Consider the following 54951-nt stretch of genomic DNA (forward strand, 5'->3'; position numbering starts at 1 on the left):
CCGGATGCTGACGTGCGGGCATGCACTCGCCCTCTGCGCGTCTTGACGTAGCATGGCGGCGGGCCGGCGCGATTGGGAGCCGGCGAACTGCAGGATGCCCGTAGATGGAAGGATTGCTTGTCGTACTGGGTCTGATGGCGCTGGCCATACCGGTACTGTTGCTGATTGCACTGGTGATGATCATGGGGCTGCGCCGGCGCGTGGACGCGTTGGAACGGCAGCTGGTCGAGCGCGCGTCGGTCGCACCGCTGGCCTCGGTCGATACCGTGCGGGCACGTACGGTCGAGCCCGGGCCAGTGTCTGTGCCGGACCCCGCTCCCGCGCCGGTACCGCCGCCGGTTGCTGCCGCGCCGCCGCCGCTGCCCTCGCCCTCGCAGTCACAACGCGCTGCTGCACAGTCGACGGCCGATGCGTCGATTGATCCTGCGCCCGTAGCGGGGCCACCGCCGGTGCCTCGCGGCCCCGGCATGGTCGAGCGCGCCCTGCAGGCCGGCAAACGCTGGTTCACCGAAGGCAACGTGCCGGTCAAGGTCGGCATGCTGGTGTTCATGGCGGGCATTGCTGCGCTGCTGAAGTACGTCAGCGACCAGGGCCTGCTGGATGTGCCGATCGAGCTCCGGCTGGTCGGCATCACCGTTGCTGCCCTGGTGCTGCTGGCCTTCGGCTGGCGTCAACGTGAGCGCCGCGCATTGTTTGCCCTGGCTTTGCAGGGCGGCGCGATCGGTGTGCTGCTGCTGACCGTGTTCGCGGCATTCAAGCGCTATGACCTGATCCCCGCCGCTGCGGCGTTTGCCGCCAGCATCGCGCTGGTGGCCGGCATGTGCGTGCTGGCGGTGGTGCAGAACTCGCGCACGCTGGCGGTGCTGGGCATCCTTGCCGGCTTCATGGCGCCGCTGTGGCTGTCCACCGGCGCAGGCAGCCATGTAGCACTGTTCAGTTACTACGCCGTGCTCAACGCGGGTATCTTCGCCATCGCCTGGAAGCGCGCATGGCGCGTGTTGAACCTGCTGGGCTTTGCCTTCACGTTCGGCATCGGCACTGTCTGGGGCGTGCTGGTCTACCGTCCCGAGCACCTGCACAGCACGCAGCCCTTCCTGCTGCTGTTCTTCGCGTTCTATCTGCTCATTCCGCTGCTGAACGCACGCCGCCAGTCCGCACGCCAGCGCGATATCGTGGACGGCAGCCTGCTGTTTGGCACGCCGCTGGTGGCCTTCTCGCTGCAGGCAGCGCTGCTGGACGGGCAGCCGATGACGCTGGCACTGCTTGCCGTGGGGCTGGCCGCACTGTACGCCCTGCTGGCGCGCGCGCTGATCGGCCGACCCGGCTGGATCGCGCTGGCGCAGAGCTATGCGGTGCTGGCCGTGGGCTTTGCCACGCTGGCAGTGCCGTTGGCATTGTCGGCCCGTGCCACCGGTGCGGTGTTCGCGCTGGAAGGCGCCGGGCTGGTGTGGCTGGGCCTGCGCCAGCGTCGCCTGCTGCCGCAGATCACCGGTGCGCTGCTGCAGGTGGCCGCTGCGTTTGCCTTTGTTGCCGGTGCCGATCACTGGCACACCGACGCGGTGGCGCTGCTCAATCCAACCAGCCTGGGCGCACTGCTGCTGGCCGTCGCCGGCTTCGCCTCGGCCTGGAGCTGTCGTCAGTACGGCCGCCGCAGTGTTGCGCTGGTCTATTACCTCTGGGGCCTGCTGTGGTGGCTGGGCGGTATGGTCCACGAGGTGATCCGCTTCGCGCCCACCGCGCTGGAGCCGGACCTGCTGCTGTGCGGGCTGGCCCTGTCCGCATGGCTGGCCGCCGAAGTCCATCGTCGTCTGCCGTCGCCGGTGCTGGCGTTGACGACGCTGTGCATGCTGGCCATGGCGTTCCCGCTGGCGCTGTGGCAATGCGCGGTGCACCAGCAGCCTTTCGCCGGTCATGGCGGTATCGCCTGGCTGGCGATGGCCGTGCTGGGGACCCGCGCGCTGCTGGCGCTGCGTGGCGGCGCCGGGCTCATCGCCCGCGTCGTCCAGTTCGTGTGGCTGTTGCTGTGGCCGACGGTGCTCTCGCTGGCCACGATCTGGCTCTCGGGTCAGTACGAGCTGGCAGAGGGCTGGCGCGTGCTGCTGGTGCTGCTGCCATGGCTGGCGTTGACTGCGCTGTCGCTGCTGCGCTGGTCGTGGCTGAGCCTGCCGCTGGGCGTTGCGTTCGCACCTGCACGACTGCCGTTGCAGCTGCTTCTGTTCGCCGGGCTTGGTCTGGCCTGGCTCGGCATACATCTCATCGCCGGGCGAGCCACGCCGTTGCCCTGGCTGCCGGTGCTCAACCCCGCCGAGCTCGCGCAGTGGGCCAGTCTGGTCCTGTTCGCACGCTGGCTTTACTCGGGGCAGGCGCCGGACGCGCTGCAGCGGCGGCGGGTGCCGCTGCTGGCCATTGCCGGTTTCGTCGCGCTGACCAGCCTGGTGCTGCACGGCGTGCATCACTGGGGACAGATGCGCTGGAGCCCCGCGTTGGTGTCCTCGAGCCTCGCCCAGACCAGCCTGACCGTACTGTGGAGCGTACTCGGCGTGATCGCCTGGGTGTGGGGCTCGCGCCGTGGGCAACGTGCGCTGTGGGTGGTGGGCGCCGTGCTGATGGCGGTGGTGCTGGCCAAGCTGGTGCTCATCGACCGCCAGCACCTGGGCAACCTGCTCGGCATCGCATCGTTCATCGCCTATGGGCTGCTGTGCACAGTGGTGGGTTACCTGGCGCCGGCACCGCCGCGTGCCGGCGCAGAACAGGGAGAAGCCGCATGAAGAAGACCGCGCTGCTGCTGGCGGTGCTGCTGGCCGGCACCGCTGCGGCGCAGGAGTACCGGCGTGACTGGGCCGAGCAATGGCCGCTGAGCCTGTCCAGTGAACAGTCGGGTGCCTACCGTGTCGTGCTCGATGCACGCATCTACCAACGTGCGGTGTCGCCGCAGCTCAGTGACGTGCAGGCCTACAACGCGGCGGGGCAGGCATTGCCCTCGGCCCTGCTGCAGCCCGAACAGCCGTTGGCACAGCCGCCGGTACAGCGCGAGCTGCCGTGGTTTGCCTTGCCGGCGCTGGATGCGCGCAGCCAGGACAATCTGCAGGTGGTGGCCGAACGTGATGCCGAGGGACGCGTGCGCCAGGTGCAGGCGCGGTTGAGCGCGGCGGCACCGGCGCCGGGTGCGGGCTGGCTGATCGACGCCAGCGCTTTGGGCGATGCCCCCATCGCGGCATTGGTGCTGGACTGGGCAGCCCCCAGCGCGCCGCTGCAGGCTGCTGTGCGCGTGGATGGCAGTGACGACCTGCGCCAGTGGCATTCGATGGGCGAGCCGGCCGCGCTGGTGGATCTGCAGCGCGGCGATCGCCGCCTGCTGCAGCGACGCCTCGCGTTGCAGGGCAGTGCGCGCTACCTGCGTGTGCTGCCGCAGGACGGCCAACGCCTGCCCACGCTGCGGATGGCACTGGCCGAGCTGACCCCCGCTCCGGCAACGCTGGTGTGGGAATGGGAGACGCCCACCGCCGTCAGCGGGGGCGATGGCAGTTTCGAGTTCGAGCTGCACGGACGGTTCCCGGTGCGCCAGCTTGACGTGGATACCGATGGCAACAGCCTCGTGCAGTGGACGGCGTTCAGCCGCGACGATGCCGACGCACCCTGGCAGCGGCGGGCCGCGCCGTGGGTGGCCTACCAGGTACAGCAGGCCGGCGGCAGGTCCCGCTCGGCACCGCAGGCGCTGAACGGCGTGGTGCGTGACCGTTACTGGAAGCTGGTGGCCGACCCTGCCGCCACCGCGCCAACGCCAGTCCTGCGGCTGGGCTACCGCAGCGAAGTACTGGTGTTTGTCAGCCAGGGCGCGGCCCCGTACGCATTGGCGGTGGGCAGTGCGACGGCCAAGCGGGTGGACGCGCCGGTGCAGGTGCTGGTGGATGACCTGCGCATGCGCAATGCACCGGGCTGGCAGCCGTCGCTGGCGCGACTGGAAAGCGCGGCCGAGCCGCTGGCCGGGGAAGCTGCACTCACGCCGGCACGGGATTGGAAGCAGGCGCTGCTGTGGGTGCTGCTGGGTGTGGGGGTGCTGGGGGTGGCGGGGTTGGCGCTTGGCGTGCTGCGGCAGAAGCCGCCGGTGTGATGACCGCGAACGGCACAGCCCCTCGCGGCTGGTGGTAGGGATATCGAGGTGGGCCGGGCAGGACGGGCTCGTGGGGGACGGCAAAAACTGCATCCATGCGTGCCTTGTTTCGCGCCATCCCTGGCGCTCGACACCCCCACGAGCCCGCCCCACCCGGCCTTGCGGCATCCGCGCGCGTGCCAGCCGCGGAAAAGGAAGAACAAAGAAGAGCGACAGCAACAGCAACAGCAACAGCGACGGCGACGGCGACGGCGTTACGGCCGAAGCAACAGCGACGGCGACGGCGACGGCGTTACGGCCGACGGGTGTCGCCTGCGGCGAGCAGGTGTGGCGCCGACGCCGATGTGCGCTGCCGTTCGGCGTACACCTGATCGGGAGGAACGACCTTACAATGGGCACCTGCCGTCCGACGGCCTCCTTTTCGAATCCCGAGCCAAAGAGTTGCCCATGTCCATTGTCCGCATGACCGACCTCGACCTCTCCGGCAAGCGCGTGCTGATCCGACAGGATCTCAACGTGCCGATCGAGAACGGCCAGATCACCTCCGAGCAGCGCATCACCGCGTCGCTGCCCACGCTCAAACTGGCCCTGGAAAAGGGCGCCGCCGTGCTGGTGACCTCGCACCTGGGCCGCCCGACCGAAGGCCAGTGGAGCGAAGAAAACTCGTTGGCACCGGTGGCCGCGCGCCTGTCCGAGCTGCTCGGCCGTGAGGTGCCGCTGGTGCGTGACTGGGTCGATGGCGTACAGGTCGAGCCGGGCCAGATCGTGCTGCTGGAAAACTGCCGCATGAACGTGGGCGAGGGCAAGGACGACGAAGCGCTCGCGCGCCGTTACGCAGCGCTGTGCGATGTGTTCGTGATGGATGCCTTCGGTACCGCCCACCGCGCACAGGCTTCCACCCATGGCGTGATTCGTTTTGCCGCGGTTGCCGCGGGCGGTCCGCTGCTGATGGCCGAGCTCGATGCGCTGGCCAAGGCGTTGAAGGAGCCGGCGCAGCCGCTGCTGGCCATCGTTGCCGGCAGCAAGGTGAGCACCAAGCTTGAGCTGCTGGCCAACCTGGTGGGCAAGGTCGACCAGCTCATCGTCGGGGGTGGCATCGCCAACACCTTCATCGCTGCGGCCGGCCATGCGGTGGGCAAGTCGCTGTACGAGCCGGACCTGCTGGATACCGCCCGCACGATCGTGGCTGATGCCAAGGCACGCGGCGCTGACATTCCGTTGCCGGTGGACGTGGTGGTGGCCAAGCAGTTCCTGCCCGACGCGGTGGCCCAGGTGAAGGCGGTCGATGCGGTGGCCGAGGACGACCTGATCCTGGACATCGGCCCGCAGACCGCCGCCCACTACGCCCAGCTGATCGCCAAGGCCGGCACCGTGGTCTGGAACGGTCCGGTCGGCGTGTTCGAGTTCGCGGCGTTCAGCAAGGGCACTGAAGCGCTGGCGCGCGCGATTGCTGCGTCGCCGGCATTCTCCATCGCCGGCGGCGGTGACACGCTGGCCGCCGTGGACAAGTTCGATATCGCCGCGCAGGTCAGCTACATCTCCACCGGCGGCGGCGCCTTCCTCGAGTTCCTTGAAGGCAAGACCCTGCCGGCGGTCGCCGCGCTGGAAGCGCGCGGCAGCTGATCTGCGCCGTCACCGCCACTGCCTGGTGTCTGCCAGGACAGTGGCCAGTCGCCGGATTGTCCCGCAGCGGTGATGCGGTGTCCTGGCGGTGTCTGCAAGACACCGCCAGGAGCCAAGCGGCACAAGGCTGTAACCGCGTACATGAAACGTGAAGGATGTGCTAATTTCCGTTCTTTAACGGGAGGTCCTTTCACCATGTTCGAGCGTCAGCGTCGTACCAAGATCCTTGCCACCCTCGGTCCTGCAACCGATCCGCCGGGCGTGCTGGAGGATCTGTTCCGCGCGGGCGTCAACGTGGTGCGGCTGAACTTCAGCCACGGTGATCCCTCCGGCCAGGCCAAGCGCGCGGCCGATGTGCGCGCCGCTGCGGCGCGCGTCGGTGTGGAAGTGGGCATCCTGGCCGACCTGCCGGGCCCGAAGATCCGCATCGAGCGGTTTGCCGACGGCAAGGTGCAGCTCAAGGCCGGTGAGCGCTTTGACCTGGTGGCCAATGCCAATGCCGCGCCGGGGACGCGCAGCGAGGTGGGCGTGAGCTATCTGGGCCTGCCGCAGGACGTGAGCCCGGGCGACGTGCTGCTGCTCGACGATGGCCTGATGCAGCTGCAGGTGGTGGAGGTGCAGGGCGACCGCATCATCAACACCGTGCTCAACGACGGCATGCTCTCCGACCGCAAGGGGCTGAACAAGCAGGGTGGCGGCCTGTCGTTGGGCGCGCTGACCGAGCGTGACAAGGAGCTGATCGGCATCGTGGCCAAGATCGGCGTGGATTTCATCGCGGTGTCGTTCTGCCGCAACGCGCAGGACATGAACGACGCGCGCGCCATCGCCCAGTCGCATGGCTGTGATGCGGCCCTGGTCTCCAAAATCGAGCGCACCGAAGCCATCGAGAACCTCGAGGAGATCGTCGAGGCCAGCGATGTGGTGATGGTGGCCCGCGGTGATCTGGGCGTGGAGATCGGCGACGCCGAACTGCCGGGCCTGCAGAAGAAGATCATCCGTGCCTCGCTGGCACAGAACAAGGTGGTGATCACCGCCACCCAGATGCTGCAGTCGATGGTGGAAAGCCCGATCCCGACCCGCGCCGAAGTGCTGGACGTTGCCAACTCGGTCATCGACGGTACCGACGCGGTGATGCTGTCGGCCGAAACCGCGGCCGGTGCCTATCCGGTCCGTGCGGTGGAAGCGATGGCCCGCATCTGCCTCGGTGCAGAGCGCCAGTTCCAGACCGAGACCGACTTCAACAAGTCGCCGCGCAACCTGGAGCGTGCCGACCAGGCGATCGCCATGGCGACCATGTTCCTGTCCCAGCACGTGGGCGTGCGGGCGATCGTGGCGATGACCGAATCCGGTGGTACTGCGCGCTACCTGTCGCGCTTCCGTGCCTCGGCGCCGGTGTTCGCGGTGACCCGTCACGATGGTGCGCGCCGGCAGATGGCGCTGATGCGCGATGTGTTCCCGATCAACTTCGACAGCCGTGGCCTGACCCCGCGCGAAGCGGCGCGTGGCAGCATCCGCCTGCTGGTGGAAGCGGCGCTGCTGCAGGCCGGTGACCGCGTGGTGTTCACCAGCGGCGAGCACATGGAAACCCATGGCGCCACCAACACGCTGCGCCTGCTCGAGGTAGGTGCGGACGGTCGCGCCAGCGGTCTGGGCGACCTGTAAGCGGCGACCCGCCGGGTCCGGTCACGACCGGATCCGGCAGCGCAGGACAGCGCTGCAGACATGATCTTTCCGTGCGGGAGAACTGGAAGCGTTTCCATTCGATGTGCACGTCAAGGTCACGCCGTGGCGGGGCTATAATTGCGTTTTTCCCGCACCCGCCACAGGAAGTACATGAGCATCGAACAGCTGGCCGAAACCGCCCAGGCCATGGTCGCCCCGGGCAAGGGCATCATCGCGATCGACGAATCCACCGGCACCATCGCCAAGCGCTTTGCCAGCGTCGGCATCGAGAACACCGAGGAAAACCGTCGCGCCTACCGCGAACTGCTGCTGACCACGCCGAAGCTCAATGAGCACATCTCCGGTGCGATCCTGTACGACGAAACCATCCGTCAGTCGACCAGGGACGGCGTGCCGTTCGCCAAGTACATGGCCGACCACGGCATGATCCCGGGCATCAAGGTCGACAAGGGCGCCCACCCGCTGGCCGGCTGCCCGGGCGAGATGGTCACCGAAGGCCTGGACGGCCTGCGCGAGCGCCTGCAGGAGTACTACAAGCTCGGTGCGCGCTTTGCCAAGTGGCGTGCGGTGATCAACATCGGCGAGAACGCGCCGTCGGGCACCTGCATCGAATCCAATGCCCATGCGCTGGCCCGCTACGCCGCGCTGTGCCAGGAATGCGGCCTGGTGCCGATGGTCGAGCCGGAAGTGATCATGGACGGCGACCATGACATCGAGACCTGCTACGAAGTGACCGAGGCGACCCTGCGTTCGCTGTTCGACGCGCTCTACCAGCAGAACGTGCTGCTGGAAGGCACCATCCTGAAGGCCTCGATGGTCATTTCGGGCAAGGACTGCGAAGAGCAGGCCGACATCGAGGAAGTGGCCGAGTCGACCGTGATGTGCCTCAAGAGCACGGTGCCGGCGATCCTGCCGGGCGTGGTGTTCCTGTCCGGCGGCCAGACCGACGAGCAGTCCACCGCTCACCTGGATGCGATGAACAAGCTCGGCAACCTGCCGTGGCCGCTGAGCTTCTCCTACGGCCGCGCCATGCAGCAGGCCGCGCTGAAGCTGTGGGCCAAGGACACCAAGGGCAACGTTGCCGCTGCACAGAAGACCGTGTACGAGCGCGCCAAGGAGAACGGCATGGCCGCCCTGGGCAAGTGGAACGGCTGATCGGCCTTGCCATTGTGTAACCGAGCAGCGCCGGCCTCGTGCCGGCGTTTGCTTTTGCAGGTATCGTTGCCGCAGCCGACGGCAGGGCCAGGTCGCGGCATCCCCCGAAAACCATGGCCATGGAGAATGACAAGATGCGTATTGGAACGATGACGCTGGCCGTTGCGACGGCGCTCGCGCTGGGTGGCTGCGGCAAGCAGGCCGCGGCAGCTTCGGAAGGCAGGGTCGGCTCGCTGGCGGTGGACAAGCCGGTGGCAGGCGAGATCACCTCGCGCAGCCCGATGAACTACAACGACGGCAGCCGCTACCAGCTGTACAACATGGACCTGAAGGAAAAGCAGGTCGTTGAGCTCAAGCTCGCCGGTGCCCTGGACGGCGCGCTGGGCGTGTTCCGCGACGGCACCGTGGTGGCCTCCAGCAGCAGCGGCGAGGGCAATGAAACCAGCCTTACCTTCCGCGCTGACGTGGCCGGCAAATACCGCATCGCCGTCAGCGGCGATGACGCCAGTGCCTATGGCCCCTACCGCCTGCAGGCCGCCGAGCTGGTCCCCTATGACGGCAAGCCGCTGCTCAACGCGGGTGACATCGCCGACGTGCTGACCACCCGCAACCAGGAATACACGCTGCGCGTGGACAAGGCCGGGATGTACCAGATCGATCTGGGCTCCACCGCCTTCGACACCGTGCTGACCCTGAGCGGCAACGGGCTGGAGCAAGAGGACGACGATGGCGGTGACCGCACCAATTCGCGCATGAACCTCACCCTGGAACCGGGCACCTACACCCTCGGCGTGCGCGGCATTGACGAGAGCGCGTCCGGTCTGTTCCGCCTCAACGTTCGTCAGAGCGAGCTGCCCGAAGGGCTGGTGCGCACCGACAACACCACTCTCCCGGCAACCGGCTCGGTGAACCTGCTGCTGAGCCGCGACGGCGCGCGCACTTTCAACCTGGTCGTTGATCGTCCGGGCCAGGTGCGTCTGGATGCGATCTCGCGTCAGGTGGACACTGTGCTGGAAGTCAGCGGCAATGGCGTGAGTTTCGAGGACGACGACGGCGGGCAGGGCACCAATGCGCGTCTGGAGATGGATCTGCGTCCGGGTCGCTACAACGTGCGTGTCTCTTCGTTCCAGGAACGCGAAGGCATGGTCGAGCTGCGCATCAACCGCAGCACCGGCGGCAGTGGCGGCGGCGATGTGTCGGCGCCGGAGTCCGACGCTGCCGAGGCCGCGCAGGAAGCGCAGGCCGCTGCGGATGCGGCGCAGGCTGCAGGGCGGTGATCGCCATCGCTGAGAAAACGCTTGCATCGTTGAACGGAATCGGGTCATAATTCGCGCCCCGATTTCGGGCCGTTAGCTCAGTTGGTAGAGCAGTTGACTCTTAATCAATAGGTCCAAGGTTCGAATCCTTGACGGCCCACCAAGACGAAAGCCACCAGGTCACCCTGGTGGCTTTTTTCTTGTCCGCTGCGTCGGGTGGTGACGGGCCATGCCCGTCACCCACGCGCCACGCTGACGCCTCGCTTAAGGCAGGGCAGAGGCGTCAGCGCAATCGCCGAGAGTGAGCAGGCGGTCGCACTGCGCATGCCGCCAGCGCGCTTCACTGGTGTCTCCGCACGCATGCGCATTTTCCCTTGGAGTGAACGTGAGCCCGATTCCCTTGAATGCACGTTGCCGCCTGCTGCTCGGTGCACTGGCGATGGCTGCGTGCGCCGTGGTCAACGCCGCCCCGCCGGTCGAGGCCCAGTCCCGCACCCCCGCACCAGCCAACGTGATGCAGCCCGTTCTGCCGACCGCAGTAGCCGGTGCCGCGGCGATGGAGCCGGACATGGATGCAGGCATCGAAATCCGTCGCGAGCCGTCGGGTGACGGTATACAGATCCGGAAAGTCGATGCCCACTCCACCCGGCATGGGGTGAAGATGGCGCCGGCGAAGACCGGACGCTGAGAAAGCCGCCCGGTGACGGGCCATGTCCGTCACCGGCGCAGCGCGCCGCGCACGAGGATCTTCCGCTGCAGCGCCCGGCCTGCGAGAATAACGGGCTAAACCTCGCGAAAGTGGCGGAATTGGTAGACGCCCTGGATTTAGGTTCCAGTGCCGCAAGGCGTGGGGGTTCGAGTCCCCCCTTTCGCACCACCGCCGGCCGCGCCGGCGACGTCGCAGCTCCGGGCTGCCGCCCCGCTGGCAGTGCTGGCCGTTATCGTCCAAACTAAAGGGCTGCGGCGCAGATCCGCGCCCTTACAACCCGTTTCATCCAACACATCGTGCCGGCGGCCCTGGGGCCCCGGTGGCAGGAGTCCACATGCAAGCTTCGATCGAAACCACCGGCAACCTGGAACGCCGCCTGAGCTTCTCGCTGCCGGAAGAGCGTCTGCAGGGCCACATTGCGGGCCGTCTGGGCGAATTGGCGCGCACCGCGCGCATCAAGGGCTTCCGTCCGGGCAAGGTGCCGGCCAAGGTGATCGAGCAGCGCTTCGGCGCGCAGGTGCGTGGTGAGGCCGTCGATGGCCTGCTGCGCGAAACCTTCGATGCCGCCCTGCGCGAGCACGCGCTGCGCGTGGTCGGCAGCCCGCGCATCGACAAGGGTGATCAGGGCGAACTGTCGTTTGTGGCCACCGTCGAGCTGGTGCCGGAGTTCGGCGAGATCGACGTCAGCAAGCTGACCGTGGTCCGCCACACCGCCGAGATCGGTGACGCCGACATCGACCAGATGATCGAGAACCTGCGCCAGCAGCGCCGTACCTGGGTGCCGGTGACCCGTGGCGCGAAGGACGGTGACCTGGTCGCGGTGGAAACCTGGTCGCAGGCCGGCGATGAGCGCCTGCCGGCCGAAGGCACCGAGAAGGGCAGCATCGTGCTGGGCCAGAACATGATGTTCGAGACCATCGAGCAGGGTCTGGTCGGCATGGCCAAGGGCGAGGAAAAGACCCTGGACGTCGAGTTCCCGGCTGACTGGCGCGTGCCGGTGCTGGCGGGCAAGAACGTCAAGGTCACCGTCAAGGTCACCGAGGTCTCGGAAGAGTCCCTGCCGGTGGTCGACGAGGCCTTCATCAAGAGCTTCGGCGTCAAGGGCGGCAACGAGGAGCAGTTCCGCAAGGACATCCGCGCCAACCTCGAGCGCGAGCTGAAGGGCGCGCTGATGAACCGTCTGCGCCGCGAGGTCGGTGAACAGCTGATCGCCGCCTACAGCAGCGTCGAGCTGCCGCCGCGCGTAGTCGAGAACGAAGCCCGCGCGATGCTCGCCCAGCAGGTCGAGCAGATCCGCCGCAGCGGCCGCAACCCGGGCGAGATCCCGGCCGATGCGCATGAAGGTTTCAAGGACGCCGCTGCCAAGCGCGTGCTGGTGGGCCTGCTGGTCGGCGAAGTGGCACGTCTGAACGACCTCAAGCTGGAACCGAAGCGCCTGAATGAGACCCTGCGTCTGATCGCCTCGACCTACGAAGAGCCGGAGCAGGTCATTGAGATGTACCGCAATGATCCCCAGCTCATGTCGGGTCTGCAGAACCGTGTGATGGAAGAGCAGGTGATCGATTGGATCGCCGAGCGCGCCCAGCACACCGAGGAAACGCTGTCCTTCCAGGACGCGATCCGCCAGTAAGCGGCAGATAGAACCCGCCCCGCGCCGGTCCGGCGCGGGGTCGTTCCCCCATCAAGATAGGTGCCTCACGTAATGGACAACCGAACCAAAGCCCTGAACATGGTTCCGATGGTGGTCGAGCAGACCGCCCGTGGCGAGCGCGCCTACGACATCTATTCGCGCCTGTTGAAGGAGCGCCTGATCTTCCTGGTAGGCCCGATCGACGATCACATGGCCAACGTGGTGGTGGCGCAGCTGCTGTTCCTGGAAGCGGAAAACCCGGAAAAGGACATCAGCATCTACATCAACTCGCCCGGTGGCGTGGTCACGGCCGGCATGGCCATCTACGACACCATGCAGTACATCAAGCCGGACGTCAGCACCATCTGCGTCGGCCAGGCCGCCTCGATGGGCGCGCTGCTGCTGGCATCCGGCGCTGCCGGCAAGCGCTATGCGCTGCCGAACTCGCGCGTGATGATCCACCAGCCGCTCGGCGGCTTCCAGGGACAGGCCACGGACATCGACATCCATGCCCGTGAGATCCTGACCCTGCGTTCGCGCCTGAACGAGGTGCTGGCCCATCACACCGGCCAGTCGCTGGAAACCATCGCGCGCGACACCGAGCGTGACAACTTCAAGAGCGCGGTCGACGCACAGGCCTACGGGCTGGTCGACCAGGTGCTGGAGCGCCGCCCGGACGAGTCGATCCAGGCTGGTTGATGACAGCAAAACAGTCAGTTCTCCGACTGTACTTGCGGAGTCGGGTAGGGCTGGCGTCCTCCCGACCCTGTGCTATTCTCAAATTGAACCACCCGTGAAGCGGGTGGGGTAACTGGATAGGCGAAGCATGAGCGAAGACCGTCAGGGTCGTTCCACTGAAAGCGGCAAGATCCTGTACTGCTCCTTCTGCGGCAAGAGCCAGCATGAGGTGCGTAAGTTGATTGCCGGTCCGAGCGTATTCATCTGCGATGAGTGCGTGGAGCTGTGCAACGACATCATCCGTGAAGAGCTCGAGGAAAAGGCGCAGTCGGCGCGCAGTTCGCTGCCCAAGCCGCGCGAGATCCTCGAGGTCCTCGACCAGTACGTGATTGGCCAGAACCGGGCCAAGCGCACCCTGGCCGTGGCGGTGTACAACCACTACAAGCGTATCGAGAGCCGTCAGAAGAACGATGAGGTCGAACTGGCCAAGTCGAACATCCTGCTGGTCGGTCCGACCGGCTCGGGCAAGACGCTGCTGGCCGAGACCCTGGCCCGCCTGCTCAACGTGCCGTTCACCATGGCCGACGCCACCACGCTGACCGAAGCCGGTTACGTGGGCGAGGACGTGGAGAACATCATCCAGAAGCTGCTGCAGAAGTGCGACTACGACGTCGAGAAGGCGCAGCAGGGCATCGTCTACATCGATGAAATCGACAAGATTTCGCGTAAGAGCGAAAATCCGTCGATTACACGCGACGTGTCCGGCGAAGGCGTGCAGCAGGCGCTGCTGAAGCTGATCGAGGGCACCGTGGCCAGCGTGCCGCCGCAGGGCGGGCGCAAGCATCCGCAGCAGGAATTCCTGCAGGTGGACACCAAGAACATCCTGTTCATCTGCGGCGGCGCGTTTGCCGGCCTGGACAAGGTGATCCAGCAGCGCTCCAACGATGCCGGCGGCATCGGCTTCGGCGCCAAGGTCAAGAGTGCCGAGCGCAAGCAGGAAGTCGGCAAGCTGCTGGCCGAAGTCGAGCCGGAAGATCTGATCAAGTTCGGCCTGATCCCCGAGTTCGTCGGCCGTCTGCCGGTCGTGGCGACGCTGGAAGAGCTGGACGAGGCGGCGCTGATCAAGATCCTCACCGAGCCGAAGAACGCCATCACCAAGCAGTTCAAGAAGCTGTTCGAGATGGAGAACGTCGAGCTGGAGTTCCGTCCCGACGCCCTTTCGGCCATCGCCCAGAAGGCGCTCAAGCGCAAGACCGGTGCACGTGGCCTGCGTACGATCGTCGAATCGGTGCTGCTGGATACCATGTACGACCTGCCGTCGGCCGAAAACGTCAGCAAGGTCGTGGTGGACGAGTCGGTGATCGAGCACAAGTCGGAGCCGTACCTGATCTATCAGACGCCGGCGGCGCCTGAACAGAAGGCAGCTGGCGCTGAATGATCGACGCAATCTATTGATTGGGGAGCGTTTTCCCAGCGCAGCTTGCATCCTGATGCCGATGGCCCCATAACGGGGCCATCGGCTTTTTTGTTCCTGGCCCAACCGGGGACGGAAGACGCTCTTCCCACCTTCCTGGAGCCCCCATGCCCCGTTCCCCTACTGAGACTCTCGACCTGCCGGTACTGCCGCTGCGTGACGTGGTGGTGTTCCCGCATATGGTCATCCCGCTGTTCGTCGGCCGCGACAAGTCCATGCACGCGCTGGAGCAGGCGATGGAGGCGGACAAGCGCATTCTCCTGCTGGCGCAGAAGTCGGCCGAAACCGACGACCCGCAGGCGGCCGATCTGTATCAGGTCGGCACACTGGCCCAGGTGCTGCAGCTGCTGAAACTGCCTGACGGCACCATCAAGGTGCTGGTCGAGGGCCTTTCGCGTGTGCAGGTCAACCAGGTGGACGAGCGCAATGGCGCGCTGCATGGTCAGGCCGTCGAAATCGCCACCGAGGACGATCGCGAAGCGCGTGAGGTCGAGGCCATCGCCCGCTCGCTGATGTCGCTGTTCGAGCAGTACGTCAAGACCAACCGCAAGCTGCCGCCTGAGCTGCTGCAGACGCTGGCCGGCATCGACGAGCCGGCGCGTCTGGCCGACACCATCGCCGCCCACATCAGTGTGCGCCTGGCCGACAAGCAGCGGCTGCTGGAAACGCTGTCGGTGGGCGAGCGTCTGGAGACGCTGGTGGGCCTGGTCGACGGCGAGATCGACGTGCAGCAGATGGAAAAGCGCATCCGCGGCCGGGTCAAGTCGCAGATGGAGAAGAGCCAGCGCGAGTACTACCTCAACGAACAGATGAAGGCCATCCAGAAGGAACTGGGTGACCTCGATGACGCGCCGGGCGAGCTGGAGGAGCTGGCGCGCAAGATCGCCGAGGCGGGCATGCCCAAGCCGGTGGAAACCAAGGCCCGCAACGAGCTGAACAAGCTCAAGCAGATGTCGCCGATGTCGGCCGAAGCGGCCGTGGTGCGCAACTACCTGGAGTGGGTGCTGGGCGTGCCGTGGAAGAAGCGCAGCAAGGTGCGCAAGGACCTCAAGGTTGCCCAGGACACGCTCGACGCCGACCATTACGGTCTGGAGAAGGTCAAGGAACGCATTCTCGAATACCTCGCGGTGCAGTCGCGGGTCAAGCAGATGAAGGGGCCGATCCTGTGCCTGGTCGGGCCGCCGGGCGTGGGCAAGACCTCGCTGGGCCAGTCCATCGCCAAGGCCACCAACCGCAAGTTCGTGCGCATGTCGCTCGGCGGCGTGCGCGACGAGGCCGAGATCCGCGGTCACCGGCGCACCTACGTCGGTTCGATGCCGGGCCGCATCGTGCAGAACCTCAACAAGGTCGGCAGCAAGAACCCGCTGTTCGTGCTCGACGAGATCGACAAGATGTCGATGGACTTCCGTGGCGATCCGTCGTCGGCCCTGCTGGAAGTACTGGACCCGGAGCAGAACAACGCCTTCAACGATCACTATCTTGAAGTCGATCTGGACCTGTCCGAAGTGATGTTCGTGGCGACGTCCAACTCGCTCAATATTCCCGGGCCGCTGCTGGACCGCATGGAGGTGATCCGCATCCCCGGCTACACCGAGGATGAGAAGCTCAACATCGCCATGCGCTACCTGGTGCCCAAGCAGATCAAAGCCAACGGCCTGCAGCCGCATGAGCTGGAGATCGCCGCCGACGCCATCCAGGATGTGGTGCGCTACTACACCCGCGAATCGGGGGTGCGCAACCTGGAACGCGAGATCGCCAAGATCTGCCGCAAGGTGGTCAAGGAGATCGCGCTGGCCGGTCCGCAGCCTGCCGCCAAGGTGAAGAAGGGCGGCAAGGCCAAGGCGCTGGTGGTGGTCAGTGGCAGGAACCTGGACAAGTACCTGGGCGTTCGCCGCTTCGACTTCGGCCGTGCCGAGGAAGAAAACGAGATCGGCCTGGTGACCGGTCTGGCCTGGACTGAAGTCGGCGGTGATCTTCTGCAGATCGAATCGACGCTGGTACCGGGCAAGGGCCAGTTGATCCTGACCGGTCAGCTCGGCAACGTGATGAAGGAGTCGGCTTCGGCGGCGCTGTCGGTGGTGCGTTCGCGCGCGGTGGCGCTGGGCATCGACTCGGACTTCCTGCAGAAGCATGACGTGCACGTCCATGTGCCCGACGGGGCAACGCCCAAGGATGGCCCGAGCGCAGGTGCGGCGATGGTGACCTCGCTGGTGTCGATGCTGAGCAGGGTACCGGTGCGCGCCGATGTGGCGATGACCGGCGAAATCACCCTGCGTGGTCGGGTGACGGCGATCGGCGGGCTGAAGGAAAAGCTGCTGGCCGCGCTGCGTGGCGGAATCCGCACGGTCATCATTCCCGAGGAAAACCGCAAGGATCTGGCGGACATCCCGGCCAACGTGACCCGCGATCTGGAGATTGTGCCGGTGAAGTACATCGAGCAGGTGCTCGACCTGGCGCTGGAGCGTCCGCTTGCCCCGAAGAAGGCGCGTAAAACCGCGCGCAAGACGGCACCGCGCGTCGCGGTGAGGGGCAAGGGCAAGGCACCGTCGGGCAGTCGCGTCAAGCACTGAGCCGATGTGCCAAATCAGCTGAAAACCCGCGTCATTGCTGGGTTTTCAGCTTGCGCGGGTGTAGGGCCGCTGGTATAAAAGCACAACTCGCGAATCAGTTCGTATCGCTTGATTCGTAGACCTGATCCCAATGGCGATCGCCCTCGCGTAGACTGGGCGGTCGCATCCCTGGCTAATCCGCGGAATCCCCGCATAAGGAGCTGTAGAGAATGAACAAGACCGAATTGATCGACGCCGTTGCTGAAGCCGCCGACCTGACCAAGGCCGAGTCCAGCCGCGCTGTCGACGCCGTCGTTGCTGCTGTCACCAAGGCTCTGAAGGAAGGTGATGCGGTGACGCTGGTCGGCTTTGGCACCTTCCAGGTCCGCGACCGCGCTGCCCGTACCGGCCGCAACCCGAAGACCGGCGACACCATCAAGATCGCTGCGTCGAAGAATCCTTCCTTCAAGGCTGGCAAGGCGCTGAAGGATGCTGTAAACTAAGCGGCTCGCTGGGGTGCTTAGCTCAGTGGTAGAGCGTCTCCTTTACACGGAGAGGGTCGGGGGTTCGAAACCCTCAGCACCCACCACAGCACCGCGGTAATGGTTCAAGTGTGGAGCGGTAGTTCAGCTGGTTAGAATGCTGGCCTGTCACGCCGGAGGTCGCGGGTTCGAGTCCCGTCCGCTCCGCCACTTTTACTGGCCCCCGGCCGAGAAACCGGGGGTTTGTTTTCTCCACTGCTTCGGCAGCAGAGAAAACGTCGAGGTTCGTAGTACGGAGCGGTAGTTCAGCTGGTTAGAATGCTGGCCTGTCACGCCGGAGGTCGCGGGTTCGAGTCCCGTCCGCTCCGCCACTACACTCTTCGATAAAGCCCCGTGAAAATCTTTTTAAAAAAAGATAAAACGGGCTGGGTTTTTCGGGAATCTTCGGATATACTGAGCCCCTACCAAGTTTCAACGCGGAGCGGTAGTTCAGCTGGTTAGAATGCTGGCCTGTCACGCCGGAGGTCGCGGGTTCGAGTCCCGTCCGCTCCGCCAGGAACGAAAGCCCCTGACGCAAGTCAGGGGCTTTTTTTTTGTTTATTTCTGGTGGGGGCAGCCTTTCAATGTGACGGTTACGCCCGGTCACCAGCGGCTCGCTTCACGGTTGAGCTTTCAACGCTGCAGGGCTGCTGGCGGGGCCTCTTTGGCGCCCGCGCCGAAGCGGGTTACACTGCCGGGCTCGCCATCAGGCCTTGATTTCACTCATGCTGCAGAAACTCCGCGACAAGACCTCCGGGTGGATCGTCACCGTGATCCTCGGGTTGCTGATGATTCCGTTCCTGTTCGTGATCGACAACAGCTACCTCGGTGGTGTTGGCGCACAGAATGTAGCCAAGGTGTCAGCCCCGCCAACCTGGTGGCGCTCGGCGCCGTCGTGGTGGCCGGCGCGCATGCTCTGGCAGCACCATGAAATCAGCGCGCAGGATTTCCGTGAGCGCTTCGAGCAGGCCCGCATGATGGCGCGCCAGCAGCAGGGCGATGATTTCGACCCGACCCGCTTTGAGAGCGTGGAGAACAAGCTGGCCGTGCTCGATCAGCTGATCGACGAGCAGGTGGTGCGTCTGGCGGCAGAACAGGAAGGCATCGTCATCGGCGAAGCCGCGCTGTCGCAGTACATCACCAGCATGCAGCAGTTCCTCGGGCCCGACGGCAAGTTCAGTGAAGCCCAGTACCGCCTGGCGCTGCAGAGTGGCAATCCGCCGCGCACGCCGATGCAGTTCAAGGAACTGGTCCGCAGCAGCATGCAGCAGAGCGTGATCCCGTCTGCGCTGCAGGCCTCCGGGTTCGTCACCGATGCCGAGGTCGAGCGCCTGGTCAAGATGTTGGCTGAAACCCGCGACGTCGAGCTGGTGACCCTGCCGGAACAGCCGGCCGACACCGCCGAAGTGACCGACGCGCAGATCAAGAGCTGGTACGACGCGCACCCGCAGGACTTCCGCCTGGCCGAATCGGTCAAGCTGGAATATGTAGAGGTCAACGGCGCCTCGCTGCCGACCCCGGCTGCGCCGGATGAAGCAACGCTGCGCAAGCGCTATGACGACGAGAAGGCCAAGTTCGTCTCCGCCCAGCAGCGCCTGACCTCGCACATCCTGGTCGCCAACGGTGAGGGTGCCGAAGCCAAGGCTGCGCGCCTGGCGACCGAAGCCAAGGCCAGCGGTGCCGACTTCGCCGCGCTGGCCAAGGCCAACTCCGATGACACCGGCTCAAAGGAGCAGGGCGGTGATCTGGGCTGGGTGGAGCACGGTGCCATGGTCAAGCCGTTCGAGGACGCCGTATTCGCGGCCAAGGCCGGCGACATCGTCGGCCCGGTCAAGACCGAGTTCGGTTACCACATCATCCAGGTCCGCGAGATCCGCGGTGGCGAAGGCCAGTCCTTCGAGCAGGTGCGCGATCAGCTGCTGGCCGAGCAGATCAAGGCCGACGCCGAAGGCGCTTACAACGAACTGGCCGGCAAGCTGGTCGATGCGATCAACAAGAACCCGAGCGACCTGGCGGCCGCTGCTGAAGCGGTGAAGCTCCCTGTGCAGACCCTGGGGCCGTTCACCCGCGCTACCGCCACGGGCATTGCCACTGATCCGGCCGTGCTGCGCGCCGCGTTCTCCGACATCCTGGTGCAGGACGGCACCGCCAGCGACCTGATCGAGCTGGGCGGCAACCCGAACCACACCGTGGCGATCCGTGTGGTCGAGCACACCCCCGAACAGGCCCAGCCGCTGGAGCAGGCACGCGAAGCGGTGATCGCTGCGATCCGCGCCGATCGCGTGCACCAGGCGGAGCAGAAGGCCGCCGATGCGCTGCTGGCCAAGCTCAACGGAGGTGCAAGCCTGCAGTCGCTGGTGACCAGCGAGAAGCTGCAGGTAAGCGCGCTGCCCGGCCTGCCGCGCACCCAGCCGGTGCCGACGCCGGAGATCAACCAGGCCGTATTCGCCGCGCAGCCGCCGGCTGAAGACAAGCCGACCTACGGCAAGGTGGACGTGCAGGGCCGCGTGGTGGTGTTCGCGGTGAGCAAGGTCACCCCGGGCAGCGACAAGGACGTGACCGCCCCGCAGCGTGCCCAGCTCAAGGAACAGCTGAGCCAGCTCGACGGCATGGGGGCGGCCAAGGCCTTCGTCGACGCCACCCGCAAGCGCTACAAGGTGCAGACGGTGGAAAGCAACCTGTAAGCGCCCGCAGGCTCAGGCAACCGAAGAAGCCCGGCATTGCCGGGCTTCTTTTTGTCTGCAGTTCACCGGTGCCGCCGCACTTGCGGCAGGTGACGACCGTTGGTCGTCACGCCTTGTGGCCACCGCGCGAACCATTCCTTGGCATCGTGCAACGCGATGAGCCCGCTGCAACGCGGTGGTATGGCGCGATCTGGTGCGATGACGGTGCCGGGCAGAGCCCGGCTACGCTTCGGTAGGTGACGACCGTTGGTCGTCACGCTTTCTGCCCACCGCGCAAACCATTCCTGGGCCATGCCGGCAAGACACCGGCATCGTGCAGCGGGATGAGCTTGCGAGGTGCCGGGCAGAGCCCGGCACTACGCTGCGTCAATCGTCCAGGCGCAGGGTCGCGCCGGGACGCAGCACGCTCTGCCCGGTCAGACCGTTCAGGCTCAGCAGCGCCTTGACCGGCATGCCGTAGCGGCGCGCGATGGTCCATGCGGACTCGCCGTCGCGCACGGTATGGCGGCGGGTACGCGGCCGATCGGCAGCGGCGGCCACCGCACGGGCCACGGTCGGTGTGCCGCGGGCCACAGCAGGCGCGGCGGCAGGCGCCACGCTGGCTACGGAGGTGGCCGCTGCGGCGGTGGGCGCACTGGCGACGGTGGTCGGCGCCAGCAGGCGCACAGGCGCGCTCTGCGGGCGTGCACCGCTGGTGGCGGCAGGATTGAGCCGGGCCAGGCGCGCCGGGTCCAGATCGCGCTGGGCAGCCCACTGGGTCACCGAGGTGCCGGCAGGCAGGGTATGACTGCGCAGCACCGGCACGTTGCGATCCAGCGAGGCCATCACCTGCGGCTGCACCTCGGCGTCTTCCAGCACGCAGGCGAGCGCATGCAGTTTTTCCACGTAATCGTGGGTGATCGGCGAAAGCCCCTGCAGTTCGGCCGTGCGCGCGTTGCTGGCATTCATGCCGGCCTTGCGCAGCGACTGCAGCACGCGGTACTCACCTGCGTTGTACGCCATGGTGGCCAGGCGCCAGTCGCCGCCGAACATGCCATGCAGGGTCTTCAGGTAGCGCACCGCTGCCTGGGTCGAATCCACCGCCGAGAGGCGGCCGTCGTAGCCGGCCGTCATCGGCACGTTGTGGTTGCGTGCGGTGGTGGCGATGAACTGCCACAGACCGGTTGGGCCGGCGGCGCTGCGTGCGCCCGGCCGGTAGCCACTTTCCACGAAGGGAATCAGCGCGAACTCGGTCGGCAGGTTGGCCTTGCGCAGTTCTTCGACCACATAGCCGAAGAGCACCAGCGCATCGTCGTCCTGGTTGGCCAGGCGCGCCGGCGCGTGAGCGAAGTGCTTCTGCCAGCGCGGACTGGTGGCCCCTGCATTGCAGTTCGGTTCGGCCAGACCCTCGCGGAAACTGGCGAAGATGTCCTGGCCATTGCGCAGTGTTGCCGGGGGCAGATCAGCGGCCTGCAACGGCACGTTGCCAAGGCCCGCGACATTCTGGCTGATACCGGCGGCCAACGATTGTGCGCCGGCGTTTCCTGCCAGCCCCAGAAGCAAGCCCAGGGCCAGCGGCAGACTTCGGCGCGTCATGCGCGGAAGCCGTCTTTCCAGTGCCGGAGACCGGCCATCACGTCCACATCGTCAATGACGGGCCGCCCCAGGTGCGCAGCCACCGCATGACGGATCGTGGCGCTCTGCGTACGCAGGAAGGGATTGCAGTCCAGCTCTTGTGCCAGGGTTACCGGCAGGGTCGGGCGATCATCGCGGCGCATGGCCAAAGCCTCCTCATGGCGCTGCCACAGGGCAGCGTTGGTGGGGTCGACATGCCGCGCGAAGACGGCATTTGACACGGTGTACTCGTGGGCGCAACAAACCAGCAGTTGCGGCGGCAGCGCTGCGAACTTACGCATGGCGGCCAGCAGTTGTAACGGCGTACCTTCGAACAGGCGCCCACAGCCCAGACTGAACAACGCATCGCCACTGAAAAGATGTTCAGCGGTGTGAAATGCGACATGGCTGCGGGTATGCCCGGGCACGGATAGTACGTGGAACATCCGTCCCAGTGCCTGAACGGATTCACCTTCGGTGACGCGCTCGGTGGCCATCGGAATGCGCGGCTCGTGCGGGGCGATCACCCGGATCCCGGGAAAACGCGCCTGCAGCGCCGCCACACCGCCGATATGGTCGTCGTGGTGATGGGTGAGCAGAATCGCCTGCGGGCGCAGCCCGGCGTCGGCGGCTGCCAGCACCGGCGCCGCCTCGCCCGGGTCGACAACGACAGCACTGCCGTCATCGCCAGCCAGGGTCCAGATGTAGTTGTCCGCGAATGCGGGTAGGGCAGTCAGTCGCATAGAATTGGGACCATGCCCGCGCTGCCAAGCCTCCGTCAAGCAAGCCCAACCAGCTGGTTCGAGAGCGAACCGGCGCGCGGCCTGTTCGCGCTCGAGCAGCGTCTGCTGCTGCCGCGCCTGGCCGAACTGCCGGCCAAGGGATGGCTGTGGCTGGCCCCCAGCGCCGGCTGGCTGGAGGCGGCCGCACTGGCCGGGCCCGGCCTGCGCCTGCACCGGCAGGACCACGGCTACGCCGGTGATGCCCGCTGCGCGCTGCCCCTGCCGCTGGCCAGCGAAAGCGTGAACGTGGTCGTGCTGCAGCACGTGACCGCCGCCGATGCCGCGCAGTTGCTGGTCGAGTGCGAACGTGTGCTGATGCCCGGCGGGCGACTGCTGCTGACCAGCCTCAATCCGTTCAGTCCGTTCCGCGCGCACTGGCGCCGGCACGGTATGGTGGTGCGCACGCCGCAGCGCCTGCGCCAGCTGCTGGACGGAGCGGGGCTGGAGTGCGACGCCACCCGCTATGTCGGCCCCCTGTGGCAGACCGAAGGTGCCGGCAGCGCCCGGCTCGCGCCGTTGCGGGCCGCCTGCCTGTTTACTGCCGAGAAGCGCAGCCTCAGCCTGCTGGGCCCACGGCCGCTGCCGGTCCGCTGGCAACGGCCGGTGGCCTCCCCGGGGATGACCCGAACGATTCTGGAACCGAATGAAGACCATTGAAGTACACACCGACGGCTCCTGCCTCGGTAATCCCGGCCCCGGCGGCTGGGCCGCGCTGCTGCGCTACAAAGCGCACGAGCGCGAGCTCAGCGGTGGCGAAGCCAACACCACCAACAACCGCATGGAGCTGATGGCCGCGATCTCCGGCCTGGAAGCGCTGACCGAGCCGTGCCAGATCGTGCTGTATACCGACTCGCAGTACGTGCGGCAGGGGCTTACCGAGTGGATGCCGGGGTGGATCCGCAAGAACTGGAAGACCGCCGGTGGCTCGCCGGTGAAGAACCGCGAACTGTGGGAGCGCCTGCACGCCGCTACCCTGCGTCACAGCATCGACTGGCGCTGGGTGAAGGGGCACTCCGGTGACCCGGACAACGAACGCGTCGACACGCTGGCCCGCAACGCCGCCACCGCCGTGCGCGATGGCCGCATGCCGGTAAACTGAGCCCATGCGTCAGATCATCCTCGATACCGAAACCACCGGCCTGGAATGGAAGAAGGGCAACCGCATCGTCGAAATCGGCTGCGTTGAGCTGTTCAAGCGCCGGCCCAGTGGCAACAACTACCACCAGTACATCAAGCCGGACTGCGAGTTCGAGGCCGGCGCACAGGAAGTGACCGGGTTGACCCTGGACTTCCTGGCCGACAAGCCCGACTTTGCGCAGATTGCCGAGGCCTTCCTGTCGTTCATCGACGGCGCCGAGCTGATCATCCACAACGCGGCGTTCGACCTGGGCTTCCTCGACAACGAGCTGTCGCTGCTGGGGCCGCAGTATGGGCGCATCCTGGACCGCTGCACCGTCGTCGATACCCTGGCGCTGGCGCGCGAGCGTTTCCCGGGCCAGCGCAACTCGCTGGACGCGCTGTGCAAGCGGCTGGGCGTGGACAATTCGCACCGCCAGCTGCACGGCGCGCTGCTTGATGCGCAGATTCTCGGCGACGTCTATATCGCGCTGACCTCGGGTCAGGATGAGATCGGCTTTGCCAGCATGGACGAGGCCGGCAATGCCAATGCGCTGCTGCAGGGATTCGACCCCAGCAAACTGCTGCCGCGCCCGCGCGTGCAGGCCACGCCCTCCGAGCAGCAGGCCCACGCCGCGCGCCTGGAGCGTCTACGCAAGAAGGCCGGCCACGCCTTGTGGGATGGTCCCAAGGCCGAAGAAACCGCCGTCGCCTGAGAGCGACGGGCGTAGCAGTCCTTCGCCAGCGCTTACGCGCAGCGCACCAGGATCGCGGTGATGTTGTCTGCACCGCCGCCATCGAGCGCGGCGGCGACCAACGTATCCACGCATTCCTGTGCGCTGGCATCGTCGAAGGCCAGCGTGCGCGCGATGCTGCGATCGTCCACTTCCTCGGTCAGGCCATCACTGCACAGCAGCAGCTGCATCCCCGGCCGCAGCTCGCCGGTGGTGGTGGCCACGTTGAGATGGGCCGGATCGGTGACGCCCAGCGCCTGGGTGACCACGCTGCGCTGCGGATGAGCCCGGGCCTGCTCGGCGGTGAGGCTGCCATGGGTCACCATCTCCTGTTCCAGGCTGTGGTCCTGGCTGAGCTGGGCCAGCTGACCCTCGCGCCACAGGTAAGCGCGGCTGTCGCCGACCCACGCCACCTCATACCGGTTGCCCTGTACGCGGGCGGCCACCACGGTGGTGCCCATCGGCAGGCTGGCGTTGCGCCGTCGCGAGGCGCGGATGATTTCCTCATCGGCAGTGCGGATGGCCTGGACCAGCGTGGCGCCGCGGCGGATCTCGCGGACGATGGTATCCCGGGCCAGCGCGCTGGCCAGCTCACCGCAGGCGTGTCCGCCCATGCCGTCGGCAACCAGCCACAGGGCCAGCTCACCGTCACCGTAGTAGGTGTCTTCGTTGAGCGCACGGCGCAGGCCGGGATGGGTGAGGTGTCCGAATTCGATCATGTGCGCGCTGGCGGGGGTGTAGAGCAGGGAGAACGGCATCATCGCGGCGTGCTGGAGATCCGGCAAGCGATCGGGCTGGATATTTTCAGCAAGTTGCACCGGGAGGCTTGTGGAGACGCCCGCATCCTCGTATCATGCGCGTCCCCGGTACGCCGGGGCGCTCGGAGAGGTGGCAGAGCGGTTGAATGTACCTGACTCGAAATCAGGCAGGCGTTTATAGCGCCTCGGGGGTTCGAATCCCCCCCTCTCCGCCAGACACAAACAAAGAGGCCGCCCAATGGGCGGCCTCTTTGCAGGAGCAGATCCGGACAGCCGCAGGCTGGCCCTGCAGCGCGCAGCGCGGAAGGGCTGGGTGCAGGATGCACCCAGCAATCCCCCGCTAGGGTAGGTGACGACCGTTGGTCGTCACGCTTCTGCGGGCGCACCGCGCAGCGGAGCAGAGCCCCGCTCTTGTTGCAGCGGGTTACCATAGCGCCATCCCCTGCAGGAACCGCCTCCATGACTGCTGAAATCCTGGTACCCGTCGCCTTCGGCGAACTGCTCGACAAGATATCCATTCTGCAGATCAAGTCCGAGCGCATCAGTGACCCGGCCAAGCTGGCCAACGTGCGCACCGAGCTCTCGGCGCTGGAAAAGACCTGGATGGCGCACCCGGCCGGCGGCAAGGATATCGCCACGCTGCGTGCCGAGTTGAAGGCGGTCAACGAACAGCTGTGGGACATCGAAGATGCCATCCGGCTCAAGGACAAGGCAGGCGAGTTTGACGGCGGCTTTGTCGAGCTGGCGCGCAGTGTCTACCTGCGCAACGACGAACGCGCGCGCATCAAGAAAGCGATCAATCTCGCCCTGGGTTCGGCCTATGTGGAAGAGAAGTCGTACCAGGACTACCAGGCCAACAAGGGCTGACATCACCATGCCGGGCACGGTATCGCCCGGTGCTGTTGTAGCGCCGACCCCACGGTCGGCGGCCCTTCGGTCAGATCAAGGTGTTCTGCCGTGCTTCGCGCGATGAGCCGACCATGGTGGCGGCTCTACGACCGACGTCCCGGCGCGTCGACGCCGCCGCTTTCTCAGCCGGCCAGATGATCTGCCACGTAGCGCTCGAAGGCCGCAATGCCATCCTCGACGGTGATCAGCTCCATCACATCGTCAAACTCGATCTTGGTGCCCCATTTCAGCTCGCTGGCTGGCTTGCGCAGATAGCGCCGGGCTGCGTCATCGTAGCGGTCCGCACAATAGCGCCGGTCCGAATAGGGGCCGCTGCGGTGCGGATTGCTCGCCGCATGCAGTCCCAGCACCTTGGCGCCCATCGCGTTGGCGATGTGCATCGGGCCGGAATCCGGCGTCATCACCAGGTTGGCGCGGGCCAGCAGCGCGGGCAGCTGCTTGAGCGTGTCCTTGCCCACCAGGTCCAGTGCGGGGGTTTCCAGCTGGGCCTGGATGGCATCGCTCATGTTGCGCTCCAGGTCGCTGCGACCGCCGCACAGCACCACGCGCCAGCCGCGCGCCTGGGCATGGCTGGCCACCGCGGCGTAGCGGTCGGCGTACCAGTTGCGGCGCACATGGCTGGAGCAGGGCGAGATCATCAACACCGGGCGACCATCGTCCTCCCACTGTGCACTGGCCCAGTCGTGCGCCTCGGTCGGCGTGGCCAGGTCCCAGCTCACCGTGTCCTGACGCAGGCCCAGCGGTTCGCAGAAGCTGCCGATGGCATCGAGCACATGGATACCCGGACGGTCAGCGATGCGCTCGTTGATGAAAAGCCCGTGCAGGTCCTTTGAACGGCTGCGGTCATAGCCGATGCGTCGGCGCGCCGGAACGAAGGCCGAGAGCACGTTGGCACGGAAGGCGACCTGCATCTGCAGCAGGGCCTCGAAGCGCTGCGCCGGCAACGTGTCGCGCAACGCGCGCATGCCGGCCAGCCCGGTTTTCTTGTCGTAGGCGTGGAACGTCACGCCCGGCAGCCCGTCCAGCAGCTTCAGCCCGACCTTGTCGATGATCCAGTGGATGGGCGTGCCCGGCAGCCCCGCCTGCAGCGTGCGCACCAGCGGCACCACGTGGGTCACGTCTCCCAGCGCGGACAAACGCAAAAGACACAAGGAAGAGGACGTTGATGCCATGGTGTTGTTAGACTCAAGGAAATGGTCGCATTCGACGCCAATGAAGCGCTGACGCCCTGCCGCGAAGGAAGCGGTCTGGGTGCCATTCTGTTCGACCGTGAGCGGCTGCGGCAAGCCGAGGCTACCCTGTTCCAGCCCCAGCACTGGGGCCAGCGGGCGCGGCCGGTGGATGAAGGTGGCCGCGGCAGTGCCTGGTTTGTCGATGCGCCGTTCGGGCCCAGCGTGCTGAGGCATTACCGCCGCGGCGGCCTGGTGGCCAAGCTGGTGCACGACCGTTATGTCTGGCGAGGGGCGGACAGAACCCGCAGTTTTGCCGAATTCCGGCTGATGCGTGCACTGCGCGCAATGCAACTGCCGGTGCCGCGACCGATCGCGGCCTTCTACATGCGCCAGGGCATCCACTACCGCGCGGCGATCCTGCTGGAACGCATCGAGGGCGTCCGCTCGCTGGCCGACCGTGCACTGGTGGCGGGCCGTGGCGCGCCGTGGGAGGAGACCGGGCGGCTGATCGCGCGTTTCCATCGCGCAGGGCTGGACCATGCCGACCTCAACGCGCACAACATCCTGTTCGACGGCAATGGCCATGGCTGGCTGATCGACTTCGACCGCGGCGTCATCCGCATTCCGGCCACGCGCTGGCGCGAGCGCAACCTCAAGCGTCTGCAGCGCTCGCTGCTGAAGCTGCGCGGTGAGCGTAGCGTGGAGGACGTGGAGAAAGACTTCGCGCGTCTGCGGCGCGCCTACGACATGGCCTGGAAACGAGGTACCTGATGGCGTGGTCGCTGCGCTTCCTCGGCGTCGGCAACGCGTCGGCGGTCGAGCTTGGCTCGCCGATGGCGGTGATCGAACGCAATGGTCAGCCGTGGTTGACCATTGACTGCGGCGGCGAAGGGCTGACCGCGTTCCAGCAGCAGTATCGCTGCATGCCTGATGCGGTCTTCATCACCCATGTGCACCTGGACCACGTGGCCGGCTTCGAGCGGTTGTTCGTGGATGCGTTCTTCAATGCACAGCGACGCGGCAAGGTGCGGCTTTACGTGCCGGCCACGGTGGTGCCGCTGCTGCACCGGCGCATCGGCGACTACCCCAATGTGCTGGCCGAGGGCGGCGCCAACTTCTGGGATGCATTCCAGCTGATCGTGGTGGGCGAGGCGTTCTGGCATCAGGGCGTGCGTCTGGAGTGCTTCCCGGTCCGCCATCATTGGCCGGAGACGGCGTACGGCCTGCGCCTGCAGGGCGCGCTGACCTGGAGTGGGGACACCCGGCCGATCCCGGAAATGCTGGCGCGCCATGCCGCTGACAACGAACTGATCGCCCACGACTGCGGCCTGCACGGCAACCCGTCGCACACCGGCGTGGACGATCTCGAACGCGAGTACAGCGCCGAACTGCAGGCCAGGATGATGCTCTACCACTACGCCAGCGTAGCCGACGGCCTGGCACTGGCCGCGCGCGGTCACCGCGTTGCGCAGCCGGGGGAGGTGGTGCAGCTGGCTGCGCCGACGGCAATGCAGGTCGAGCAGGCGGCTGGCTGAAGCGTGGTCTGGCTGAGGGGCGTTGCAGCCGTGGCAGACCCCGGAATGGGTGACGGCCCCGCCGGCTGACCTCGGCGCCCGCGTTGATCGATACCGTTGCTGCCTTCCGGCCCTGGCGGGGTTTTCGATCTAGCGTCGCGAGGGGCCGACGGGGCCGCCATAGAGACGTTGGCCGCATCAAGAGGCCATTCACGGAGCAGGGGAAGCGGCGCGCTGCGCCAGAGACCAAAGCCGGACCGCACACCGCAGTTGCGATGGCAGGCGCGCATTCTAGCGCAAGCCGGTGCCGGTCCGCCAGAACTGCGTGCAGCGCGGCATGAATCGACAGTGACCTGCACCGGCGCCGCGCAGCGGTCGCGCTGGACGCTTGCTATCATTGATAGCCGGAGGACGACCTCCCCCCCCAACCGGGTTTTCACTGTCCAGGACGGCCTGGCCCCTGCAAAGGAGGCCGCCATGGCCTGGATCTGTCTGTTGTTCGCCGGTTTGCTGGAAATTGTCTGGGCTGTTGCAATGAAGCAGTCCGAAGGCTTCACCCGCCTCGCGCCAACCCTCATCACCCTGGCCGGCATGATCGCCAGCTTCTGGCTGCTGGCCGTTGCCATGCGCAGTCTGCCGCTGGGTACGGCCTATACGATCTGGACGGGCATCGGCGCCGTCGGCGCGTTCGTCGTCGGCATCGTGTTTCTCGGCGAGCAGGTCAGCGCGATCCGTATCGGCGCGGCGTTACTGATCGTCAGTGGGCTGGTGCTGATGAAGCTGGCCAGCAGTTGAGCCGGCAGCCGCTGCCGCGGGCGTTGACCTCCACTTGCCGCCGTTGCCGCTAGGCTGCCGTCATACACCTGACAGGGAGCAAGGCAATGAGGAACGTCTGGCTGGCGAGTATGCCCGTGCTGCTGCTGTGCGCGTGTGGCAAGCCCACCCCGGAAGCGTCGCCTGCACAGGGAGCGGCTGGCGACGCAGCCGTTGCCGCGCCTGCCGCGCAGGGGGGCGCCGCGCCCGCGCCCGCCGCGTTGCCCGGGCAGGTGTCCTCCGAGGCCAGCGAGGATACCGAGCGGGCGATGGACGAGGTGCCCTCGCAGACGGTGCTGCCCAACGGCGATACCGAGTATGGCTTTGCCAACGGCTGCAAGGTCGTCCTGCAAGGCAAGCGTGCCGTGCTCAGAAACGAAGGGCCCGAGTGCGAGCTGCATCATCGCGACGTCGCACTACTGTACGCCTCCGGCGACTGAGCGCTGATACCCGCGTAGATACTGTGTCGCGCGGGCCTAGGCAAGCGCGATTTCAGGATCAAATGGTCGGCCGCTGCGCAGTACCCTCCAGATCAGGTGAATGAGCTTTCGCATCAAGGCGCACATCACCACCTTGAAGGGCTTGCCCTTGTCGCTGAGCCGTTTTGCAAATGCCTTCAGCACCGGGTCGTGAGTCTTCCCGGTCAGGGCTGGCATGTACAGTCTGTTACGGAACTCGGTGTCTCCGACACGCGATATCCGGCGTTTGCCTTCGTAGTTCCTGACTGGCGCTGGGCAGGATTGAGGGGCCGGTCTATCGTGCAACTTTGATTGCTAAAAATAGCGCAAGGCCCATGCTGCGCAGACGTTAAGACAGCCGCACGTCAGTAGGAAACAGTCGTCTGCCCCATCGGATAGCGACATGAACAAGCAGAACCAGCACTGGGACCTCGACAAGTGGCCCGATCACTGCGGCAAACGCTACCGGGGAAGCGAGTCCAAATGCTGCGATGGCAACCGCAATGGCTAGTTCGAAGTTGTTTCCCGCTGCGGTAAACGCAATGGCAGTTGTTCGTGGGTAGTCCTTGGCAATGAACCTCCCTATCCAGAAGCTCAACGCGAACTGGATCAGGAAATAGAGAGTCAGCGGAATGGCGATGCGAACCGCATCCATTGGAATGCGCAGGACATCTCCCCCCTTCAAGCTGAACATGGCCGCGATCGTGAACAGGAGCGCGCCCAGCGTGATGGGGCTGATCGCAGGCAAGAACCTGGTCTCATACCAATCCAAGCCCTTCCTCGCCCTTAGCCAACGACTTGTGAGAAATCCTGCAAAGAACGGAATGCCTAAATAGATGAGCACGGCCTCTGCGATGGTCCAGAAGCTCACATCGATGACGCTGCCTTGAAGCCCAAAGATCGGCGGCAACCAAGTCAGGAAAAACCAGGCATAGGCGCTGAAGAGGACAATCTGGAAGATGGAGTTGAAGGCGACCAGTCCTGCCACATACTGACTGTCTCCGCGTGCGAGCTGATTCCAGACCAGCACCATAGCGATGCAGCGCGCCAAGCCAATGAGGATGAGGCCTGTCATGTATTCGGGATAGTCGCGTAAGAACAGCGCCGCCAAACCGAACATTAGGAAAGGACCCACGACCCAGTTCTGAAGTAGCGAGAGCATCAGCACCCGCTTGTCAGCAAACACCTTCGGCAGCTCTTCGTATTTAACCTTCGCCAACGGTGGATACATCATCAAGATCAGGCCCGCCGCGATGGGGATGTTGGTCGACCCCACCGAAAGCTTGTTCAGCGCGCTGGGAAGCTCTTCGAACGCGGCTCCCAAGCCAACACCCAGGGCCATGGCTGCAAAGATCCAGACGGTGAGATACCGGTCCAGGAAGGAAAGGCGGGAGGGTTGGGGGCTCATCAGTAGTTTTCCAAGAAGGGCTCAGCAGCCGCCTGGACGCTCGCACGACAGGTCGTCAGCGCAGCAGTTCTCAGTCAGGTAGGCCACCAGGGCCGTCATGGTTTCGAACTCTGCTCGGTAGCAGATCGTGCGCCCACGCTGTTCGCCGTTGATGAGGCCCGCCACCGTAAGTTCCTTCAGGTGGAAGGAAAGGGTGGCTCCAGGCAAATCCAATGCCTGGGCAATGTCGCCGGCAAGCTTCCCGGTCCCGCCAGCCTGGACCAGCAGTCGGAAGATGGAAAGGCGGGTGGCATGCCCAAGGGCAGCCAGAGCAACGGTTGCGTTTTTATGTTCCATGATTCTAGAATAATCGAACAATAGCAACCGAGCAACCCATGTGAGCCAGCTTCCCAACATCCTTCCCGATGCGCTAGACATCCCTTCCTCGGTGAAGCTGGATGAGCCTGGTGCCGCGCCGCATCGCCCTCGCATCCTGATCCTTTACGGGTCACTGCGACCGCAGTCATTCAGCCGCAAGTTGGCGTTGGAGGCGCAGCGATTGCTGGAAGAGCTAGGTGCAGAGACACGTCTGTTCGACCCGCACGAGCTTCCGATGCTGGATTCAGTCCCGGCCACACATGTGAAGGTTCAAGAGTTGCGTCAGGCCTCGCTGTGGTCCGAGGGCCACGTATGGATCAGCCCAGAGCGGCATGGCACGCTCACTGCGGTGTTCAAAAACCAGATCGACTGGCTGCCCCTTGAGGAGGGGAGCGTCCGACCAACCCAAGGGCGAACCTTGGCGGTCATGCAGGTCTGCGGCGGCTCGCAGTCATTCAACGTGGTCAACGCGTTGCGTGTGCTGGGGCGCTGGATGCGCATGGTCACCATCCCCAATCAATCCTCGGTTGCGAAGGCTTGGCAGGAGTTCGATGAAAGCGGGCGCATGAAGCCCTCGGCCTACTATGACCGGGTGGTGGACGTGATGGAGGAGCTTGTGAAGTTCACGCTGCTGGTAAGGGGCCGGAGCAACTACTTGGTAGACCGCTACAGCGAGCGGAAGGGGGCGTTGGAGGCTGCAGCGCTTACCTTGGCGGCGGGAGTGCTTGAGGTCGCGGTGGCGCGCGAGGAAGTGGAATGAACGCCGTCATCTATCACAACCCCAAATGCGGGACTTCGCGAAACACGTTGGCTCTCATCCGCCATTTAGGCATCGATCCGGAGGTCATTGATTACCTGAGCCTACCGCCGACGCGCGAACGTCTCTTGGAGCTGATCACCGCAGCGGGATTGACCGTCCGAGAAGCCATTAGACAGAAGGGGACGCCCTACGAGGAGCTAGGGCTGGGTGACCTTGCCCTCGACGATGAGGCGCTGCTTGATGCGATGCTGGCGCATCCCATCCTCATCAATCGACCGTTCGTGCAGACAGATCTGGGCACTCGACTGTGTCGTCCTTCAGAGGTTGTCCTACAAATCCTTCCGGCCATGAGAGAACCTTTCGTGAAGGAGGATGGGGAGGTAATCAACGGGCCGATGTCTAAGAGACAGTAGCGCCAACCCACGGGCATGGACGGGCCCGAGGCCACGCCCGAGAAATACACGAGCCCTTTCCGGCTTCATATCCTCGCTCATGATCGGGCCGCCTCTCGTGCGGCCGCACGAGCTTCTGGACCGGCCAGAATTCCGTAGACACTCATGAGCCGCTTTGCGCATAGCGCCGTTCAAACTCTACAGGGGCCAGGTCGCCAGCGGACGGCTTGCGTTCCGCTTTCGGCTTGTCCTTCCATGTCAGGCGGCCGGGCTGAAGAAACATCTCGTCCATCACCGCAGCCAGCCGGAAAGCGCGCTCTGTGCGGCGTTGCGCGCTGGCAAGGTCTCCACGCTTCATGGCCCGTTCGCTCGCTGCTCTCCATTTCCGCGTGTCTTCCGACATACAGAACCTGCAAGCCGTTCGCAGAAAGTCGTAATGGACTCGAGTGCTGGCCGCCTCAAGTGCTGTCAAGCCGGAGGCCCGCAGGTTGTCATATGCTCGCCGATACTTGACGGCTGTGGCCGCGCCGACCTCGTGCCTCTGGCACTCGGCCAGCACGTCCCGCGTCTGCTGGTCCGCGTGGAGGGTCGCGTTGCGCTGCCAGCCGTGCCGACCTCTCCCGCTGCCTGAGCGCTGCGTCGTGCGTCCTCGCCCAGCCGTCGGCCACGGCCGCCGGTTGGGCATCGGGCGCACGAGCCGCACGGCTCCCGCACGCTCCGCCGTCCCTACGCTCTCGCTCCGGGCCGTGTGTCCTTCACTCCCGCTATGGACACGGGAGCGCCCAAAATGGTTTGCACCATTTAGGTCACTCCCCCATTGTCGGTCACTTTCGTGACCGGCAATGGGGGAGTGCCTGGCTTGGCTGATTTACGACTAAAAAGCATTGGCGGGCGGCTTCTGATTAAAAGGCTATACCTCCATGCAACCATGAATCCGGAACTTGGCAAGGCATCCCCTTGCCGTTTCCGGATTGCCCGCTACGGTAGGCACATGCCAACCGCCGAGCATATCCGTCGCCGCCGCGCCACGCTCAAACGGCTTGACCTCTACTTGCCGCCAGAGGTTGCTGAGCGTTTGCGTGCTGTTGCTGCTGCCGAAGGCTTGCGCCCCGGCGTCCTTGCCTGTCGCCTACTCACGGCTTCAGTCAGTAGCGGGCGCAGCGCATCCAAGTCCAAGCCGTAAGCCAACGCTGACAGCCCCGGTGACGTGCCTACACCAGCGAGCTTTTCGGCGGCAGTGAAGTCTCGGCTGTAAGTGCTGTGGTGTTCGTCGTCAATTTCATGCCCGGTGATTTGCACCCGTAACTCCGACGGCACGCCTGCGCCTTGCATCTCTTGAATGACTGTTTTTCGAAGAGAGTGGAACCCGCGCTTTGCTTTTGGCCAGTCTTTGCCTATTGAGCCCAGGTAGTAGCCGAAAGCCTTGCTTATCCAGTTCCCTGGACCATTTTTAGCGTTGTCAGATGCTTACGGAAAAATGCGCCAGTCGCCTCGGCCGCGCAAGCTGTCCACATATTCAAGAAATCCTAACGAAAGCAGATCTGAGTGGATAGGAACCACGCGGTTCGATACTTCTGTTTTTACACTTTGATGATCGCCTTCGTCACAGAAGCGAAGGGAGGGGGGGGGCGTGCACCGGTGTAAAGGCCAATTAGGGCCGCCCATTTTGCTCCCGGTGACAGTCGGGCAAAGTTAGTTGGCGCGTAAAGCGCTCGGATTTGCTGCTGGTCGAACGGCTTGAAACCCAGTTTCTTGCGCTGCCGCTTCTCCTTTGTTGTGTAGCGGATATGGCCCTGCGCAGGGTTGTCACCGGCCGGGTAATGGCCCGACGCTTGCGCCCATGCGAAGAAGCCGCAAGCGCCGCCGAGGTAAGACTGTTTGATGAACACCGTGGGCGTGGCCGCTCCGCCATCGCGCAGGTGTTGGTAGAAACGCGCCATATCCGGGTGCGCGATGGTGTGAACCTGCCGACTTGCACCTAGATAGTCCGCCAGCGCTGTCACGGCAGCTTTTTTGATGGTCAGGGTCTTTGGCCGGGTAGTGGCTTCCAAACTCTTTAGCCATGCCTCGCCTGCTTTAGCCAGTGTGATGGTCTCGGCGACGGGCGGCGGGGCAGCTGGCTCAACCAAGGCGGCACGCGGAGCGAAGTCGAAGCGCCCGATAGCTTCCAAGGCTTCCATCGCTCGGGCATGGTCGGCGGCATCGTTGGCGCGCAGTCTGCCGCCGCCAGGGAGGTCGATTTCATACCGCGTTGCCCCGTTTTCCGCCACGCTGGCCAGCACGTCAGCTACGCTGATTTTCTTGTCCATTCCGTGCCCCCTGATAGCGTCGAAGGCAGCAGCATAACGGGCAGACAGTTCCAAGGCGGCCAGTCGGGCGGTCAATAAGTCGTGGCCCAAGCTGCGCTTGATGAAGTCGCGACCTACCGTGCCTCGCAGGTCCGCAGGAACGCGCATGCGGAACATGTAGACGCCGGAAGCCGAGCGGGTCAGGTAGTGGGGGAATGCCATCGGAATGTGCCCCGACTTGTGCCCTGCCTGCGATTTCTCCGCCAACAAAAAAGCCCCTGTAAAAACAGGGGCTTATGTAATGCTGGCGGAGAGAGGGGGATTGCCGGGTGCATCCTGCACCCAGCCCTTCCGCGCTGCGCGCTGCAGGGCCAGCCTGTGGCTGTCCGGATCTGCTCCTGCAGATCCGTCGAACCCCGCGGGGCTTCTCACCACCCGTCCCATCCCCCGGACAACGCAAAAGGGCCACCCTGTGGGCGGCCCTTTTGCGTTGTCTGGCGGAGAGAGGGGGATTCGAACCCCCGAAGCGCGGTTTAGACGCTTACACACTTTCCAGGCGTGCTCCTTCAACCACTCGGACACCTCTCCGGATTTCCTTCGCCGCAGGCTCGCCTGCTGCTAGGGGTCGCAGATTCTAGCTGGCTGGGGCGAAAGACACAAGCGCCCCCGGTCGGGCAGAGGAGACTGGACGGGCATGGCACAATGGGTGTCCCGATGAAGACGGTGGCCTGATGTCCTATCTTGTCCTTGCCCGCAAGTGGCGTCCCAAGCGTTTTGCCGAGCTGGTGGGCCAGGAGCACGTGGTCCGTGCGCTCAGCAATGCGCTGGACAGCGGCCGGGTCCACCATGCCTTCCTGTTTACCGGTACCCGCGGGGTCGGCAAGACCACCATTGCGCGTATTTTCGCCAAGTCGCTCAACTGCGAGCAGGGCACCAGCGCTGACCCGTGCGGTCAGTGCCCGGCCTGCCTGGACATCGATTCGGGCCGCTACATCGACCTGCTGGAAATCGATGCGGCGTCCAACACCGGTGTCGACGATGTCCGCGAGGTCATCGAGAACGCGCAGTACATGCCCTCGCGCGGCAAGTACAAGGTCTACCTGATCGACGAAGTGCACATGCTCTCCAAGGCGGCGTTCAATGCGCTGCTCAAGACGCTGGAAGAGCCGCCGGAGCATGTGAAGTTCCTGCTGGCCACCACCGACCCGCAGAAACTGCCGGTCACCGTGCTCAGCCGCTGCCTGCAGTTCAACCTCAAGCGTCTGGACGAGGAGCAGATCCGCGGCCAGATGACCCGCATTCTCGCCGCCGAGGAAATCGAAGCCGATGCGTCGGCGATCGAACAGCTGGCCAAGGGGGCTGATGGCAGCCTGCGCGATGGTCTGTCGCTGCTTGACCAGGCCATTGCCTACGCCGGTGGCGCGCTGCACGAGGACGTGGTGCGCACCATGCTGGGTACGGTGGACCGTACCGAGGTGGCGGCGATGCTTGATGCGTTGGCCGAAGGGGATGGCGTGCGCCTGCTGCAGGTGGTGGCGGCGCTGGCCGAGTTCTCGCCGGACTGGAATGGTGTGCTGGAAGCCGTGGCCGACGGTCTGCACCGCATCCAGGTGCAGCAGCTGGTGCCCGGCGCGGTCGCGGGTGAAGGCCTGGATGTTGCCGCCTTCGCCAGTCGTCTGCGCCCGGAAGTGGTGCAGCTGTGGTACCAGATGGCGGTCAACGGTCGCCGTGATCTGCCGCTGGCGCCCAGCCCGCGCGCAGGCTTTGAAATGGCTGTGCTGCGCATGCTGGCGTTCCGCCCGGCGGCGACGGTGCCAGCCGTGCCCACTGCCGCCGGCGGTGCGGTGACCCCGCTGGCGCCGGCAGGCGGCCAAGGCGAGCCCACCCACGGCGCAGCCGGCGGCATTGCCGCTGCGGCGCCGGTGCAGGCTGCTCCTGCCGCGCCTGAACCGAAGCGCGCGCCGGACCCGAAGCCGGAGCCGGAGCCTGAGCCGGTGATCGAGCCTGAGCCCGAACCCGAGCCGGTCATCGAACCGGAGATCGAGCCGGGTGTCGAGGCGGCGATGGCCTTGGCGGAAGCCGATGCCGATGCCGATCCAGAGCCGAGCGCCGAGGCCGCGCCGGCATCCGACGCGGCGGCGCCTGCAGCCGCTCCCGAGCTTGATCGCACGCACGACGATACGCCGCCGTGGGAAGTGGAGGCGGCCGAAGCGGCCGACGTCGTCGACGCCGATGAGGCGGCACTGATGGCCCATGCCACGCCGGAAGCGGCCATGGTGCCGCCGCTGCAGACGACCCCGACGCCTGCTGTGGCCGACAAGCCGTTCCAGCGCGAAGGCATCGCGATCGCGCCCGTTGCCGCGCCCGCTGCCGCTGCCAGGCCCGCTGATGCAGTGGAGAGCCCGGTGGCTGAGCTGGCCAGTGCCGAAGACTGGCTGCAGCTGGTCGCGGCCAGTGGCCTGAGCGGTCCGTCGCGCCAGCTGGCCGCCAATGCGGCGTTCATCAGCTGCACCGGTGGGGTCTTGAAATTGGGCTTGTCGCCCGGATTTGAGTATCTGCGGTCCGAGAGTGCGCTGGCTGCGCTCTCGGACATGCTGGCCAACGCGTTGGGTCAGGCCTTGCGGGTGGTGGTGGACACCGCCGATGCGGCCGCCGAAACCCTGCACCAGCGGGTCGATCGTCAGCGTGGCGAGCGCCAGCAGGTGGCCGAGGCCACGTTCATGGCCGACCCGGAAGTGCAGGTGCTGATCCAGCAGCACGGCGCGCGGGTCGTGGCCGATTCCATCCGTCCCCTTGAAGAGTAGACAACCATGCGCGGCAACATCGCCCAACTGATGCAGCAGGCCCAGAAGATGCAGGAAAACCTGCAGAAGGCCCAGGAAGACATCGCCAAGATCGAAGTGACCGGTACCGCCGGCGGCGGCATGGTCAGCGTCACCCTCACCGGTGCCAAGGAGTGCCGCAAGGTGCGCCTGGACCCGTCGGTGATGGGCGACCAGGAAATGCTGGAGGATCTGGTGGCGGCGGCGTTCAACGATGCCTCCAACAAGATCGATGCCGAGTCGAAGGCCAAGATGGGTTCGGCCACCGCAGGCATGCAGCTGCCCCCGGGCATGAAGCTGCCGTTCTGATCCCGCTCTCCAGTCGGCGCCTCAACGACGCCGACCCAACCTGCCCGCGCCCATGCCAGCCCCCCTGCTAGAACAATTGATCGACGCCTTGCGGGTGCTGCCGGGCGTGGGACAGAAAACCGCGCAGCGCATGGCCTACCACCTGCTCGAGCGCGAGCGCGAAGGTGGCCAGAAGCTTTCGCAGGTGCTGGCCGAGGCCATCGAGCGCATCGGCCACTGCACGCAGTGCCGGGACTTCAGTGAAACCGAGCTGTGCGCCACCTGCAGCAACAGCAGTCGCGAACGTGGCCAGCTGTGCGTTGTGGAATCGCCCGCCGACCGCTTGGCGATCGAGAACGCGACCGGTTATCGCGGTGTCTATTTCGTGCTGCAGGGCCGGCTGTCGCCGTTGGACGGCATCGGCCCGCGCGAGCTTGGTCTGGAGATGCTCGAGCGTCGCCTGCAGGAGGCGGAAGTGGTCGAGGTGATCATCGCCACCAGTGCGACGGTGGAAGGTGAGGCCACGGCGCATTATCTGGCGCAGCTGGCGCGCGCGCGCCAGGTGCGCCCGAGCCGGTTGGCGCAGGGACTGCCGTTGGGCGGTGAGCTGGAATTCGTTGACCGCGGCACGCTCTCGCATGCATTTGGCTCACGCAGCGAAGTGCGCGACTGAGCCGCGACCACAGTGGCGCTGTGCCATGCCTACAATGAGGCCAACCTACGGAGGGCCTTTCATGAGCAGCGAAACCATCTTCAGCAGGATCATCCGGCGCGAGATTCCGGCCACCATCGTCTACGAAGACGATGAGGTGCTCGGTTTCAAGGACATCGCCCCGCAGGCGCCGGTGCATGTGCTGTTCATTCCAAAGAACGAGATCATTCCCACGCTGGACGATCTGCAGCCTGCGCAGGCGCATCTGATCGGCAAGCTTGCGATGGCCGCCGCCGCTTATGCGCGCGAGCAGGGCCTGGCCGAGGACGGCTATCGCATCGTGATGAACTGCCGCGAGCACGCTGGGCAGACGGTGTTCCACATCCACATGCACCTGCTCGCCGGCGCCCCGCTGGGCCACTTCGGCACACCTGCCGCGCATTGACCGGGCGCACAATGCGGTAGGTGACGACCGTTGGTCGTCACGCCATTGCTTGAAGGTCAGCCCCGCGCGCAGCGGGGCAGAGCCCCGCTCTACGAGCGTCGCGACGCGGTAGGTGACGACCGTTGGTCGTCACGCTCTTGCTTCACCGCCGGGCCCGCGCGCAGCGGGGCAGAGCCCCGCCCTACGAGCGTCGCGACGTGGCAGGTGACGACCGTTGGTCGTCACGCGTTTGATTCACCGCCGGGTCCGCGCGCAGCGGGGCAGAGCCCCGCTCTACGAGCGCCGCGACGCGGTAGGTGACGACCGTTGGTCGTCACGCGGTTGCTTCACCACCGGATACGCCGCAGCGGGGCAGAGCCCCGCTCTACGACAAGCGGCGGCTGCTTACCACCAGCCCCAGCGGCCGTAGCCCCAGTAGGGGCCCGGGCCCCACGGGCCGTACGGGTAAGGCACGACGTCCACTTCGCGCTGTTCTGGCCACAGGTACACCACGTCGGCGCTCAGCTTCGGCAGGCGGTACTCGTACTCGCCAATGCGGGTGTTCTGATAGCCATCGATGCGGCCGATGAAGGTTACATCGCGACCGGCCTCGAACACCGCCGGGTCGTAGAATCCGGCGCGGCAGGCCACAAAGCGGCCATCGCTGGCGTCGGTGGACGTAGTGCTCGGGCGGCCACTGCCGTTGAGCGGGCGGGCCAGCAGCTGGAAGCAGGTTTCACCCTGGCCCGGCGTGGTCTCGATGATGCGCCCGCCCCAGCGGACCGGCGTGCCCACCTGCTGGGTGGATACCGAATCGCGCGGGGTCACGGCACTGAACTGGCCCTGCAGCGGCTTGGGAGCCGTGGCGCAGGCCGCCAATGCCAGCGAGGCGGCAAGGGGAAGCAGCAGTTTGATGTTCATGATGAGGCTCCGGAAGTCGGGCGATGCCTGCGCAGGTCTGCCAATAATGAGGCGGGCGGGGTGCGGGTACCAGCGTAGCGTGCCTGGACGAAACGCGCGCTGAGCGCCAGCAGTGCAGGGTCAGGCCGCTGGGCATGCACGCGCGCGGCCCAGCGCAGGGCCGGCTCGCTGGGCTCCCGGCCCAGGCCGAGCCGCGCGTAGCGCTGGCCCAGCCGGTGCCAGGCGCGCAGCAGCGGGTCGCGCTCGCGCTCGCCGCGGGCCAGAACCCAGGCCATGGCCAGCAGGGCGAGGGCGGCGATGCTGACGAAGGCAATGGCTAACTGGGAGGGGTGCAGGTCGTCCAGCCCGAGCGGTCTGAGCAGTTGCCGCTGGCGCTTGGCATCGAAGGACAGCACCAGGTCGTTCCAGCCGCGGCGCAGCCAGTCCATGGCCTCGCTGGCCTGGCGCCAGTTGAGCTGCAGCTGTCCGGCCTGGCTGTCCAGGCGGTCTTCCAGCGTGTCGCGGATGCGTTCAGGGGCCACCGCCGCGGTCGGGTCCACGCGCACCCAGCCGCGCTCGGACAGCCACACCTCGGCCCACGCATGGGCGTCCATGCGCCGCACCACCCAGTAGCCCCCGATCGGGTTGCGTACCCCGCCCAGATAGCCGGTGACCACACGCGCGGGAATGCCCGCATTGCGCATCAGCACCACGAAGGACGAGCTGAAATGTTCACAGAAGCCGGCCTGATAGCCGAACAGGAACTCATCTACCGGCTGCGGTCCGGGTTCGGGCGTTTCCAGCGTATAGGTGAACTCGGCCCGCACCCAGTCCAGGGCGCGTCGCACGACGGCCTCGTCGTCGCCGCCGGCCTCGGTACGCCATTGCTGCGCAAGGGCCGCCGCGCGCGGGTTGCTGCCCGGTGGCAGCAGCAAGGCCTGCTGCCGCTGCCATGGCGACAGCGTGTCGGCAAAGCGCTGCGGCGGCGCCGACTGCAGCTGCCAGCGGGTCAGGTTGGTCAGCGGGCGCTCGCTGCGCAGGCTGTAATCACCGGTCAGCCGGGTGCCGGCCGGGACGCTGCTGGGCAGGTCCAGCGCTACCAGCTGGTCGTTGTCGGTCGGCTCGTAATCCATCACGTAGCGCCATGTCGGCGTGCCATGCCGTACGGGCGGCGGCGCGCGCTCGTCCTCCTGGCGGCTGCGTTCCCAGCGGCGCCCGTCAAAACGGCCCAGCACCGGGCCGCGCCAGTAGCGCTGGTCGGCGCTGGGCACCGGGCCGTCGAACTGCACCCGGAACGCCGGGCTGTCGTCGGTCATCAGGTCCAGCCAGGTGCCGGGCTCCATCGTGTCCGAGAGCCCGGGCCGGCTGACCGCGCGTTCGGGCAGCCCCCACAGCGGCTCGCCAAGCCGTGGAAACAGCCAGAAGGCCGCCAGCGCAAGCGGCAGCCCCAGCAGTACCAGTCGCCCTACGCCGCGCAGCTGGGCGCGCACGTCCAACGGGGTGCTGTGGCCTTCGTGCTGGGCCAGCCGCTGCAGCGCGAGCAGGCCGCACAGTGCGGCCAGCGTGGCCAATACACTGGTCAGTGGGCCCTGGTCGAGCAGAAACGCGGCGAACGGGGCGAACAAGGCGAAGCCGAGCAGGCTGCGCGCATCGCGCAGGCTCTGCAGCTCGCTGGACTTTATAGCCAGCATCGCCGCCAGCAGCGCGCAGCCGGTATCACGGCCCGGTCGGGCGCCCATCAGCAGGTAGATCAGCGCCAGCATCGCCAGCACCAGCAACAGACGCACCGGCATCGGCAGTGGGCCGCGGCGCGACAACCCGGCGGTGGCGGCAGCAACGGTGGCGATGACCAGCGCCAACGTGGTGGGCAGCTGCAGCAGCAACGGCAGCAAGGCGAGCGCTGCGCTGGCCAGCGTCCAGTGCCGGGCGACGCGGTCCAGTGGCGTGGTCGGCTCAGTCATGGGGCAGCAACGCCAACGCCCGCAGGCACAGGTGGTGGTGGGCAGGACCTTGTGCTGGCCCAAGCGCAGGCTGGCCTGGCAGCAGCAGGGTGTAGCGCCGGCCCTGGCGCTCGGCCATGTCGACCCAGCGCGCCAGGCGGCTGATCCGCGCTTCGGTGCCAAGGCCCGCCAGCTGACGCCAGTCGAGCACCACCTCGACGCCGACCGGCTTCTCGTACTCGCGCACCAGCAAGGTGTCACGGCGCGCGGAGTGCTTCCAGGCAATGCTGCGGCGTGCATCGCCTACCCGGTAAGCGCGCAGCTGGTGCAGTTCCTCGCCGGCCGGGTCGGCCCGGCTGTGCAGCGGGTCGCTGCCGCGCTCGGGCAGGGCAGGGCCCTGCGCCTCGGGGCTGGCGTACACCAGCAGCGGCTGCTCCGGCCAGAACCAGGCCCAGGCCCGCACCAGGCCCAGCGGCTGGGTGGTACTGATGCGCACGCGCTGCAGGTCCAGCCAGCCGCGCTGCTGGGTCGGCAGGTCCAGTTCGGCGTCCACGCGCCCCTCGGCCGGCACGGTGATCCAGCTTTCTGCCGGACCATGTTGCAGATGCAGGCCATGGCGTGTGCGCTGCTGGTGCTGGCTCAGGGCCAGGCGCACGCGCAGCGGCTGTCCGGCGTGGACCGGTTCGGCCGTCAGCGCTTCAAGCTGCAGCCCGGACAACTGCAGGTGCGCGCTGATCGCACTGGCGATGGCGGCGGCGGAGAGCAGCAGGGCCAGCAGCAGCGCCGGGTTGTTGTTGTAGTTCAGCGCGCCCAGCAGCATCGCCGAAAGCAGGGCGGCGACAAACAGGCCAAACCGTGTCGGCAGCACGTAGATGCGACGCCGGTCCAGCCGCAGGGGCAGCGCTTCGGGCTGGCGCGGGCGTGCCAGCATCCAACCGCGCTGGCGCAGCGAGGCCATGCTCAATCCACCGGCACGCTGTGCAGGATCGCCTTGGCCAGGGCAGGGCCGGAGGACGACTCGGCTTCCGGCACCAGGCGGTGCCCAGCCACGCCGACGAACAGCGCCTGCACGTCCTCGGGCAGTACATGTTCGCGGCCCAGCAGCAGCGCATGCGCCTTGGCCGCACGCAGCAGGGCCAGACCGGCACGCGGCGAAAGGCCGACGCGCACGCCGCCGTGCTGTCGGCTGCGGGTCAGCAGCGCCTGCACGTAATCCACCAGCGCATCGCTGGCGTGCACCTGGCCCACCGCTTGGCGCAGCTGCCGCACCTGCTCCTGGCTCAGCTTCGGCGTTGCCTGCGCGATCAGGTGGCGACGGTCGGTACCGCGCAGCAGCTCGCGCTCGGCGGTGGCGTCGGGATAGCCCATGGCCAGCCGCAGCAGGAACCGGTCCAGCTGCGAATCCGGCAACGGGAAGGTGCCAGAGAGATCCACCGGGTTCTGCGTGGCGATGACGAAGAACGGATCGGGCAGTGGGTGCGTCTGGCCATCAAGGGTGACCTGCTGTTCGGCCATCGCTTCGAGCAGCGCACTCTGCGTGCGTGGCGGCGCGCGGTTGATTTCATCGGCCAGCAGCACGTGGGTGAACACAGGGCCAGGATGGAAGGTGAACTCACGACTGCCTGCATCGAGGATGGACACGCCCAGCACGTCGGCCGGCAGCAGGTCGGACGTGAACTGCACGCGCTGGAACCCCAGGCCGAGGCTGGAGGCCAGCGCATGGGCGAGGGTGGTCTTGCCCAGTCCGGGCAGGTCTTCGATCAGCAGGTGTCCACCGGACAGGGCTGCGACGAAGGCAAGACGCACTTCGTGCGCTTTGCCAAGCACCAGCGCATTGACCTGGTCCTGTGCGGCGCGCAGTGCCTGACGCACGTCTTCGGTTAGCATGCGGGGCAGGGGGGGCGAAGATTCCATCATCGTCTCAAAGGCCGTATTCCTTCGATTCTATAGAGCAATGCAAGGCGAACAACGCGCACGCACCATATTTCTGTGGTTATGGACCCTGGTCACGGCAACCAAGCTGCTGCTGGCCGCGCGTCTGCCCTTGTTCGTGGACGAAGCCTTCTACTGGCAGGAAGGCCAACATCTGGCGGTGGCCTACTCGGACCTGCCCGGCCTGACCGCCTGGCTGGCGCGGCTGGGTGTCACCGTAGGCGGTGAGCATGTGCTGGCCCTGCGCCTGCCGTTCCTGGCCATCGGCGCCTGGTTGCCATGGGCGGTGTCGCGCATCGCCGCGCGCTGGTTTGGCAATGTGGCCGGCTGGCAGGCTGGCAGCCTGACCCTGCTGATGCCGCTGTCGGCCACGCTGGGCCTGTTGGCGGTGCCGGATGTGCCGATGGCGCTGGCGGCGGTGCTGTGCCTGGATGCGGGGGCGCGCCTGCTGCGCAGCGTGCACGCCGGTGCGGCGATGCGCCTGGCGCTGGGTCTGCTGGTCGGTGCGCTCAGTCACTACCGTTTCATCGGCGTCATCGGCGTGGGCTTCATCGCGCTGCTGATGCTGCCGCAGGGCCGGGCGATGCTGCGCGACGCGCGGGTCTGGGTGGCACTGGCGGTGGGCGTAATGGCGTGGTTCCCGCTGCTGGCGTGGAATGCGGACAACCACGAGGCCGGGCTGAAGTTCCAGGTGGTGGACCGCCATCCCTGGGCATTCCAGTGGACCGGCCTGTGGTTCCTGGTCATCCAGCCGGTGCTGGTCACCCCGTTGCTGTGTTTTGCGATGTGGAAAGTGGCATTGGCCGGCACCCGCACCGGTGGCGGCGCACGCGCACAGTGGCGCTATTTCGGGCTGGTGGGCGGCGTTTCCACTCTGGCCATCTTCCTGCTGGGTTTTTTCACCGATGTCGAGCGCATCAGCTTCCATTGGCCGCTGCCGGGTTACCTGGCGATGCTGGTGGCGGTGCCGGTGATCCTGGCCAAATGGCCGCGTTGGCTGCGCCGCACGACGTGGTGGCTGGCCGGCGCGGGCCTGGCGCTCGGGCTGGCCAGTTATCTGGTGGCTTCCTCACCCGTACTGCGCGCCCAGCTGGCCAGCGAAAAGTACTACCCGCGCAATTTCGCCGGCTGGCAGCCGTTGGCCGACGCGGTGCGTGAAGAGCTGGCGCAGATGCCGGCCGGAACCCGCGTGCTGGCCGACAACTTCAAGGTGGGCGCCGAGCTGGGTTTCCAGCTGGATGATCCGCGTATCGAGGTGCTGCCGCATCCGCTCAACGACAAGCACGGGCGCAGCGTGCAGCTGGGTCTGTGGGGCCTGCTGCATAACGGCCAGCGCAATGGGCCGCGGCTGCTGGTGCTATCGCCCAGCGACCTGCGCTTCCGCGACCTGCACGATCGGTATCGCGCGGTCTGCGGACACGTCGGTCCGCTGCCGCCGGCGCGGGTGGTCAGCAATGACCATGGCTACCAGCGCTTCCTGCTGGTACGGCTGCCGGCCGAGCGTGCGAGCGGGCCGTGTGTCACTCCGGCACTGGCGTACGTGGACGCGCCGCTGGCCGGCGCCCGCGTGGGGCCGCAGCTGGAGGTGCAGGGATGGGCGTTCAAGGACGGTGTGGGTCTGTCGCGGGTGGAGTTGACCGTGGACGGCAAACCGGCCGGTGATGCCACCTACGGGCGCGACTTCGACGTGCGCACGCGCTGGCCGGAGGCCAGTGACCCGAATCTGCCGCATGTCGGCTTTGACGCGCGCATCGACACCCGCACGTTGGCGCCGGGCCGTCATTGGCTGGGCCTGCGGCTGCATGGCGCCGACGGCAGTGTGGAGACCTGGCAGGAACAGCCGTTCGACGTACCGGCGAGGTAGAGCTGGGCTCTGCCCGGCTGCGCTGCGGCCCGAGCGTCGCGCCGCTACGGCACGCTGAAGCCGGCCTGGCGCAACAAACGACAGAGGGCGATCAGGGGCAGCCCGATCAGGGCGGTCGGGTCCTGGTTGTCGATGGCCTCGAACAGCGCGATGCCGAGCCCTTCGCATTTGAAGCTGCCCGCGCAGTCGAGCGGTTGTTCGGCCTGCACATAGCGGCCGATCGCCTCGGCATCCAACTGACGGAAACGGACCGTGGTCAGGTCGCAGGCGGCCAGGCAGATGTTGTCCCGCTGCAGACTGAGCGCGGTGTGGAAGCGCACTTCCTGTCCCGACATCGCGGCCAGCTGGGCGCAGGCTGCCTCGACCGTGCCGGGTTTGCCCAGCGGCTGGCCGTTCAGCTCCGCCACCTGGTCCGAGCCGATCACCCAGACGCCAGGATGCCGAGCGGCCACCTCGGCGGCCTTCGAGGCCGCCAGGCGCCGCGCCAGGGCCTGCGGCGCTTCGCCCACCTGCGGCGTTTCATCCACCTGCGGGCGTTCACACCCGAACGGCAGGCGCAGGCGTTGCAGCAGTTCACGCCGGTAGACAGAGGTGGAAGCCAGCAGCAGCGTCGTATTCATGCCAGAATGTGGATGCAGGGGCAGGGCAGTCTGGCCTGTAGCGGGCCGTCCCGACAAGGCTGAAGCAGCAGGTATTTGACAGCGGCCGATTCGCTCCTTAACATTCAGCGGCTTATGTCCGCGAACGTGCCCGAAACGCTGGATGCCTGGCGGATGGTCGCAGCGCGAAGGCGCTTCGACGGTCAGGTAGCTCTGGCAGATTTGACCCGCCTGCAAGGCCTGGTTGCCGATGCTGAAGGCGAGTGCCGCTATGCGCTCGAATTCGCTCGCGACGACATCTTGCGGGTATCCTATGTGGAACTGACCATCGACACCGCGTTGCCGCTGATCTGTCAGCGCAGCCTGCAGCGTTTCCTGCTGCCGGTGAACCTGGTGCAACGGCTCGGCCTGATCCGCGACGAGGAAGAAGAAGCCTCGCTTCCGGAAGGATACGAAGCGCTGCTGGTCCCCGAGGATGGGCAGCTCAGTCCGCTGGACATGATCGAGGATGAGCTGGTGTTGGCGGTGCCTGTGGTGCCGTTGTCGCCAGATGGCGAAGCAGTCGACCGTGACTGGGCGCCGACCGAGGAAGAAAAGAGCAAGGCCAATCCGTTCGCGGCATTGGCAGCGCTGAAGAAACAATAGCAGCCGGTCATCGTCGGCGGCTGCGGCGAAAGCGAAATGTGCTGGGCGCTGGCGTCCTGTGCGACGAAACGACGAAGCAAATCGAACCGAGTTTGGAGCTATCCCATGGCTGTGCAGAAATCCCGTGTTACCCCGTCCCGCCGCGGCCAGCGCCGTTCGCATGACGCCCTGAGTGCCAAGCAGCTGTCCACCGACCCGACCACCGGCGAAGTGCATCTGCGTCACCACATCACTGCTGACGGTTTCTACCGCGGCAAGAAGGTCATCCAGACCAAGACCTCGGCCGTCGAAGAAGATTGATGTGCCGTGAGGCCGCTGCCCCCCGGGCAGCGGCCTTCGCCTCTTTTCCGGGCAGCCATAGACGGCCACCCGTGCAACAGGAAACATGATGAGCAAGCGGATCTACTCGAGAATCGCGGGCACCGGTAGTTATTTGCCGAAGAAAGTGCTGACCAACGCCGACCTGGAAAAAATGGTCGAGACGTCGGACGAGTGGATCCAGACGCGCACCGGCATCAGGGAGCGGCACATTGCCGCCGACACGGAAACCACCAGTGACCTGGGCTTCCATGCCGCGCAGCGTGCGCTTGAAGCTGCTGGCATCGACGCCAGCCAGCTCGACATGATCGTGGTCGGCACGACCACCCCCGATCTGATCTTTCCCTCCACCGCGTGCCTGATCCAGGCCAAGCTCGGTGCGAGCGGCTGCCCTGCCTTTGACGTGAACGCGGCCTGTTCGGGCTTTGTGTTCGCGCTGAGCGTGGCCGACAAATTCATCCGCGCCGGTGATGCACGCCACGTGCTGGTCATCGGGGCTGAAACCCTCACCCGCATCGTCGACTGGAATGACCGCACCACCTGCGTGCTGTTTGGCGACGGCGCCGGCGCTGTGGTGCTCAAGGCTGACGAGGAAACCGGCATCCTCAGCACCCACCTGCATTCGGACGGCAGCAAGAAAGAACTGCTGTGGAACCCGGTCGGCATCTCGGCTGGCTACGGCGAGGACACCACCGGCCGCGGCGCGATCCTGATGAAGGGCAACGACGTGTTCAAGTACGCCGTCAAGGCGCTGGACTCGGTCGTGGACGAGGCGCTGCAGGCCAATGGGCTGGAAAAGACCGACCTGGACTGGCTGGTGCCGCACCAGGCCAACCTGCGCATCATCGAAGCCACCGCCAAGCGCCTGGAGATGTCGATGGAGCAGGTGGTGGTGACCGTCGACAAGCATGGCAACACCTCGTCCGGCTCGGTGCCGCTGGCGCTGGACGCCGCCGTGCGGTCGGGCAAGGTCGAGCGCGGCCAGCTGCTGCTGCTGGAGGCCTTTGGCGGCGGCTTCACGTGGGGTTCGGCTCTGCTGCGTTATTGATAGCGCTTGTTAGGGCATCGTTAAATGCGAAACGGCCTGATGGGCCGTTTCTGCGTTATGGAGGTTGTGATGGTTGAACCCATCGTCATTGAAGGCCAGCGCGCTTGGCTGAAACAGTATGGTGCGGGCAGCCGCGCGCTGGCGTTGGGGCTGCTCAGCTTCGTCGCCCGCCGCTTCCAGCTTGATGCGCTGCGGCCGCCGCCGCACCGCGGTGGCGATGCAGCCCGTGAGACCGAGGCGCGTCGTCTGGGCGAACTGCAGGCACAAGGCATCAACGTGCCCTCGGTGATCGGCAGTGGCCACGCCGCGCTGGTGCTTGAAGACAACGGAAGCTCCTTCAACACCTGCCTGCGCCAGGCCGACGATGCCGGCCGGGATCGTCTGGTGGCTGCGGCCATGGATGCCATAGCCCAGGCCCATCAGCGTGGCGCGTATTTTGGCCAGCCGCTGCCGCGCAACCTCACCTGGGATGGCGAAAAGGTGGGCTTCATCGATTTCGAGGAAGATCCGCTGGAAGTCATGGACCTGGCCCAGGCACAGGCGCGCGACTGGCTGATGTTCGGCTACGGCGTGGCCAAGTATTACGAGCAGCGCCCGCAGCAGCTGCAGGCCATGATGGCTGCGGCAATGGACACGGCACAGGCGCCGGTGCGTGAACACGCCCATGCGCTGACCGGGCGCCTGCAGCGTCTGGCCCGCGCCAGCATGAAGATGGGGCGGTCGGCGCGTGCGCTGGCCCACGCCATCATCATCGTCCACGGTGCCACCACGCTGGGGGTACTGATGGTGCTGGCGGTCTGCGCGGATTTCCTCGCAGACGGGCAGCTGGACATTCTCGAGCTGTTTACCTGATATCGGGTGCTGCGGTCTGCTGCGCGCTCGCGTGGAGGGTGCGTGGGTGGTGAGGCGAGGGTGTGCCGAGAGCGTGCCAGGGCGTGCCAGGGCGTGCCGACTAACAGTCGGCACCTACCGCGGTCGGCACCTGCCGAAGCCGGGTGCATGGCCTGCATACGCGGACGTACAGACGGCTGGGGGGTAACACCTTTATCATGGCCCGCTTCGATTCAAACCAAGCGGATGAGCGCGTGACCGATTCCACCCTTGCTTTCGTTTTCCCCGGCCAAGGCTCGCAGTCGCTGGGCATGCTCGCCGAACTGGCCGAGCTGCACCCGCAGGTGCGTGAAGCATTCACCGAGGCCTCCGAAGGCGCAGGCGTGGATCTGTGGGCACTGTCGCAGGGCGGGCCCGAAGAACTGCTCAACCGCACTGAGTACACCCAGCCGGCCCTGCTGGCTGCCAGCATCGGCGTGTGGCGTGCCTGGCGTGCCGCTGGCGGCGCAACGCCAGCCGTCCTGGCCGGCCACAGTCTGGGCGAGTACACCGCGCTGGTGGCTGCCGGTGCGCTCAGCCTGCATGACGGCGCGCACCTGGTGCGCCTGCGCGGCCAGCTGATGCAGGAAGCCGCGCCGGCAGGCGTGGGCGCCATGGCGGCCGTACTGGGTGCGGAAGACGCACTGGTGCTGGAGGTCTGCGCAGAAGCTGCGGGCAGCCAGGTAGTGGTGCCGGCCAACTTCAACTCGCCCGGCCAGATCGTGATTGGTGGCGACGCGGCGGCGGTTGACCGCGCGCTGGCGTTGCTGGCGGAAAAGGGCGTGCGCAAGGCCGTCAAGCTGGCGGTGAGCGTGCCCTCGCATACCCCGCTGATGCGCGAAGCGGCCAACCGCTTGGCTGAAACCATGGCCGGTCTGGCCTGGCAGACGCCGCAGCTGCCGGTGGTGCAGAACGTCGATGCCCAAGTGCACGAGGGCGTTGAGGCCATTCGTGCCGCGCTGGTGCAGCAGCTGTATCAGCCGGTGCAGTGGACCGGATGCGTGCAGGCGCTGGCCGCCCGCGGCGCCACCCGCATCGCCGAGTGCGGTCCGGGCAAGGTGCTCACCGGTCTGGTCAAGCGGATCGACAAGTCGATCGACGGCCGCAGTCTGGCCACGCCAGCCGACTTCGACGCCGCCCGTGAGGCCTTTGCGGCCTGACCTTTTTCTGCTGCTGGCCTGGCCCTGCTCTGGCAGGGCGCCGTGGTCCGGCAGGTGTTCCGCAATCAGGAGTACAGCATGAGCAAGCCCCTGCAGGGTGAAATCGCACTGGTCACCGGCGCCAGCCGTGGCATCGGTGCCGCAATCGCCGATCTGTTGGCCGCCCAGGGCGCCACCGTGATCGGCACGGCCACCACCGAATCCGGGGCCGCCGCCATTGGCGAGCGTCTGGCCGCCGTCGGCGGCCACGGCCGTGCGCTGAACGTGACCGACGCCGCCGCGCTGGACAGCGTGCTTGATGGCATCAGCAAGGAGTTCGGTGCGATCTCCATCCTCGTCAACAACGCCGGCATCACCCGTGACAACCTGCTGATGCGGATGAAGGAAGACGACTGGGCCGCGATCCTGGACACCAACCTGACCAGCGTATTCCGCACCAGCAAGGCGGTGATGCGGGGCATGATGAAGGCGCGCAAGGGCCGGATCATCAATATCGCCTCGGTGGTGGGCGTGACCGGTAACGCCGGCCAGGCCAACTATGCAGCGGCCAAGGCCGGCATCATCGGTTTCTCCAAGTCGCTGGCCAAGGAAATCGGTTCGCGCGGCGTCACCGTGAACGTGGTTGCGCCGGGCTTCATCGACACCGACATGACCAAGGCGCTGCCGGAAGAAGCGCGCGCCGCGCTGATCGGTGACATCGCGTTGGAGCGTCTGGGTTCGCCGGACGACATCGCTCATGCGGTGGCCTTCCTGGCCAGCCCGGCGGCCGGCTACATCACCGGCGAAACCCTCCATGTGAACGGCGGCATGTACATGCCGTAAGCAAGGGGCGCACGGACTGCGCCGCAAGTGGCTGATCCGGCAGTCGTTTTTCCGCTATGAAGGCGTCGCCGGTTTCCACTACACTATCCCACGGCCATCGCCAGCGATGGCGAACTTTTTGAACCACTACTCCATCTGGAGCAATACCCAATGAGCACCATCGAAGAACGCGTCAAGAAAATCGTCGTCGAGCAGCTGGGCGTCAAGGAAGAAGAAGTCACCAACAAGGCATCGTTCGTTGAGGACCTCGGCGCTGACTCGCTCGACACCGTCGAACTGGTGATGGCGCTGGAAGAAGAATTCGAGTGCGAGATTCCGGACGAAGAAGCCGAGAAGATCAGCACCGTGCAGCTGGCCATCGACTACATCAACACCCACGTCAAGGCCTGATGCCGAGGCGGCTGATGCGCAGCGCTGGCAGCCTGGCTGCCCCGTTGCGCACAGCACCCATGGGGCCGCATTCGCGGCCCCGTGTATTTGAGCGTTACCCCGCGTCATACCCGTTTCCCACGGGCCAGGAGAATCAGCAATGAAGCGTCGCGTCGTCGTCACCGGCATGGGCATGGTCTCGCCCCTGGGCAATGATCTGGATTCCAGTTGGAAGGCCATCGCCGAAGGCCGTTCCGGCATCGGCCCGCTGACCAACGTTTCTGAAGCCTACCTGGATCGTTTCACCACCAAGATTGCAGGTGAGGTCAAAGGCTTTGACATCACCGCCGACAACGAACAGTTCGGCAGGTACCGGGTCAGCGGCAAGGATGCCAAAAAGATGGACCCGTTCATCCATTACGGCCTCGGTGCCTCGTTCATGGCCTTGAATGATTCGGGCCTGGAAATCACCGATTCCAATGCCGAGCGCATTGGCGCCATCGTTGGCGCCGGCATCGGCGGCCTGCTCGGCATCGAAGAGCAGACCATCGAGTTCCATGAGGGCAAGAAGATCTCGCCCTTCTATGTGCCCAAGACCATCATCAACATGCTGCCGGGCCAGCTGAGCATCATCACCGGTCTCAAGGGTCCGTCGTTCTCGGCGGTGTCGGCCTGCGCCACGTCCAACCATTCCATCGGCACGGCCATGCGCATGATCCAGTACGGCGACGCGGACGTGATGGTCGTCGGTGGTGCCGAGCGTGGCTCCTCGCCGACCGCGTTGGGTGGCTTCTGCGCGATGAAGGCGATGAGCACCCGCAATGATGACCCGCAGGCCGCTTCCCGGCCTTGGGACAAGGGCCGCGACGGCTTCGTGCTGGGCGACGGTGCCGGCATCCTGATCCTGGAAGAATACGAGCACGCCAAGGCGCGTGGCGCGAAGATCTACTGTGAACTGGCCGGCTTCGGCGCCAGCTCCGACGCGTACCACATGACCGCCCCGAGCGAGAACGGCGAAGGCGCCGCGCGCTGCATGGCCATGGCCATGAAGGACGCTGGCGTGACGCCGGAACAGGTGGGTTATCTCAACGCGCACGGCACCTCGACACCGCTGGGTGACCTCGGCGAGACCATGGCGATGAAGACCGCTTTCGGTGAGCACGCTTACAAGATGATGGTCAGCTCGACCAAGTCGATGACCGGCCACCTGCTCGGCGCGGCCGGCGGCGTGGAAGCCATCTTCTCGGTGCTGGCCCTGCGCGACGACCTGATCCCGCCGACCATCAACCTGCATGAGCCGAGCGAAGGCTGTGACCTGGATTACGTGCCCAACGAGGCACGCCAGGCCAAGGTCGACGTGGTGATGTCCAACGGCTTCGGCTTTGGTGGCACCAACGGCACCCTTGTGTTCAAGCGCATCTGACGCCCGTTGGTATCCTCCGCCGCCTCGGCAGGTGACGACTGTTGGTCGTCACAGCGGTTGATCCAGACGCGAAAGCCGCCGCAAGGCGGCTTTCGTGCATCTGCACCCCGTATCATCGCCGCCATGACCGACGCCCCGCTGATCCAGCCACTTTCGCACGCCATCGACCTGCTCGCGCTGCAGCAGTCCAACCCCCAGCGTTTCCCGCTGCTGATGGAATCCACGGCCTCCGGCACCGCCCAGGGCCGCTGGAGCCTGCTGCTCGCCGCAGGCGATGAGCTGCTGCGGCTGGACCCCGACGGACAGGTCCACGACCAGCAGGGCGATACGCACGCAGGCAGCTTCCTCGACGTGCTGGACCGCCACTGGCAGGCTGAACGCCTGCCGCTGGCCGAAGACCGCAGTCTGCCGTTCCGTGGCGGCTGGGCACTGCTGCTGGATTACGAACTGGCCAGTCAGGTCGAGCCGGTGCTGCCGGCCAGGGCGCGCGCCGACCAGCACCCCACCGCGCTGGCCCTGCGCTGCCGCGCTGCGGTGCTGCATGACCATCAGCAGCAACGCAGCTACGTGGTGGCTGAAGCGGACCAGCAGCCGTTGCTGCAGGCCTTGATCGCCCAGCTGCAGGCGCCCGTGGCCGAGGCGGGCCACGACTGGCAGCCGCCGCGTGAGGTCAGCGAAGATCCTCCGCAGCGTTTCACCGACGGCGTGCGCCGGATCATCGAGTACCTGCGTGCCGGCGACGTATTCCAGGTCAACCTGTCACGGCGCTGGTGCGCGCGGTTCGACGCCCCGGTCAGCCCGCAGGCGCTGTACGCGCAGCTGCGCCGGGCCAACCCGGCGCCGTTCGCAGGACTGTTCACCGCGCATGGGCGTCACGTGGTCAGCTCCTCGCCGGAGCGGCTGGTGTCGGTGCATGCCGGTCATGCGCAGACCCGCCCCATCGCCGGCACCCGCCCGCGCTTCGAAGGCGACGACGACGCTGCGCGCATCCAGGAGCTTGTTGGACATCCCAAGGAGCGCGCCGAGCACGTGATGCTCATCGACCTGGAGCGCAACGACCTGGGCCGCATCTGCCAACCGGGCAGTGTGGTGGTGGACGAGCTGATGAGCGTGGAAAGCTACGCCCATGTGCATCACATCGTCAGTAATGTCAGCGGCCAGCTGCGCGAGGGCGTGACGCCGGGGCAGGTGATCGCCGCCACCTTCCCCGGTGGCACCATCACCGGGTGCCCGAAGGTGCGCTGCATGCAGATCATCAGCGAGCTGGAACAGGTGCCGCGCGGCGCCTATACCGGCGCCTTCGGGTGGCTCAACCGCGATGGCGACCTGGACCTGAACATCCTGATCCGCACCGCTGAGGTGGACGGCAGCCAGGTCAGCTTCCGCACCGGCGCCGGCATCGTGGTCGACTCCGATCCGGAGAAGGAACTGGATGAGACCCGGGCCAAGGCCCGCGGCCTGCTGCGGGCACTCGGCCGGTAGCGGCGGCAGGCCGCGTTGCCCGGCGCTGCCCGGCGACGTACCGGCAGGCCATGACCGGCATCACTGCACACGGTATCCTGCACGTCCTGTCCGATCTTCCGGGGTACTCCATGGCGTGGGCCAAGCGCGGCTGTCTGCTGGTCATCACCGTGCTGGTTCTGCTGGGCGCCATCGCCATGGGCACCGGCGCGTTCCTGTACTACAAGCAGCGTCAGTTCGCCGATGCGCCACTCACGCCCAGCGCCGAGCGCATGGTCATCGCCCCC

Annotated in this window: 51 protein-coding genes, 8 tRNA genes, 1 other RNA gene and 2 pseudogenes (2 of these 62 only partly in view); 46 read left to right on the forward strand and 16 right to left on the reverse strand. The window is 66.2% G+C overall.

Translation table 11 applies throughout. The annotated features are described in order from the left end of the window. The 20 genes from RZA67_RS02955 to RZA67_RS03050 all read left to right on the forward strand — a co-directional run. Positions 1 to 11, forward strand: the 3' portion of a protein-coding gene (locus RZA67_RS02955) for an N-acetylmuramoyl-L-alanine amidase (protein ID WP_317211092.1). 1129 nt of this gene lie to the left of the window's left edge; 11 of the gene's 1140 nt are visible here — the last part of the coding sequence; its start codon lies beyond the left edge, outside the window; it ends in the stop codon at positions 9 to 11. A gap of 93 nt (positions 12 to 104) precedes the next feature. Then, on the forward strand, positions 105 to 2768 hold the full coding sequence (locus RZA67_RS02960) for a DUF2339 domain-containing protein (RefSeq protein WP_317211093.1): 2664 nt from the start codon (positions 105 to 107) through the stop codon (positions 2766 to 2768). Beyond that, a complete protein-coding gene (locus RZA67_RS02965) occupies positions 2765 to 4111 on the forward strand; it encodes a DUF3999 family protein (RefSeq protein ID WP_317211094.1) in 1347 nt (448 codons plus the stop codon). Before RZA67_RS02960 ends, RZA67_RS02965 begins: the two co-directional genes overlap by 4 nt. 447 nt (positions 4112 to 4558) lie before the next feature. Then, entirely contained in the window at positions 4559 to 5734 is a 1176-nt protein-coding gene (locus RZA67_RS02970) for a phosphoglycerate kinase (RefSeq protein WP_317211095.1), read from the forward strand. 195 nt (positions 5735 to 5929) lie between these two features. Then, positions 5930 to 7396, forward strand: coding sequence for a pyruvate kinase (pyk, locus tag RZA67_RS02975; RefSeq protein WP_317211096.1), 1467 nt, complete (start codon positions 5930 to 5932; stop codon positions 7394 to 7396). Positions 7397 to 7567: 171 nt separating this feature from the next. Beyond that, on the forward strand, positions 7568 to 8572 hold the full coding sequence (locus RZA67_RS02980) for a class I fructose-bisphosphate aldolase (protein WP_317211097.1): 1005 nt from the start codon (positions 7568 to 7570) through the stop codon (positions 8570 to 8572). Between the two features lie 134 nt (positions 8573 to 8706). Beyond that, positions 8707 to 9849: an ABC transporter substrate-binding protein gene (locus RZA67_RS02985; RefSeq protein ID WP_317211098.1), complete on the forward strand. Its 1143-nt coding sequence runs from the start codon at positions 8707 to 8709 to the stop codon at positions 9847 to 9849. A gap of 66 nt (positions 9850 to 9915) precedes the next feature. Beyond that, positions 9916 to 9991: transfer RNA gene (locus tag RZA67_RS02990), tRNA-Lys, on the forward strand. Between the two features lie 222 nt (positions 9992 to 10213). Beyond that, complete coding sequence (locus tag RZA67_RS02995) at positions 10214 to 10516, forward strand: hypothetical protein (protein ID WP_317211099.1); 303 nt, start codon at positions 10214 to 10216, stop codon at positions 10514 to 10516. A gap of 104 nt (positions 10517 to 10620) precedes the next feature. After that, a tRNA-Leu gene (locus tag RZA67_RS03000) sits at positions 10621 to 10705 on the forward strand. Positions 10706 to 10871: 166 nt separating this feature from the next. Next, a complete protein-coding gene (tig, locus tag RZA67_RS03005) occupies positions 10872 to 12167 on the forward strand; it encodes a trigger factor (protein WP_317211100.1) in 1296 nt (431 codons plus the stop codon). A 72-nt stretch (positions 12168 to 12239) separates the two neighbouring features. Beyond that, a complete protein-coding gene (gene clpP / locus RZA67_RS03010; RefSeq protein ID WP_317211101.1) occupies positions 12240 to 12866 on the forward strand; it encodes an ATP-dependent Clp endopeptidase proteolytic subunit ClpP in 627 nt (208 codons plus the stop codon). A 127-nt stretch (positions 12867 to 12993) separates the two neighbouring features. Further along, entirely contained in the window at positions 12994 to 14283 is a 1290-nt protein-coding gene (gene clpX / locus RZA67_RS03015; RefSeq protein ID WP_317211102.1) for an ATP-dependent Clp protease ATP-binding subunit ClpX, read from the forward strand. Positions 14284 to 14426: 143 nt separating this feature from the next. Continuing rightward, positions 14427 to 16889, forward strand: a complete 2463-nt coding sequence (gene lon / locus RZA67_RS03020) for an endopeptidase La (RefSeq protein WP_317211103.1) — start codon at positions 14427 to 14429, stop codon at positions 16887 to 16889. 209 nt (positions 16890 to 17098) lie between these two features. After that, complete coding sequence (locus tag RZA67_RS03025; protein WP_317211104.1) at positions 17099 to 17371, forward strand: HU family DNA-binding protein; 273 nt, start codon at positions 17099 to 17101, stop codon at positions 17369 to 17371. An 11-nt stretch (positions 17372 to 17382) separates the two neighbouring features. Next, positions 17383 to 17457, forward strand: a tRNA-Val gene (locus tag RZA67_RS03030). Between the two features lie 26 nt (positions 17458 to 17483). Then, positions 17484 to 17560 (forward strand) — tRNA-Asp (locus tag RZA67_RS03035). 84 nt (positions 17561 to 17644) lie between these two features. Further along, a tRNA-Asp gene (locus RZA67_RS03040) sits at positions 17645 to 17721 on the forward strand. Between the two features lie 107 nt (positions 17722 to 17828). Next, a tRNA-Asp gene (locus tag RZA67_RS03045) sits at positions 17829 to 17905 on the forward strand. Positions 17906 to 18114: 209 nt separating this feature from the next. Then, the gene (locus RZA67_RS03050; protein ID WP_317211105.1) at positions 18115 to 20073 is read left to right on the forward strand and encodes a peptidyl-prolyl cis-trans isomerase; all 1959 of its coding nucleotides are present in this window, start codon (positions 18115 to 18117) and stop codon (positions 20071 to 20073) included. A 366-nt stretch (positions 20074 to 20439) separates the two neighbouring features. On the opposite strand, the gene RZA67_RS03055 is transcribed toward RZA67_RS03050, so the two are convergent. Together RZA67_RS03055 and gloB are read right to left on the reverse strand one after the other, a co-directional pair. After that, positions 20440 to 21648, reverse strand: coding sequence for a transglycosylase SLT domain-containing protein (locus tag RZA67_RS03055; protein WP_317211106.1), 1209 nt, complete (start codon positions 21646 to 21648; stop codon positions 20440 to 20442). Then, positions 21645 to 22409, reverse strand: coding sequence for a hydroxyacylglutathione hydrolase (gloB, locus tag RZA67_RS03060; protein ID WP_317211107.1), 765 nt, complete (start codon positions 22407 to 22409; stop codon positions 21645 to 21647). Before gloB ends, RZA67_RS03055 begins: the two co-directional genes overlap by 4 nt. 12 nt (positions 22410 to 22421) lie before the next feature. Here gloB and RZA67_RS03065 point away from each other — a divergent pair, with 12 nt between their 5' ends. The 3 genes from RZA67_RS03065 to dnaQ are packed head-to-tail and all read left to right on the forward strand — an operon-like array spanning position 22422 to position 24280. Next, positions 22422 to 23105: a methyltransferase domain-containing protein gene (locus RZA67_RS03065; RefSeq protein ID WP_317211109.1), complete on the forward strand. Its 684-nt coding sequence runs from the start codon at positions 22422 to 22424 to the stop codon at positions 23103 to 23105. Next, positions 23092 to 23547: a ribonuclease HI gene (gene rnhA, locus RZA67_RS03070; RefSeq protein WP_317211110.1), complete on the forward strand. Its 456-nt coding sequence runs from the start codon at positions 23092 to 23094 to the stop codon at positions 23545 to 23547. Before RZA67_RS03065 ends, rnhA begins: the two co-directional genes overlap by 14 nt. A 4-nt stretch (positions 23548 to 23551) precedes the next feature. After that, positions 23552 to 24280 (forward strand): DNA polymerase III subunit epsilon, encoded by a 729-nt coding sequence (gene dnaQ, locus RZA67_RS03075; protein WP_317211111.1) that lies wholly within the window; start codon positions 23552 to 23554, stop codon positions 24278 to 24280. A 32-nt stretch (positions 24281 to 24312) separates the two neighbouring features. Here dnaQ and RZA67_RS03080 read toward each other — a convergent pair whose 3' ends face one another. After that, positions 24313 to 25017 carry a protein phosphatase 2C domain-containing protein gene (locus RZA67_RS03080; protein ID WP_317213789.1) on the reverse strand — a complete coding sequence of 235 codons (705 nt, stop codon included), beginning with the start codon at positions 25015 to 25017 and terminating at the stop codon, positions 24313 to 24315. 163 nt (positions 25018 to 25180) lie between these two features. On the opposite strand from RZA67_RS03080, the gene RZA67_RS03085 reads away from it, so the two are divergent. Then, a tRNA-Ser gene (locus tag RZA67_RS03085) sits at positions 25181 to 25271 on the forward strand. A gap of 244 nt (positions 25272 to 25515) precedes the next feature. After that, positions 25516 to 25923, forward strand: coding sequence for a DUF6165 family protein (locus RZA67_RS03090; RefSeq protein WP_317211112.1), 408 nt, complete (start codon positions 25516 to 25518; stop codon positions 25921 to 25923). Between the two features lie 164 nt (positions 25924 to 26087). On the opposite strand, the gene RZA67_RS03095 is transcribed toward RZA67_RS03090, so the two are convergent. Continuing rightward, on the reverse strand, positions 26088 to 27137 hold the full coding sequence (locus RZA67_RS03095) for a glycosyltransferase family 9 protein (protein WP_317211113.1): 1050 nt from the start codon (positions 27135 to 27137) through the stop codon (positions 26088 to 26090). 21 nt (positions 27138 to 27158) lie between these two features. On the opposite strand from RZA67_RS03095, the gene RZA67_RS03100 reads away from it, so the two are divergent. Together RZA67_RS03100 and RZA67_RS03105 are read left to right on the forward strand one after the other, a co-directional pair. Continuing rightward, positions 27159 to 27908 (forward strand): 3-deoxy-D-manno-octulosonic acid kinase, encoded by a 750-nt coding sequence (locus tag RZA67_RS03100; protein WP_317211114.1) that lies wholly within the window; start codon positions 27159 to 27161, stop codon positions 27906 to 27908. Then, positions 27908 to 28672, forward strand: coding sequence for an MBL fold metallo-hydrolase (locus RZA67_RS03105; protein ID WP_317211115.1), 765 nt, complete (start codon positions 27908 to 27910; stop codon positions 28670 to 28672). The genes RZA67_RS03100 and RZA67_RS03105 overlap by 1 nt, the downstream gene beginning before the upstream one ends. Positions 28673 to 28727: 55 nt before the next feature. Here RZA67_RS03105 and ffs read toward each other — a convergent pair. Next, an RNA gene (ffs, locus tag RZA67_RS03110) (signal recognition particle sRNA small type) lies at positions 28728 to 28824 on the reverse strand. 304 nt (positions 28825 to 29128) lie between these two features. Between ffs and RZA67_RS03115 the strand changes: the two genes are divergently transcribed. After that, the gene (locus RZA67_RS03115; protein WP_317213790.1) at positions 29129 to 29446 is read left to right on the forward strand and encodes a multidrug efflux SMR transporter; all 318 of its coding nucleotides are present in this window, start codon (positions 29129 to 29131) and stop codon (positions 29444 to 29446) included. 86 nt (positions 29447 to 29532) lie between these two features. Beyond that, positions 29533 to 29904, forward strand: a complete 372-nt coding sequence (locus RZA67_RS03120) for a hypothetical protein (protein ID WP_317211116.1) — start codon at positions 29533 to 29535, stop codon at positions 29902 to 29904. A 36-nt stretch (positions 29905 to 29940) separates the two neighbouring features. Here RZA67_RS03120 and RZA67_RS03125 read toward each other — a convergent pair. The 3 genes and pseudogenes from RZA67_RS03125 to RZA67_RS03135 form a co-directional block, all read right to left on the reverse strand. Further along, positions 29941 to 30209: pseudogene (locus tag RZA67_RS03125) on the reverse strand (transposase); the annotation flags it as partial. Between the two features lie 62 nt (positions 30210 to 30271). Further along, positions 30272 to 31330 (reverse strand): ACR3 family arsenite efflux transporter, encoded by a 1059-nt coding sequence (gene arsB, locus RZA67_RS03130; protein WP_317211117.1) that lies wholly within the window; start codon positions 31328 to 31330, stop codon positions 30272 to 30274. Between the two features lie 21 nt (positions 31331 to 31351). Next, positions 31352 to 31666, reverse strand: a complete 315-nt coding sequence (locus RZA67_RS03135) for a metalloregulator ArsR/SmtB family transcription factor (RefSeq protein ID WP_317211118.1) — start codon at positions 31664 to 31666, stop codon at positions 31352 to 31354. A gap of 40 nt (positions 31667 to 31706) precedes the next feature. Here RZA67_RS03135 and arsH point away from each other — a divergent pair, with 40 nt between their 5' ends. Both arsH and arsC read left to right on the forward strand, forming a co-directional pair. Then, positions 31707 to 32447 carry an arsenical resistance protein ArsH gene (gene arsH / locus RZA67_RS03140; protein ID WP_317211119.1) on the forward strand — a complete coding sequence of 247 codons (741 nt, stop codon included), beginning with the start codon at positions 31707 to 31709 and terminating at the stop codon, positions 32445 to 32447. After that, positions 32444 to 32860, forward strand: a complete 417-nt coding sequence (gene arsC / locus RZA67_RS03145; RefSeq protein WP_317211120.1) for an arsenate reductase (glutaredoxin) — start codon at positions 32444 to 32446, stop codon at positions 32858 to 32860. The genes arsH and arsC overlap by 4 nt, the downstream gene beginning before the upstream one ends. A 142-nt stretch (positions 32861 to 33002) precedes the next feature. Here the strand turns inward: arsC and RZA67_RS03150 are convergent, their stop codons facing one another. The 3 genes and pseudogenes from RZA67_RS03150 to RZA67_RS03160 all read right to left on the reverse strand — a co-directional run bounded on the left by RZA67_RS03150 (position 33003) and on the right by RZA67_RS03160 (position 35715). Further along, positions 33003 to 33197 carry a hypothetical protein gene (locus tag RZA67_RS03150; protein WP_317211121.1) on the reverse strand — a complete coding sequence of 65 codons (195 nt, stop codon included), beginning with the start codon at positions 33195 to 33197 and terminating at the stop codon, positions 33003 to 33005. A 689-nt stretch (positions 33198 to 33886) separates the two neighbouring features. Beyond that, positions 33887 to 35349, reverse strand: a pseudogene (locus tag RZA67_RS03155) (DUF6538 domain-containing protein). Positions 35350 to 35622: 273 nt separating this feature from the next. Further along, positions 35623 to 35715, reverse strand: a tRNA-Ser gene (locus tag RZA67_RS03160). Between the two features lie 143 nt (positions 35716 to 35858). On the opposite strand from RZA67_RS03160, the gene dnaX reads away from it, so the two are divergent. The 4 genes from dnaX to RZA67_RS03180 all read left to right on the forward strand — a co-directional run bounded on the left by dnaX (position 35859) and on the right by RZA67_RS03180 (position 39334). Further along, a complete protein-coding gene (gene dnaX / locus RZA67_RS03165) occupies positions 35859 to 37931 on the forward strand; it encodes a DNA polymerase III subunit gamma/tau (RefSeq protein WP_317211122.1) in 2073 nt (690 codons plus the stop codon). A gap of 6 nt (positions 37932 to 37937) precedes the next feature. Then, positions 37938 to 38258 (forward strand): YbaB/EbfC family nucleoid-associated protein, encoded by a 321-nt coding sequence (locus tag RZA67_RS03170; protein WP_317211123.1) that lies wholly within the window; start codon positions 37938 to 37940, stop codon positions 38256 to 38258. A gap of 52 nt (positions 38259 to 38310) precedes the next feature. Beyond that, a complete protein-coding gene (recR, locus tag RZA67_RS03175) occupies positions 38311 to 38910 on the forward strand; it encodes a recombination mediator RecR (protein WP_317211124.1) in 600 nt (199 codons plus the stop codon). A gap of 61 nt (positions 38911 to 38971) precedes the next feature. Then, positions 38972 to 39334, forward strand: a complete 363-nt coding sequence (locus RZA67_RS03180; protein WP_317211125.1) for a histidine triad nucleotide-binding protein — start codon at positions 38972 to 38974, stop codon at positions 39332 to 39334. A gap of 384 nt (positions 39335 to 39718) precedes the next feature. On the opposite strand, the gene RZA67_RS03185 is transcribed toward RZA67_RS03180, so the two are convergent. From RZA67_RS03185 to RZA67_RS03200, 4 genes are read right to left on the reverse strand one after another with little or no spacing between them, the layout of a single operon-like run. Beyond that, on the reverse strand, positions 39719 to 40234 hold the full coding sequence (locus RZA67_RS03185) for a Slp family lipoprotein (RefSeq protein WP_317211126.1): 516 nt from the start codon (positions 40232 to 40234) through the stop codon (positions 39719 to 39721). Beyond that, complete coding sequence (locus RZA67_RS03190) at positions 40231 to 42174, reverse strand: DUF3488 and transglutaminase-like domain-containing protein (protein ID WP_317211127.1); 1944 nt, start codon at positions 42172 to 42174, stop codon at positions 40231 to 40233. The genes RZA67_RS03185 and RZA67_RS03190 overlap by 4 nt, the downstream gene beginning before the upstream one ends. Further along, a complete protein-coding gene (locus RZA67_RS03195; RefSeq protein ID WP_317211128.1) occupies positions 42167 to 43111 on the reverse strand; it encodes a DUF58 domain-containing protein in 945 nt (314 codons plus the stop codon). The genes RZA67_RS03190 and RZA67_RS03195 overlap by 8 nt, the downstream gene beginning before the upstream one ends. Before the next feature lie 2 nt (positions 43112 to 43113). After that, complete coding sequence (locus RZA67_RS03200) at positions 43114 to 44067, reverse strand: MoxR family ATPase (RefSeq protein WP_317211129.1); 954 nt, start codon at positions 44065 to 44067, stop codon at positions 43114 to 43116. A gap of 40 nt (positions 44068 to 44107) precedes the next feature. On the opposite strand from RZA67_RS03200, the gene RZA67_RS03205 reads away from it, so the two are divergent. Continuing rightward, entirely contained in the window at positions 44108 to 45949 is a 1842-nt protein-coding gene (locus RZA67_RS03205; RefSeq protein WP_317211130.1) for a glycosyltransferase family 39 protein, read from the forward strand. A gap of 44 nt (positions 45950 to 45993) precedes the next feature. Here the strand turns inward: RZA67_RS03205 and RZA67_RS03210 are convergent, their stop codons facing one another. Next, positions 45994 to 46569, reverse strand: a complete 576-nt coding sequence (locus tag RZA67_RS03210) for a Maf family nucleotide pyrophosphatase (protein WP_317211131.1) — start codon at positions 46567 to 46569, stop codon at positions 45994 to 45996. Between the two features lie 114 nt (positions 46570 to 46683). Here RZA67_RS03210 and RZA67_RS03215 point away from each other — a divergent pair, with 114 nt between their 5' ends. The 10 genes from RZA67_RS03215 to mltG all read left to right on the forward strand — a co-directional run. Then, entirely contained in the window at positions 46684 to 47193 is a 510-nt protein-coding gene (locus tag RZA67_RS03215) for a YceD family protein (RefSeq protein WP_317211132.1), read from the forward strand. Positions 47194 to 47298: 105 nt separating this feature from the next. Continuing rightward, on the forward strand, positions 47299 to 47493 hold the full coding sequence (gene rpmF / locus RZA67_RS03220; protein ID WP_005408308.1) for a 50S ribosomal protein L32: 195 nt from the start codon (positions 47299 to 47301) through the stop codon (positions 47491 to 47493). A gap of 88 nt (positions 47494 to 47581) precedes the next feature. Further along, on the forward strand, positions 47582 to 48559 hold the full coding sequence (locus tag RZA67_RS03225; protein WP_317211138.1) for a beta-ketoacyl-ACP synthase III: 978 nt from the start codon (positions 47582 to 47584) through the stop codon (positions 48557 to 48559). A 69-nt stretch (positions 48560 to 48628) separates the two neighbouring features. Continuing rightward, positions 48629 to 49411 (forward strand): serine/threonine protein phosphatase, encoded by a 783-nt coding sequence (locus RZA67_RS03230; RefSeq protein ID WP_317211140.1) that lies wholly within the window; start codon positions 48629 to 48631, stop codon positions 49409 to 49411. Between the two features lie 233 nt (positions 49412 to 49644). Continuing rightward, entirely contained in the window at positions 49645 to 50589 is a 945-nt protein-coding gene (gene fabD, locus RZA67_RS03235; protein ID WP_317211142.1) for an ACP S-malonyltransferase, read from the forward strand. A 78-nt stretch (positions 50590 to 50667) separates the two neighbouring features. Next, positions 50668 to 51411 carry a 3-oxoacyl-ACP reductase FabG gene (gene fabG, locus RZA67_RS03240; RefSeq protein ID WP_317211144.1) on the forward strand — a complete coding sequence of 248 codons (744 nt, stop codon included), beginning with the start codon at positions 50668 to 50670 and terminating at the stop codon, positions 51409 to 51411. Between the two features lie 150 nt (positions 51412 to 51561). Then, the gene (gene acpP, locus RZA67_RS03245) at positions 51562 to 51801 is read left to right on the forward strand and encodes an acyl carrier protein (RefSeq protein ID WP_317211146.1); all 240 of its coding nucleotides are present in this window, start codon (positions 51562 to 51564) and stop codon (positions 51799 to 51801) included. Positions 51802 to 51940: 139 nt separating this feature from the next. Further along, entirely contained in the window at positions 51941 to 53203 is a 1263-nt protein-coding gene (fabF, locus tag RZA67_RS03250) for a beta-ketoacyl-ACP synthase II (RefSeq protein WP_317211147.1), read from the forward strand. 123 nt (positions 53204 to 53326) lie between these two features. Continuing rightward, positions 53327 to 54685, forward strand: coding sequence for an aminodeoxychorismate synthase component I (locus RZA67_RS03255; protein WP_317211148.1), 1359 nt, complete (start codon positions 53327 to 53329; stop codon positions 54683 to 54685). A 110-nt stretch (positions 54686 to 54795) separates the two neighbouring features. Then, positions 54796 to 54951 carry the 5' portion of an endolytic transglycosylase MltG gene (gene mltG / locus RZA67_RS03260; protein ID WP_317213791.1) on the forward strand. It continues 906 nt past the right edge of the window, so the window shows 156 of its 1062 coding nt (coding positions 1-156); it begins with the start codon at positions 54796 to 54798; the stop codon falls past the right edge of the window.

It is taken from the genome of Stenotrophomonas sp. C3(2023) (genome assembly GCF_032911385.1).
GTDB lineage: Bacteria > Pseudomonadota > Gammaproteobacteria > Xanthomonadales > Xanthomonadaceae > Stenotrophomonas.

Bases quoted from the DNA above. Each gene is read 5' to 3' on its own strand.
- acpP (WP_317211146.1), top strand. From the start codon at position 51,562: ATGAGCACCATCGAAGAACGCGTCAAGAAAATCGTCGTCGAGCAGCTG.
- RZA67_RS03100 (WP_317211114.1), top strand. From the start codon at position 27,159: ATGGTCGCATTCGACGCCAATGAAGCGCTGACGCCCTGCCGCGAAGGA.
- RZA67_RS03095 (WP_317211113.1), bottom strand. From the start codon at position 27,137: ATGGCATCAACGTCCTCTTCCTTGTGTCTTTTGCGTTTGTCCGCGCTG.
- dnaQ (WP_317211111.1), top strand. From the start codon at position 23,552: ATGCGTCAGATCATCCTCGATACCGAAACCACCGGCCTGGAATGGAAG.
- gloB (WP_317211107.1), bottom strand. From the start codon at position 22,409: ATGCGACTGACTGCCCTACCCGCATTCGCGGACAACTACATCTGGACC.
- RZA67_RS02985 (WP_317211098.1), top strand. From the start codon at position 8,707: ATGCGTATTGGAACGATGACGCTGGCCGTTGCGACGGCGCTCGCGCTG.
- RZA67_RS03200 (WP_317211129.1), bottom strand. From the start codon at position 44,067: ATGGAATCTTCGCCCCCCCTGCCCCGCATGCTAACCGAAGACGTGCGT.
- arsC (WP_317211120.1), top strand. From the start codon at position 32,444: ATGAACGCCGTCATCTATCACAACCCCAAATGCGGGACTTCGCGAAAC.
- RZA67_RS02980 (WP_317211097.1), top strand. From the start codon at position 7,568: ATGAGCATCGAACAGCTGGCCGAAACCGCCCAGGCCATGGTCGCCCCG.
- RZA67_RS03080 (WP_317213789.1), bottom strand. From the start codon at position 25,017: ATGATCGAATTCGGACACCTCACCCATCCCGGCCTGCGCCGTGCGCTC.
- tig (WP_317211100.1), top strand. From the start codon at position 10,872: ATGCAAGCTTCGATCGAAACCACCGGCAACCTGGAACGCCGCCTGAGC.
- RZA67_RS03215 (WP_317211132.1), top strand. From the start codon at position 46,684: ATGTCCGCGAACGTGCCCGAAACGCTGGATGCCTGGCGGATGGTCGCA.
- recR (WP_317211124.1), top strand. From the start codon at position 38,311: ATGCCAGCCCCCCTGCTAGAACAATTGATCGACGCCTTGCGGGTGCTG.
- RZA67_RS03230 (WP_317211140.1), top strand. From the start codon at position 48,629: ATGGTTGAACCCATCGTCATTGAAGGCCAGCGCGCTTGGCTGAAACAG.
- lon (WP_317211103.1), top strand. From the start codon at position 14,427: ATGCCCCGTTCCCCTACTGAGACTCTCGACCTGCCGGTACTGCCGCTG.
- RZA67_RS02960 (WP_317211093.1), top strand. From the start codon at position 105: ATGGAAGGATTGCTTGTCGTACTGGGTCTGATGGCGCTGGCCATACCG.
- clpX (WP_317211102.1), top strand. From the start codon at position 12,994: ATGAGCGAAGACCGTCAGGGTCGTTCCACTGAAAGCGGCAAGATCCTG.
- RZA67_RS03205 (WP_317211130.1), top strand. From the start codon at position 44,108: ATGCAAGGCGAACAACGCGCACGCACCATATTTCTGTGGTTATGGACC.
- fabG (WP_317211144.1), top strand. From the start codon at position 50,668: ATGAGCAAGCCCCTGCAGGGTGAAATCGCACTGGTCACCGGCGCCAGC.
- RZA67_RS03210 (WP_317211131.1), bottom strand. From the start codon at position 46,569: ATGAATACGACGCTGCTGCTGGCTTCCACCTCTGTCTACCGGCGTGAA.
- rnhA (WP_317211110.1), top strand. From the start codon at position 23,092: ATGAAGACCATTGAAGTACACACCGACGGCTCCTGCCTCGGTAATCCC.
- RZA67_RS02965 (WP_317211094.1), top strand. From the start codon at position 2,765: ATGAAGAAGACCGCGCTGCTGCTGGCGGTGCTGCTGGCCGGCACCGCT.
- RZA67_RS03050 (WP_317211105.1), top strand. From the start codon at position 18,115: ATGCTGCAGAAACTCCGCGACAAGACCTCCGGGTGGATCGTCACCGTG.
- RZA67_RS03135 (WP_317211118.1), bottom strand. From the start codon at position 31,666: ATGGAACATAAAAACGCAACCGTTGCTCTGGCTGCCCTTGGGCATGCC.
- RZA67_RS03115 (WP_317213790.1), top strand. From the start codon at position 29,129: ATGGCCTGGATCTGTCTGTTGTTCGCCGGTTTGCTGGAAATTGTCTGG.
- RZA67_RS03090 (WP_317211112.1), top strand. From the start codon at position 25,516: ATGACTGCTGAAATCCTGGTACCCGTCGCCTTCGGCGAACTGCTCGAC.
- RZA67_RS03190 (WP_317211127.1), bottom strand. From the start codon at position 42,174: ATGACTGAGCCGACCACGCCACTGGACCGCGTCGCCCGGCACTGGACG.
- RZA67_RS03195 (WP_317211128.1), bottom strand. From the start codon at position 43,111: ATGGCCTCGCTGCGCCAGCGCGGTTGGATGCTGGCACGCCCGCGCCAG.
- RZA67_RS03180 (WP_317211125.1), top strand. From the start codon at position 38,972: ATGAGCAGCGAAACCATCTTCAGCAGGATCATCCGGCGCGAGATTCCG.
- arsB (WP_317211117.1), bottom strand. From the start codon at position 31,330: ATGAGCCCCCAACCCTCCCGCCTTTCCTTCCTGGACCGGTATCTCACC.
- RZA67_RS03150 (WP_317211121.1), bottom strand. From the start codon at position 33,197: ATGAAGCGTGGAGACCTTGCCAGCGCGCAACGCCGCACAGAGCGCGCT.
- RZA67_RS03255 (WP_317211148.1), top strand. From the start codon at position 53,327: ATGACCGACGCCCCGCTGATCCAGCCACTTTCGCACGCCATCGACCTG.
- clpP (WP_317211101.1), top strand. From the start codon at position 12,240: ATGGACAACCGAACCAAAGCCCTGAACATGGTTCCGATGGTGGTCGAG.
- RZA67_RS03105 (WP_317211115.1), top strand. From the start codon at position 27,908: ATGGCGTGGTCGCTGCGCTTCCTCGGCGTCGGCAACGCGTCGGCGGTC.
- RZA67_RS03170 (WP_317211123.1), top strand. From the start codon at position 37,938: ATGCGCGGCAACATCGCCCAACTGATGCAGCAGGCCCAGAAGATGCAG.
- dnaX (WP_317211122.1), top strand. From the start codon at position 35,859: ATGTCCTATCTTGTCCTTGCCCGCAAGTGGCGTCCCAAGCGTTTTGCC.
- pyk (WP_317211096.1), top strand. From the start codon at position 5,930: ATGTTCGAGCGTCAGCGTCGTACCAAGATCCTTGCCACCCTCGGTCCT.
- RZA67_RS03225 (WP_317211138.1), top strand. From the start codon at position 47,582: ATGAGCAAGCGGATCTACTCGAGAATCGCGGGCACCGGTAGTTATTTG.
- RZA67_RS03055 (WP_317211106.1), bottom strand. From the start codon at position 21,648: ATGACGCGCCGAAGTCTGCCGCTGGCCCTGGGCTTGCTTCTGGGGCTG.
- RZA67_RS03185 (WP_317211126.1), bottom strand. From the start codon at position 40,234: ATGAACATCAAACTGCTGCTTCCCCTTGCCGCCTCGCTGGCATTGGCG.
- RZA67_RS02970 (WP_317211095.1), top strand. From the start codon at position 4,559: ATGTCCATTGTCCGCATGACCGACCTCGACCTCTCCGGCAAGCGCGTG.
- rpmF (WP_005408308.1), top strand. From the start codon at position 47,299: ATGGCTGTGCAGAAATCCCGTGTTACCCCGTCCCGCCGCGGCCAGCGC.
- RZA67_RS03065 (WP_317211109.1), top strand. From the start codon at position 22,422: ATGCCCGCGCTGCCAAGCCTCCGTCAAGCAAGCCCAACCAGCTGGTTC.
- RZA67_RS03025 (WP_317211104.1), top strand. From the start codon at position 17,099: ATGAACAAGACCGAATTGATCGACGCCGTTGCTGAAGCCGCCGACCTG.
- fabF (WP_317211147.1), top strand. From the start codon at position 51,941: ATGAAGCGTCGCGTCGTCGTCACCGGCATGGGCATGGTCTCGCCCCTG.
- RZA67_RS03120 (WP_317211116.1), top strand. From the start codon at position 29,533: ATGAGGAACGTCTGGCTGGCGAGTATGCCCGTGCTGCTGCTGTGCGCG.